The following is a 56,225-nucleotide window of genomic DNA, read 5'->3' as shown; positions in this document are numbered from 1 at the left end:
TCAACATAGGCGGTGAGATCCTGGCAAGGGCATGGTTTTCCATGTGGATTGGACGAGACATGGCCATGGTATCGGGCAGGCTGGAATATTACAAACCGGCCGCTCAGGTAATCCGGCAGGTGGGATTCTGCGGGGTTACCTGAACAGACAGCACGCAAACATCACGCCGGTTGGCTGTCCTCTGCAACCTGCTGGATATTGGCCAGCCGTGCGACTTCGACGGCGTCGAGGAAGTCGTGGCCCCAGCGCTCAATGTCGTGGTGTTGGACAACATCAAAGGCGTCGCGTATGCGTGAGCGGGCTTCCGCTTCATCCATTATCAGTCCTTGCCAGGCGCTGTCGGCCAGTTCATGCGGCGAGTGGGGGTTGGTCAGCAAGGCACCACGCAGTTCGGCGGCAGCGCCTGCAAATTCCGACAACACCAGTACTCCGGCACCATCCACCATGCCCTGGGTGGCAACGTATTCCTTGGCGACCAGGTTAAGGCCATCGCGCAGTGGCGTAATCCACATAACATCTGCCATGGCGTAATAAGCGACCAGCTGTTCAAACGGCACTTTGCGGAAGAAGAACTGCAACGGTGTCCAGCCAATCTGGGCAAAGCGGCCATTGATGCGGCCGACGGCCTGTTCGATGTCGACTTGCAGTTCGGCATACACGGTCATTTCTGCCGCTGCCGGGACGCAGATGGTAACGAGAGTCACGTTACCAATAAGTTCCGGGTGTTCGTCCAGCAGGCGTTCAAAGGCATGTACTTTTTCCAGAATGCCTTTGGTGTAGTCGAGCCGTTCGACAGACAGTAATACCCGTGTCCCTTCCAGTTCTTGTTTCAGTTGCTGGATTTGCGCCTGGATTTCGGGGTTGTCGAGAGCGTGGCTGATGCGACCAAGATCGAGCCCGACCGGGTGTGCTCCGAGGTGAATGATGCGGCCACGCACTTCGATCACTGAGGTCATTTCCTCCAACCCGACGGCACAGCCGTAGGTCATGAAACGGGGTGCGCAGTTCTGTTTTTCCAGCACCTTGATGGGGGTGACGCCACGGGCGACGTCGACAAAATTTTCCGACTGGCGTGGAATATGGAAGCCGATAAAGTCGCACTGCAGCAGGCTGCCGATAATTTCACGACGCCATGGCACTACGTTAAAGACGTCAGCCGATGGAAAGTAGGTGTGGTGGAAAAAGGCGATGGTGACATCGGGGCGCAGTTCTCGCAGGAAAGCGGGCACCATCCAGAGGTTGTAGTCATGAATCCAGATAACGGCATTTTCTGCTGCCTCTGCGGCTGCCCGCTCGGCAAACAAGCGATTGACCTCAAGGTATACCAGCCAGTCTTCTTCAAGAAAGGTGGCTCGTTCCCAGAAGGTGTGAAGTGTGGGCCAGAAGGCTTCCTTGGAAAATTTCTTGTAAAAAATATCCACTTGATGGGTCGTCAGGGCAACGCGGGCGGCAACCAGTTTGGGGTATTTGACGATATCGACGGCGCTGCGGGTTCTGTAACCGGGAGTCGCTGGGTCAACCGTCGACCAGGCCACCCAGGAGCCGGGTTTGCCATCACCAAAAAAGCTCAGCAACGTCGGAATAATGCCGTTCGGCGAGGACGGTTGGCGCTCGACCATAACACCGTTTTCAACTTTTTCTTCAAACGGCAGGCGGTGATAAACCACCACCAGGTCGGATTTTCCGGTTTGCTGTTCTTCTCTGGATTCGGCTTCGACTCCGGCTTTACCAAGAAAACCAAAGTAATTGAAGGCTTCAAGAATACCACCGCAGCCATTTTTCTCCGCGTGGTAGACCATGGTGCTGCGTTCGGTTGCTTCCAGTAAACGGCTTTCGGAGCCGCCGACACAAACGGACGGGTAGTCGAGTGAAATCATCGCCAGGTCGTTCAGGCTGTCACCCGCGATCAGTACCTGATCCTGGCTCAGACCCAGCCATTCTGCCAGGCTGTCGAGGGTGGAACCCTTGTTGACGCCACGGGGCAACACATCCAGATACTGGTCTGAGGAATACAGTAAATCGCACCCGAGCTGGCTGACAGCGGTTTGCAATGCTGCGGAAACGCTGCCTTGTTCACAATAGTAGGAACAGCGGCGTTCCTGTGGCACGTCTTGGCGCTGCAGCTCGGTAAAGGCAGCCAGAGCATTGGTGACCGCCAGTTCGCCAGGCCAATTCTGTTCGATTTCGCCCTGTATATGGGTAATGGGTTGTAGCGTTTCTCCATCAACGATGGTGGCGCCGACATCGCAAATAATGTAATCGGGCTGTGGGATTGACGGGTCGGACAGCAGTGGCATCACCATTTCAATCCCGCGACCGGTAACAAAGGCTAGCCGAATATCCGGGTGATGATTAATCAGATGATAGAGCTGTTGTCGATCGTCCGGGTTGCCGGATAAAAAAGTACCATCAAGGTCTGTGGCGAGTAGCATCGTGCGTATTCTCCTTCCTGGGCTGGGTTCATCTTGAACGATGGGCGGCCCTGGTTGACAGGTCGTGATGTCTGCATGACTGACATCGGGTTAATTGGCTTCTGCAGCCATTGATACCGGAGCCTCGGCTCTGGCGGTGTGGAACATCCGGTCAGACTGCGCTTGTTCAAATGACTGGCAAGGTGACGGTGTTCCTGAATGTATTTCCCTCCGGCTACGTTTCCTTTTGTTGCCTTAGGCCATGTTACGTTGTTCGGGTGGCTATCAGCCGTATCGGTCGGGTGATGATGGTGACTCGGGCGGCTCATCACGTTCTGGGCTCTGCGCCATATCTATATCTTCTTCGGGTCCTTCTTCCGGCAGCATTTCCAGCGCTGTAGGGGTTGTTCGTACCATGGGTACAAACGGCGCTGCCGATTCAATCTCATCCGCCTGGGTTTGTGGTCGCTGCAGGGCATAAAAGGCGTAGGCAGCAATCAGTGCATGGGCCAGCATAAAAAACAGCAGCAGGGCCAGCGGTCCAGTGAACTCCATCAGTGTACCAGCAATCGCCGGTCCGGCAGCGGCACCCATTCCATGTAGTAATAACAAGGCGCTACCAGCAGGCAATATATCACCGGTTTCCAGATGGTCGACCAGGTGGGCAACAGATACCGGGTAGATGGCAAACGCTGCGCCTCCCCAAATGGCCATCAATAGCAATACCAGCCAGTAGCTGGACGGTAACAGGAACAGCAGTAACGCCACGGCTGCTCCGGCAGCGGCGGTGATGCCAAGCACCCGGCGGCGGTCATGCCGATCCGAGTAACGCCCCAGTGGATATTGGCATATGGCACCGCCAATAATGGTGGCCGACATCAGCATTGCGACCTGGCCGCTGTCAAAACCGATACGCTGGCCAAATACTGGCGTCAGCCCCCAGAAAGCGCCCATGGCAATGCCAGACAGGGCGCCTCCGGCAACGGCAACGGGAGCCAGTTTGACCAGTTTTCGCAGCGAGAAACGTTTGACCTCGGCTACAGATGGTTGGGCCAGACGCGTCCAGGTAATGGGCACCAGGCTGATACATACGAGCATGGCGGCCAGCGCGAAGAGGGTAAAGTTGGCCGGACTGTCGAGCTGTAACAGTTGCTGGGCCAAGGCCAATGAGCCGAGGTTGACGGCCATATAAATCGCAAACACCTGGCCACGTTGTTGTGGCGGCGTCTGGTTATTGAGCCAGCTTTCAATAATGGTGTACAAAATGACCAGTACCGCACCGGTCACAATCCGCAGCAGGATCCAGGCGACCGGATTAACCAGCAGGCTGTGTAGCAGCACAACGGCAGCGGCAATGGCGGCGCAGAGCGCAAAAGCCCGAATATGGCCAATACGCCGCAGTATGGGCAGGCCAATATAAAAGCCGACAAAGAAGCCAGCAAAATAACCGGAGCTGATATAGCCAATCAGACTGTCGCTGTAACCCTCCATGCCACCACGCAGAGCCAGCAAGGTGTTCAGTAAACCGCTACCAAACAGTAATAGCGACACCCCGAGCAACAGTGAGCCAACAGGAACAATCAGTGGCAGCATAGCGTCCCCCTTTTTGTTGCCGTTTTACCGGTTACCGGCGTTTGATAAACAGTGGAAGTAATCATGTCCCTTTTTTTACCTCTTCCACCAGTATGCCAGGCCTGTGGGCGTAACCATGGCGTTCCATTGTGTCGTGGTGGTTGACTCGTTGTTGGTGTCGTTATTGCTGCGTTCAATGTGACCTTGAAGGGCGCATTGATCACTGTCCGGTCTTGCACGCCAAACCACACTCCTCATGTCTTGTTCTGAAGCCAACGGGCTCTCAGCAGATCCGATTGGCCAATTGAGAACGCCCCCTAGGATGGCCTCAAAACGGGTCATATTGCGAATATTGACCACAATGCGCAGTTGAAGGGATGGTTCTATCCTGAAAACAAGTCAGTGGCAAACGGCAGTATGCGCTGTTTGTCGGTGGTCGCCTCATTGTGAGTTTTTTGTTTTACATAGGCTCTTGCGACTGCCGTGGATTACCGCTGTCTGTGTTGCTTCGCTGCTTTGGCCACAATGCCGCTGTGATCCAACTGGATGCCGTGTCCAAACCCGATTTACAAGAGCGTTTATCGAATACTATTCGGCAGCGGATTAAATAGATGATCCCTGATGTTTACTACATTCGGTCGGCGGTGCCAGGCAACATTTGTTGGGCATATCGTATTGGGCATATCGTATTGGGCATATCGTATTGGGCATATCGTATTGGGCAGATCGTTATTGTTTTGGGTGGCTGGAAAAACAAACGCCAAACGGCAGCCAGTGTTACGCGCAACGGACTTTATGGTCTCGTGACCTGGATTCTGGCTATGCCTGAGATTATGCCTGAGATTATGCCTGAGCTAGCGTCTGGAAGGCCGGGTTAGCGGGTGACCAGTTTGTATATCCGGTGTGTTACCGAAGCCAGGATAGTATTGCCAACATTGGGTCAGATTGTTAAACGATCGTTTGTTTTTTTGGTTGTCATCTATCTGTAAGCCATTGAAAATAGGAAAAATTACTACTGTGTCTTCAACGACATCCATTCTTCCACAAGAGTGCAGTCCTGCATGAGTACTTCGAATCTGGCGTTGGAGCTGATCGACATTCACAAATCTTATGGCGACCTGCAAGTGCTGAAGGGCGTTACGCTGCAAGCCAGAAAAGGGGATGTGATCTCGATTCTTGGATCCAGCGGATCAGGCAAAAGCACCTTGCTGCGTTGTATCAATTTGTTGGAAAAACCCAGTCAGGGCGAAATTGTTATTGGCGACGAACAATTAATGTTGAAGCCGGGTAAAAATGGCGAGCTGGAAGCGACCAGTAGCAAGCAGCTGGAAAAGCTGCGTTCCCGGCTCGGGTTTGTCTTTCAGCAGTTTAACCTCTGGCCGCACATGACCATTTTGCAGAACCTTATCGAAGCTCCAGTGCATGTGCTGGGGGTGCCCAAAGCAGAAGCCATTCAGCGCGCGCGTAAATTACTCGCCAAGGTGGGGTTGGCCGACAAGGAAAATGCCTATCCGGCGCATTTGTCCGGCGGCCAGCAGCAGCGCGTTGCGATTGCCCGTACGTTGGCAATGGAACCTCGGGTACTGTTGTTTGATGAACCAACGTCGGCACTCGACCCTGAACTGGTGAATGAAGTGCTGGCGGTCATGCGCGAATTGGCCGAAGAGGGCCGCACTATGCTGATTGTGACTCACGAAATGCGTTTTGCCCGTGAAGTATCCAGCCAGGTGGTGTTTTTGCATCAGGGTCAAATAGAAGAGATCGGCACGCCCGAACAGGTGTTCGATCAGCCAAAATCCCAGCGAGTGAAAGATTTTATGGCCAGCCATCAATCCTGATGAGCGGTGATGAGCAGTGCGGCTGCCGCTGCTGCTATTTTCAGTACCCCTTGATCTTATAAACCACGAGGAAAGAGAACGATGCGTAAGGTAATGACGACTGCCTGTTTGTTGGTATCCTGCCTGACGGCTCCGCTGGCGTTGGCGGGTGACAAAATCCGTATTGCGACAGAAGGTGCCTATGCGCCGTTTAATATGACCGATAATCAGGGCAACTTGATCGGTTTTGACGTCGATATCGCCAAGGCCCTGTGTACTGAAATGAAAGCCGACTGCGAGATTGTGGCACAGGACTGGGACGGTATTATTCCGGGTCTGCGGGCACGCAAGTACGACGCCATTATCGCCTCCATGTCGATCACCGACGAACGTTTGCGAGTGGTGGATTTCAGCGAAAAGTACTACGCCAACGTACTGGCGTTTGTCGGGCCAAAAGGCAAACCACTGGAAACCAGCAAGGCCGGTTTGAAAGGCAAGGTAATTGGTGCCCAGCGGGCGACCATTGCCGGTCAGTATCTGGAAGACAACTTTAGCGATATTGTTGATGTGAAGCTCTACGACACCCAGGACAACGCTTATCTCGATCTGGCTAACGGCCGTCTGGACGGCATTATGTCGGACAAATTCCCGGCCTATGACTGGTTGCGTACCGACGATGGCAAAAGCTTTGAATTCAAAGGCGCTGACCTCGACATCGATGACCATATTGCCATTGCGGTACGTAAGGGTGATGCACTCGCGGCCAAGTTTAGCGCGGCAATCAAGGCCATTCGTGCCAACGGCAAGTACGCCGAGATTAACGCCAAGTACTTCCCGTTTGATATTTACTGACGTTGGTTGCCGGAGCCAGAATCTGGCTCCGGCACTGTTGCAGATTTCAGTCCCCGGATTACGGTAGCCATCGCTATGGATTTACAAGGGTATGGCCAACTGCTGTTAAGTGGCTTGTGGGTCACCATTCAGCTGGCGTTGGCCAGTGTCTTTTTCGGTTTGATCATTGGTCTGTGTGGTGCCACCGCACGCTTGTCTTCGTCGCCGGTGGCCCGTGCGATTGCCACCACCTATACCACGGTGGTGCGGGGTATTCCGGAACTGCTGTTGGTACTGACGCTGTATTTTGGCGGTTCACAGTTATTGATGTGGATCGCCAGCCTGTTTGGCTATGACGAATATATTGATGTTGGCCAGTTTGCCGCAGCGGTTGCGGCGCTGGCGATCGCTTTTGGTGCTTACTCCACTGAAGTGTTCCGCATGGCGATGATGGATTTGCCCAAAGGCCAGTGGGAATCGGCCCAGGCGATGGGCATGACGCCATTAAAAACCTTTGTTCGTATCATTATGCCGCAGGTCTGGCGGCTGGCGATTCCGGGGTTGGGCAACCTGTTTCAGGTGTTACTGAAAGATACTGCGCTGGTGTCGGTGGTGGGTCTGAACGAACTGATGCGGCAGGCCTCAGTTGGGGCTGCCAATACCAAGCAACCGTTTGATTTTTATCTGGCAGCGGCGCTGTTGTACTTGTTACTGACGGTGGTGACGACCTTGCTGACTGGCTATCTCGAACGTCGTAGCAAACCGGAACTGAGAGGAAGCCGCGCATGAGCTGGGAGTGGGGGGTTATCTGGGAGTATTTCCCCAGGCTGTTACAAGGCGCCTGGCTGACTCTGGAGTTGGTGGCGGTTTCTGGTCTGCTGGGGTTGTTGCTGGCGGTGCCCTTGGCACTGATGCGAGCGTCGGCCAATCCGGCGATTAATGCCTTTCCGTACGCTTATATATTTTTCTTTCGTGGTACACCGCTGCTGGTGCAGATATTCCTGATTTATTACGGTGCGTCGCAATTTGATGCAGTGAAAGAGTCTTTGCTCTGGCCGATTCTGCGCGAACCCTACTGGTGTGCCATTATCGCCTTTTCAATGAACACAGCAGCTTATGCCGCCGAGTTGATACGGGCCGCGATTCAGGCGATTCCAAAAGGTGAAATAGAAGTCTCGCTGGCGCTGGGGATGAGTAAACTGACCATGATTCGGCGGATTGTTTTGCCCCGTGCTGCTGGCATTGTACTGCCAGGTTACAGCAATGAAGTACTGCTGATGCTGAAGAGCAGCGCGCTGGCTTCCACCATCACCTTGTTGGATCTGACCGGTATGGCCCGTACCATTATTGCTCGAACCTATACCCCGTTAGAGATGTTTTTTGCAGCTGGTATGGTGTACCTGGCAATGGCTGCGGTGCTGATTCTGATGTTTCGACTGCTGGAACGACGGTTGAACCGATACCAGTTTGCCAAACGGCCGATGTAACTTGATACAACCGGTTTTGATGGTTGTATAGCCGGTAGGTTGCTGGTGATGTTCAGGCGGGGAATGAGTGAGAATGGAAAGAACATCGGCCGACTGTTCAGCCCGACTGCTGGGCTAATGCCCAATCAATATGTTGTTGTACCAGCGCACTGACCTGCGGGCGTTTGTGTTCCAGCGCGGCGACCACGTCCAGACTGGCGGGAGCATTGCCCAACGCCACGGCAATATTACGTTGCCAGTTTTCATAGCCGGTTCGGCGAATCGGCATGCCTTCGGTTTTTTGCAGAAAAGTATGCTCGTCCCACTGAAACAGCTCCAGCAGCGTTGCTTTGTCGAGCTGGTGGCGGGGGGTGAAATCGGTTTCTGTGGTCGGTTTGCTGAAGCGATTCCACGGACAGCCAATCTGGCAGTCATCGCAACCAAAAATGCGATTGCCCATGCCTTTGCGCAGTTCAACCGGAATGGGGCCATCCAGTTCAATGGTGAGGTAGGAAATACAGCGTCGGGCGTCCAGTACATGGGGGCCAACAAAGGCCTGGGTAGGGCAGATCTCCAGACAGGCAGTACAACGACCGCAGTGGTCTTGTTGGTAAGGCGCATCCATGGGTAATGGCAGATTGGTGAGCAACTCACCGAGAAAAAAATACGACCCGGCCTGGCGATTGATTAACATGGTATTTTTGCCAATCCAGCCGAGTCCGGCCTTGTTGGCCAGAGCGCGTTCCAGTATCGGGGCGCTATCCACAAACGCCCGAAATCCCAGCTGTTCGACTTCGGTCGCCAGTTTCTGGCCGAGTTGGGTTAAACGTTTGCGGATTAACTTGTGGTAGTCCCTTCCCAGTGCATAGCGTGAGACATACGCCCTGTCCGGATTGCGAAGTTGGCTTATCAGATCAATGTGTGGTGCCAGGTAATCCATCCTGACGCTGATCACCCTGAGCGTGCCAGGCAGTAGTGCATCGGGTTTCCAGCGCATATCACCGTGGTCTGCCATGTAGTGCATCGAGCCGTGATAGCCCTGTTTCAGCCATTCTTGCAGACGTTCTCCATGTTCATTCAGCTCGATATTGGTAACACCGACTTGCTGGAACCCAAGCTCGTTTCCCCAGTCTGTTAGCTGTTGGCGCAGTCTGGCCATGGCAGCGGGTGGAATTAATTGCAGTTCGTCGGACATGGTTTCGCTTAGTAGGGAGAGACTGTTTATAATTCAGTCATTTTATCACAGCCACAGATAGCACCTGGTGTTAATCTTGGAACACATACTCATGCTTGACAGTCGCCGAGCCAGCCCTGACCGTGGTCAGGAGCAACGGCGTTGTTCTATTTTCAGGAATCAGGGATGAAACGACCAAACAGCATTGTGGATCACCTGCCCGGAGCGCTATACAGCGCCGAGCAAGTGCGTGAACTGGATCAGGCGGCCATTACTTTCGAGGGTATTCGGACCTTTGAACTGATGGCGCGTGCCGGAGAGGCTGCGTTTGCCTGTCTGCTCGGACGTTGGGGTTACACCGAGTCCGTTTGTGTAATGGCAGGGGCCGGGAATAACGGTGGTGATGGTTACGTACTGGCCGCCTTGGCCGCTCTGCATGGCATGAGCGTCAGCTTGTATACACTGGGGAATCATGAGCAGGTTTCTGCTGCTACTGCAGAAGCGGCTCAACTGGCGCTGGATGCCGGCGTCATTCCCCAGGTGTTTGAGGGCGAGCTGGATTTTGATGGCGAGCTGATTGTGGATGCACTGTTTGGCACTGGCCTGAATGCTACAGTTGCCGGTGTGTATGCCGACGCCATCTGGGCAATCAATGCCCACCCGGCTGACGTCTTGTCGCTGGATATTCCATCCGGCCTGGATGCCAATACCGGTTGCGTGCTGGGTGTTGCAGTGCGTGCTGATATGACGGTGACCTTTGTCGGTACCAAGCGAGGCTTGCTGGTCGCTGATGGCCCCGATCTGTGTGGTGAAATTGCTTTCGCGGCTCTGTCTACTGAGGCTGCAGCCGCCGGTCGACTGATTCCCGATTGCGAACGCATCAGCTGGCATCGGTTGCAGCAGCTTGGCCAGTTATTACCCGTACGTACCGGTAACTCCCATAAAGGGCATTTTGGGCATGTGCTGGTGGTGGGTGGCGATCAGGGAATGGTGGGTGCCGTTACCATGGCCGCCGAAGCGGCCGGACGCACCGGTGCGGGCCTGGTCAGCTGTGCTACCCGACCAGAACACAGTGTCGCTGTACTGGCGCGCCGCCCGGAAGTGATGGTGCATGGCGTATCTTCCGGGCTTGAACTGACCGGGCTGCTCGACAGTGCCAGCGTGCTGGCGGTTGGCCCTGGTATGGGACAAAGCAGCTGGTCCGAATTGATGTTACAGCAGGTGTTAAACAGCGAGAAGCCGCTGGTGCTGGATGCCGATGGATTGAATCTGTTGGCAACGCCAGCCTGGTTCCACGAATTCTCTGAACGTAACGTCGTGCTGACGCCACATCCGGGAGAAGCCGCCCGACTGCTGGGACTGGATACTATCGAGATCCAGCAGAATCGCTTCGTCGCGGCGAGAGCCCTGGCGGAGAAGTATCAAGCGGTTGTGGTATTGAAAGGGCGGGGAACTCTTATAGCTCGTCCGGATGGTCGTGTCGCGGTGTGTACTGATGGTAATTCCGGTATGGCTACGGGCGGAATGGGCGATGTTCTAACCGGCGTGATCGCCGCGCTGATGGCCCAGGGCAGTGATGCCTGGCACGCTGCGCGCTTGGGGGTTTGTTTGCATAGTGCAGCAGCCGATCTGGCGGCAGCAGAAGGTGGCAGTCGTGGCTTGCTGGCAACCGATGTGTTCCCTTATCTCCGGGCATTGAATAACGAGAGTTGAGACCCCTGGCATCATCGCCTCGCCTGGTTTTACTGCCAGTGATGAACCGGTTGCCTTTGATAGTCAGACTCCTGCATTCCGCCGCGAGGTACATCTCTCTTCCATTGGGAATCGGCTGTCGGGCTGATACACTTGCCCACTTTCCGATACCAGAAACATCTTTCCTGAACGAGTTAATGATCGCCGTGACCGATTGCCTCCCTCCTGCCAAAATGATCCTTACCCGCGAGCTGCACGGTGAGCGGGCGACGTTGCAACTGGCTGCTCAGCTGGCACCGCTTGTTGTTAATGGCGGGCTGATTTTTTTGCAGGGTACGCTGGGAGCGGGTAAAACTGCGTTTTGTCGTGGTCTGATTCAGGCACTGGGGCATGCCGGGGCGGTTAAAAGTCCGACTTACACCCTGGTCGAGGACTATCAGCTGGACAGTTGCCAGGTGTGCCATTTTGATCTCTATCGCCTGGGCGACCCGGAAGAACTGGAATTTATGGGCATTCGTGATTATCTGTCGGATCAGGCGCTGTGCCTGATCGAATGGCCTGACAAGGGACGAGGCGTATTGCCTGCTGCGGATATGGAAATTCACTTTGACGATCTGGGCGAGTCCCGTCGTCTGCAGTTGCTGGCATTGTCCGACCGGGCGGTTGTCTGGCTGGCGGCGCTAGAGCAAGGGGATGTTGGATGACGTTGTCCCGTGCCGCAAAAGCAACTCCGGTTGGGGCGAAAAAGTCAGTACTCTGGCATGTCTGTTTGTGGCTGGCTTTTGGTGGCAGCGTTATTGCCAATGCTGATGTCCGCGATATCCGGGTATGGCAGTCGCCGGAAAGTACCCGACTGGTGTTTGATTTGACCGAGCCTTCCGAGCACAAGATTTTTCCGCTCAGCTCTCCCAGTCGTGTTGTGATTGATCTGACGGATGCTGAAATGTTGCTGGATACCGCTGCGATCGATCTGGAAGGGACGGCGGTTGCGAGTATTCGCACCGGTCACCCCAGTAAAAAAGTATTGCGGATTGTACTCGATCTGAATGAAACGCTGAATCCGAGCAGTTTCCCGTTACCGCCGAATGAGGTCTATTCCAGCCATCGACTGGTGATTGATTTGAAACGGCCGGAAACCACCCAGTCGTTATCGCCGGTAAAACCGGTTAAAAAGGCCGATACGCCGGAATCTCGCAGGCGGGACATTATTGTTGCCATTGATGCTGGCCATGGTGGGGAAGACCCAGGTGCTTCAGGTGCACGCCGTACCAAGGAAAAACACGTGGTGCTGGCCATCGCCAAGGAATTGCAGGCGCTGTTGAAGCAGGAAGCGGGTTTTACCCCCTTTATGGTACGCACCGGCGATTATTATATTGGCTTGCGGGAACGGACTGAAAAAGCCCGGGCCGCCAATGCTGACTTTCTGGTTTCAATTCATGCCGATGCGTTTAAACAATCCAGTGCCAACGGCAGTTCGGTGTATGTGTTGTCCGATCGGGGCGCGACCAGCGAGACCGCCCGCTGGCTGGCGGACAAGGAAAACGACGCCGACCTGATTGGCGGGATCTCGCTGGAAGACAAGGACGATCATTTGAGAATGACGTTGCTGGATCTGTCGATGACGTATCAGCGTAATTCCAGCAAGCGTATTGGAGCCGACATCCTTGGACATATGGATAAAATATCTCATTTGCACAAGCGTCAGGTGGAAGAAGCGGCGTTTGTGGTGTTGAAAGCACCGGACATGCCAGCCTTGCTGGTTGAAACCGGATTTATTTCCAACCCGGAAGAAGAACGCAAGCTGAATACGCGCAGTTATCAGCAGAAAATGGCAGCGGCCATTTTTAATGGCATCAAGGACTATTTCAGTGATCATCCGCCCAGTGGCACCTTGCTGGAGGCGGAGCGTCGCCGTAATCAGGATGGCGCTGACCATTGGCACTCCTATGTCATTCGTAGTGGTGATACCCTGTCGGACATTGCCGTTCAGAATGGTGTAGCCTTGAACGAGTTGCGCCGTATCAACGGTCTGAGCGATGATCAGATTCGTATTGGTCAAACCATCAAAATCCCCAGCTCCTGAAGAACTCATGCCCAATATTCATCTGCTTTCTCCTCGCCTGGCCAACCAGATTGCTGCCGGGGAGGTGGTGGAACGTCCTGCCAATATCGTCAAGGAACTGGTTGAAAACGCGCTGGACGCGGGTGCAACCCGCATTGACGTGGACGCCGAGCAAGGCGGAATCAAGTTGTTACGGGTGCGTGATAATGGCTGCGGTATCGAAAAAGACGATCTGCCGCTGGCGTTGAGCCGCCATGCCACCAGTAAGATTAATACTCTTGATGATCTGGAAGCCGTGATTACCATGGGGTTTCGGGGCGAGGCGCTGGCGTCTATCAGCTCGGTTTCCCGACTGACCCTGACGTCGCGTTATCATGAGGCCACGGATGCCTGGCAGGTGAGTGCCGAAGGTCGTGATATGGTGACCAGTGTCTCCCCGGCGGCGCACCCGGAAGGGACAACACTGGAAGTGCGAGACCTGTTTTTTAATACTCCGGCCCGGCGCAAATTTCTGCGTACCGAAAAAACCGAATTCTCCCACCTTGAAGAACATCTGAAGAAACTGGCGCTGAGTCGTTACGACGTGGCGTTTTGTTTGCGTCATAACAATCGCGTCATCCATCAGCTACGTGTTGCCAGCCGGGGTATCGAACAGGAACGCCGGGTAGCGGCGATCTTGTCACCGCAGTTTATCGATAACGCCCTGCATGTGGATACCGAGGCGGCGGGTTTGTCGCTGTCTGGCTGGGTGGCGTTGCCGACCTTTTCGCGCTCGCAGGCGGATATGCAATATTTTTACGTCAATGGGCGTGCTGTGCGTGACCGGTTGGTCGTCCATGCGATCAAACAAGCCTACCGTGATGTGCTGTTTCATGGTCGCCATCCGGCCTTTGTGCTCTACCTGACGCTGGATCCAAAACTGGTGGATGTGAATGTGCATCCGACCAAGCACGAAGTGCGGTTTCGTGATGGTCGGCTGGTGCATGATTTTCTGTTTCGAACCTTGCACCGGGTACTGGCGGATGTGCGTCCGTCCGATCAATTGCCGCCGACCAATGCCGATGCGCTGGGAGCAGGGATGGCGGATGGCAAGCCAACGGTTGCGAGTGACGGTGTCTTGCATCCGGCCAGACAGTCGCTGCCGGTGACGGGTCAGGCAACGGGAGAATTTACCGGTCAGGAGCGTTTACCCTGGCAGGCCCAGGCCAGCAGCAGGGCTGCGATTGGCAATCAGGCGCAGCCATTTGGCCAGCGCCCCTCTGGTAATCAGGTTGCCGACCAACTCAGCGCTTATCAGGCCATGAGCCAACCACTACCGTTGTCTGGACAGCCCGCCGTAATGCCAGCAACCGATGACGGTGATATGCCACCGCTCGGTCTGGCTATTGCTCAATTGCACGGTATTTATATTTTGGCGCAGAACACCGTCGGGCTGGTGCTGGTTGATATGCATGCGGCCCACGAACGGATTACCTATGAGCGTTTGAAGCTGGCCGTCGATCAACAACAGGTCGTCAGCCAGCCCTTGCTGGTGCCGGAGACCCTCGCCGTCAGTGAACGCGAAGCGGATATGGCCGAGCAGCATGCCGAAGAGTTCCGCCAACTCGGGGTTGAGCTGGCCCGTGTTGGGCCGGAGTCATTGTTGATTCGACAAATTCCGGTGCTGCTGCAGCAGGCCGTGGTGCCGCAGCTGGTGACCGATATGTTGGGCGATCTGCTGGAACATGGCACTTCTGACCGGATTCAGGCACATCGCAACGAAATTCTGTCGACCATGGCCTGTCATGGTTCGGTGCGGGCCAATCGTAAACTGACGATTGCCGAAATGAACGCTCTGTTGCGTGATATGGAGGCGACGGAGCGCAGTGGTCAATGTAATCATGGCCGCCCGACCTGGACCCAGCTCAGTATGACTGAACTCGACAAACTGTTTCTGAGGGGGCGCTAGTGAGCCAATCCCGTTTGCCGCCGGCTATTTTTTTGATGGGGCCAACTGCGTCTGGCAAGACGGCGCTGGCGCTGGCGCTGGCGAATCGCTATCCGTGTGACATTATCAGTGTCGACTCGGCGCTGGTGTATCGCGATATGGATATTGGTACGGCCAAGCCTGACGCTGCCATGCTGGCCCAGGCGCCTCATCGGCTGATTAATTTGTGTGATCCGGCAGAGTCCTATTCCGCTGCTACCTTTCGCGAGGATGCCTTGCGTGAGATGGCGGAGATCAGCGCCCGAGGCCGTATTCCACTGCTGGTGGGTGGCACCATGATGTATTTCAAATTCCTGCGTGATGGTGCTGCGGACTTGCCCCAGGCCGATGAGTCGGTGCGCAGCCAGTTGCTGGCCGAAGCCGAAACCCAAGGCTGGCCGTGGATGCATGAGCGTCTGGCAGAAGTGGATCCGGCCGCAGCCGCGCGTTTGCAACCGATGGATCAGCAACGGATCCAGCGGGCGCTGGAAGTGTATCGGGTATCCGGCAAAACCCTGACCGAGTACTGGGCTGAACAACAAACGGAACCGCTGCCGTATCAGCTGGTCAACCTTGCGGTTTGCCCGACAGACCGGGCGCTATTGCACCAGCGTATCGCCTGGCGTTTTGAACAGATGCTGCAGCAAGGTTTTGTTGATGAAGTACGGCGCTTGTACCAGCGCGGCGATTTACACACCGGCCTGCCCTCCATCAGGGCAGTCGGCTATCGCCAGGTATGGGAATACCTTGATGGACTGTATGATTACGACAGTATGAGAGAACGCGGCATTATTGCCACGCGTCAGCTGGCCAAACGGCAGATCACCTGGTTGCGCAGCTGGCCTGATTTACACTGGCTTGAGACAGATTCACCGGATCTGTTGACAAGTGCCTTGAAAATACTTGAGGCGAACGCCATATTTAGCGAGTTGCCCTGAAAAAGCAGCGGACTGGGTTTATTCTATTTTTTTTGCCGCCGTATATTGGGGGCACCACTCTTTGAGGAGACTACAACAATGTCAAAAGGGCACTCGCTACAAGACCCTTACCTAAATCAGCTCAGGAAAGAGCGTATTCCGGTATCCATCTTTCTGGTTAATGGAATCAAGTTGCAAGGGCAGATCGAATCGTTTGATCAATTTGTAATTTTGCTGAAAAACACCGTCAGCCAAATGGTTTACAAACACGCCATCTCAACCGTTGTGCCATCCCGTAACGTGCGGATGCAGCCAATGGAAACCGGTGACGAATCCGGCGACGATAACTGACAGGATTGGGAGTAGCGTCTAATTGTTTTTTGAGCGCCCACAGAACGGCGGCGAGACAGCCGTTCTGGTGCATATCGATTTCCCGGAAGGCGTCAATCGTGAAGACGTTGCCGAATTTCGGGAGCTCGTGATCTCCGCCGGAGCTGATCCGGTCGAACTGGTTACCAGCAAACGTGATGTGCCAGATGCCAAATTTTTTATTGGCAGCGGCAAGGTTGAGGAAATTCATGACCTCGTGCATTTGCACGACTGCGAACTGGTGATCTTCAATCACTCTCTTTCCCCCAGTCAGGAGCGCAATCTTGAACGCACCCTGAAGTGCCGTGTGCTTGATCGCACCGGTCTTATTCTGGATATTTTTGCCCAGCGAGCCCGTACTCACGAGGGTAAGCTGCAGGTTGAGTTGGCACAGCTGCAATACCAGTCAACCCGGCTGATTCGCGGCTGGACTCACCTTGAGCGGCAAAAAGGGGGAATAGGCATGCGCGGGCCGGGTGAAACCCAGCTCGAAACCGACCGGCGGCTGCTGCGTGAGCGGGTGAAAAACATCCATGCCCGGCTGGCCAAGGTGCGTGCCCAACGGCAACAGGGCAGGCGAGCACGACAGCGTTCATCGATTCCGACGGTGGCTATTGTGGGTTACACCAACGCGGGCAAGTCGACCTTGTTTAACGCTCTGACCAGTGCCGAAGTGTATGCTGCCAACCAGCTGTTTGCGACTCTGGATCCGACCTTGCGTCGCCTGCCGGTGGATGACATCGGCGAAGTGGTATTGGCCGATACGGTGGGTTTTATCCGTCATTTGCCTCATAAGCTGGTAGACGCTTTTCAGGCGACCTTACAAGAGGCCGCAGAGGCTGATTTGCTGCTGCATGTTGTCGATTGTGCGGCAGCCGAGCGGGATGGCAACATCGCCGAGGTTGAGTCCGTATTGGCAGAAATTGACGCCAGCGATGTGCCACAATTGCGTGTCTACAACAAGATTGATTTGTTGGAGCGGGGCGAGGCACGTATTGATCGCGACGAACATGGGCAGCCAGAAGCCATCTGGCTATCGGCGGTTGAACGTAACGGTTTCGAGCTGTTAACCCGGGCGATTGGTGAATTGCTGGGTAAAGAACTACTGGACGAAGACATTCTGCTAACCCCGGCGGATGCCAAACTGCGTGCCATACTGTACGGGCTGGGTGCTATCCAGCGCGAACAGCATGAAGATAATGGCGATATACGGTTGTCGGTGCGCTTGCAGGTCGAGGACTTTAAACGTGCATTGGCACGGGCGGACATCGCCGAATCCCGGTTTTTGCCAGAAATTCGTGAAGCCTGGCAGTAACCAGCAACGGCTTTGGTCGCAATCCTGGCCAAAATCGTTATCATTGTACGACTGAATTTTCTGAACGGGCCCGAATGTCACTCCCTGTGGGGAGCGGCGAGTAAGGCCCGGTTTTTATGTATTGGATGCTTCCTGATTGGAGTTAACTATGGCCTGGAATGAGCCCGGCGGTAAGGGCAATCCCAACGATCCCTGGGGTAACAACAACCGCGGTAACAACAACCGCGGCGGCGGCGGTCAGCCACCCGATCTGGACGAGGCACTCAAACAGCTGCTTGACAAGCTCAACAGCATGTTTGGTGGCAAGGGGTCTGGCGGCGGTAATAACAAGGACAACGGCAGTGGCGGTTTTGGCGGGCTGTTCGCGATCGCCGGTGCCATTCTGATTGTCTTGCTGGGATTTAACTCGGTCTATACGCTGGATGAAACCGAGCGTGGTGTGGTGCTGCGCCTGGGTGAGTACAGTGCGACAGAAAATCCCGGTTTGCGTTTCAAAATTCCAATGGTAGATCAGGTTATCCCGGTCAACACCACGGGTGTTCGTGAAGTGGAAGTCAAGGAACGCATGCTGACTGAAGACGAAAATATCGTCGAAATTGAGCTCAGCGTGCAGTACCGCGTATCCGATCCGGTTGCGTATGCCCTGCGGGTTGAATCCCCAGAGCGTACACTGGTGGCTGCTGCTGAAAGTGCCCTGCGTCATGAAGTAGGTTCGACAGAAATGGATCAGATTTTGACGGTTGGTCGTAATCTGCTGGCCGATCAGGTGCAGCTCCGGCTGCAGGATTATCTCGATCGCTATCAGACCGGTATGGTGCTGAATACAGTCAACATCAAGGATGCCCGTCCACCTTCACAGGTGAAAGCATCGTTTGATGATGTGCAAAAAGCGAAGCAGGACAAGGATCGTTTTATCAGCGAATCCGAAGCCTATGCCAACTCGGTGGTTCCTGAAGCTCGTGGTCGTGCCCAGCGTCAGCTGGAAGAAGCCTCGGCCTATAAAGAACAGGTTATTGCTCGTGCCGAAGGTCAGGCTGCCCGCTTTAACGATCTGCTGGCGGAATACCGCAAGGCTCCCAAAGTTATGCGTGAGCGTTTGTATATTGATGCCATTTCAGATGTGTATACCCAGTCCAGCAAGGTGTTGGTCGATGTTGATGGTGGCAACAACATGATGTATCTGCCACTGGATCAGCTGATGAAGGCGATGCCCTCATCGCAGGCGGCATCGGGTAGTGGTCAGCTGACCAGCAGCGATATTTCCCGCCTTACCGATCAGGTGCTGGAAGAAGTACGCTCACGTCAAAGCTCCACTACTACTACAACCCGTCGGGAGGGTCGTTAATGTCTCCGAAAGCCTTTGCCAGTGCCGTGATTGTGGGTGCTGTCCTGCTGCTTGCCAGTCAGGGTTTGTACGTGGTTAACGAAACCGAACGTGCCATCAAACTGAAATTCCGGGAAATTGTCGATGCTGACATTCAGCCCGGCTTACACTGGAAAGTACCGTTTATTGAAACTGTCAAACTGTTTGATGCCCGTGTGTTGACGCTTGATTCCAGCCCTGCCCGTTTTCTGACTGCGGGTAAAAAGTACGTCATTGTTGATGCTTTCGCCAAATGGCGCATCAAGGATGTGCGGGCTTACTATCAGGCAACATCCGGCAACCGGATGGAAGCATCGAAATTACTCTCTAACCTGATGAACAAGGGTCTGCGCGACGAAATCGCTGCTCGCACCATGCATGATGTGGTATCTGGCGAGCGTGATGAGCTGATGACCAAACTGACCGGCTTGCTGAACACCGAAACCCAGTCGGAATTGGGGATTGAAGTGCTGGATGTTCGGGTCAAGGCGATTGATTTGCCCGACGACTTGAGCGAATCGGTCTATCAGCGGATGTCGGCGGAACGTGAGCGTGAAGCGCGTGAGCATCGTTCCCAGGGACGTGAGCTGGCAGAAGGTATCCAGGCCGACGCCGATCGTCAGAAGACCGTGATTGTAGCGGAAGCCTATCGGGATGCGGAACGGACTCGTGGTGAAGGGGATGCAGAAGCTTCTCGCATCTATAATGCCGCGTTCAGCAAGGATCCTGAGTTCTACGCCTTTACTCGTAGCCTGACAGCCTACACCGAGACGTTTAACCAGAACGATGTGATTTTGCTCAAGCCTGACAGTGAGTTTTTCCGTTACCTCAAAGACCCTTCCGGTAACTGAAAGTCTGTGGATAGCCGCTGCGGGGTACGGATTCATGGCCATCATCGCGCAGCTTTGCTAAAATCACCAAAACCGGGCACAGGCCCGGTTTTTTTGTGACATAACCACAGCATCAGACGATCGGTAGTCAGGCGCACTGACTCATGCGAGAAGCGCTGGTGTGTAAAGAAGATCAAGATATGACGCTCTGGCAGGAACTCCTGGTCGCCTTTTGTCTGGTATTGATCCTGGAAGGCCTGACGCCTTTCCTGATTCCACAGCGTTGGCGATGCTGGGTAAAAATGGCGGCTGCCAATAGTGACCGAACGGTACGCCTGGTTGGCTTGGCCAGCATCGTGCTGGGCCTGACACTCTTGTATGTTATCCATTGATATAGGCTGAACAATGACTCTAGCGGATCGCTGGCTATTGCCGGACGGTATTGAAGAAGTCCTGCCGCCGGGAGCGCAGCAGATAGAACACTTGCGTCGACGTTTACTCGACTTGATGGACGGCTGGGGTTACGACCTGGTGATGCCGCCCGTACTGGAATATCTGGATGCGCTGCTGACCGGCACAGGCAAAGATCTCGATCTGCGTACTTTTAAGGTAACTGATCAGATCTCTGGCCGCATGTTGGGACTGAGTGCGGATACTACACCGCAGGTTGCCAGAATCGACGCCCACAGTTTGGCTCCGCAGGGAATTGGCCGTTTCTGTTATTGCCGTACGGTTTTTCATACCCGTGCTCGTTCTCTGCTGGCCAGCCGTACACCCACCCAGATAGGCGCAGAGCTGTTTGGTGAAGCGGGGGCGGAAGCCGATGTTGAGATGCTCGGCTTGATGTTAAGCCTGCTGGCTGCCAGCGCTGTTGAGAATGTCCATCTGGATATCGGCAACGTCGGTGTATATCGTGCGATTGCTGAACAGGCTGGTGTGACAACGGTACAACAGGCCGAGCTGTTTGATTTGCTCAAACTCAAATGTGCCAGTGATATTGATGCCTGGGCGGAACGGGAAATTGCCGATAGCGATAGCCGCGCAGCGCTGCAACTGCTGGCACGTTTACAAGGTACGCTGGACAATCTGGAAGTCGGCTTTGGCAAGTTGACGGCACTGGTGCCGGCGGCAGCCGGAGAACTGGAACATATTCGCGTGGTTGCCAGCCAGATTCTGGCGCGTTTCCCTGCGGTACCGCTGTATATCGACCTGACGGAATTACGGGGTTACCAGTATCACACCGGTCTGGTATTTGGTGCCTATGTACCAGGTTACGGTGATGCAATTGCTCAGGGTGGTCGTTACGATGAAACCGGCAAGGCCTTTGGCCGTGCTCGTCCGGCGCGGGGGTTCAGTGCCGATTTGCGTGTTTTGGCCCGTCTGGGTAATTTTGTACCGGAGCGTAAACCGCTGGTGCTGGCGCCAACCTCTGACGATGCTGCGCTCTGGCAGCAAGTGAATGAATTACGGCAGCAGGGGATGCGCGTTATCTCCTGTCGCGAGCAGGATACACAGCAGGCGGATTATTCCCTGCAAACCATCAATGGCCAGTGGCAGCTGGTCTCAGTGCAACCAGTTCAAGATTGAGACAGACATGGGTAAAAGTGTTGTAGTTCTCGGCACCCAATGGGGTGACGAAGGTAAAGGTAAAATTGTTGACTTGCTGACTGAAAAAGCCGCTGCAGTTGTGCGCTTTCAGGGTGGCCACAATGCCGGTCATACTCTGGTCATTGACGGCGAAAAAACCGCCTTGCACCTGATTCCTTCTGGCATCCTGCGTGATGGCGTAACCTGTATCATCGGTAATGGCGTGGTCTTGGCACCGGATGCATTGTTGAAAGAAGTGCGGGCATTGGAAGATCGTGGTGTGCCGGTGATGGAGCGTTTGCGCGTATCCCATGCCTGCCCATTGATTCTGCCTTATCATGCGGCTCTGGATCAGGCGCGCGAAATCAAACGGGGTAACGCCAAGATTGGCACTACCGGTCGTGGTATCGGCCCAGCCTACGAAGACAAAGTCAGCCGTCGTGGCTTGCGTGTCGACGATCTGTATCAGCCGGAATTTGCTGACAAGCTGAAAGACGTCATGGAATACCATAACTTTGCACTGAAGCACTACTACGGTGTGGAAGAAGTCAGTTATGAAGCAACCTTGGCATCTTGCAAAGACTGGGCTGCACAGATTGAAAGTATCGTGGTTGATGCCGTAGATCTGGTGCACTCCGTCCGTGAAGCCGGTGGTGACATCATGTTTGAAGGTGCTCAAGGCACGCTGCTGGACATTGACCACGGTACTTACCCCTTCGTCACCTCGTCCAACACCACCGCAGGTGGCGTGGCGACGGGTTCTGGCGTTGGCCCCTTGTATCTGGATCAAATTCTGGGAATCACCAAGGCCTATACCACCCGTGTGGGATCTGGCCCGTTTCCGACAGAACTGTTTGATGACGTTGGCACGCATCTGGCTACGGTTGGCAAGGAAAAAGGTACGACGACGGGCCGCGACCGTCGTTGTGGCTGGTTTGATGCCATGCTGGTAAAACACGCGATTCGTGTGAACTCGATCAATACCATTTGCCTGACCAAGCTCGACGTACTCGACGGCCTGGAAACCATCAAGGTGTGTATCGGCTACGAAGATGAACATGGCAAGCGGATGAACGTGCCGGCTAGCGCTGACAAGTTTGAAAAGATCACTCCGGTTTATGAAGAGTTGCCGGGCTGGACTGAATCCACGTTTGGTGCCAAAACGCTGGAAGACTTGCCAGAAAATGCCCGCGCCTATATTCGCTTTATTGAAACAGCCATCAACGCACCGATCGATATTATTTCTACCGGCCCTGACCGCGTCGAAACCATCGTACTGCGTCACAGTTTCGACATCTGATCGGTTTTTGCCTGTCTCCTGCCAGTGCTGCATGTGTACTGCTAATGACAGGTAATCAAGGAGCCGCTGTGGCAACACAGCGGCTTAACGAGATGAATATTGCCCACTCCCTCACCTTGTGTCTCAGGGTGAGCCAGCCACAGAAGAATCTCCCTTTCGGCAATATAAAATCTCAGGAGCCTCTCCTGGTAAGCTAGAATGCCCGCCTCAATGATGCAACGTTTTCAGGTTATTGCTATTTATGAATATTGATTTTCCGCTCGTATTGATGGTCGCTACTGTGCTTACCGGCATTGTGGCGTTGGTGGACAAGCTGTTTCTGGCGACCCGGCGCGCTGATCGTGCCGATGCCAAAACGGCTCTGGGTGATATGGACGCCGCAGCCGTTGCCGCACGTGAGCCTTTTCTGGTGGAGCAGAGCAAATCTTTTTTCCCGGTGCTGGCGATTGTCTTTGTGTTGCGTTCGTTTATTGCCGAACCGTTCCAGATTCCGTCGGCATCAATGGAACCGGGCTTGACCGAAGGTGATTTTATTCTGGTGAGTAAATTTCACTACGGTCTGAGAATGCCGGTTTTTGGTAACACGCTGATCCCTGTCGGTGAGCCGGAACGGGGTGATGTGATGGTGTTTTTCCCGCCGGATGATCCGCGTTATTTTATCAAGCGCGTGATTGGCTTGCCGGGCGATCATATTGATTATCACAATCGTCAATTGACGATTAATGGTGAAAAAATTGCGACTCAAGCCTTGAGTGGAGAGCCGGTGTACCGTCCGGTCAAATATCTGGCAGAAGAGTCGCTGGGTGAGCACCAGGCAACTGTACAGTGGGTAGTCGGTCGCCCGGCAGGTTCTACTGAGTTGGTGGTCTGGGCAGGCCCAGAGGGCGAGTGGGATGTGCCGCAAGGGCATTACTTTATGATGGGCGACAATCGTGGCAACAGCAGCGATGGACGGGTGTGGGGTTTTGTGCCCGAGAAAAATATTGTTGGCAAGGCCGTAGCGGTCTGGATGCACTGGAAAAGTTGGAGTGACCTGCCTTCGTTTGAGCGTAATAGCTGGATTCAGTAACGCTCTGTATTGGCGGTAAACGCTACTCTGAACTATCTTCTGGTCATGGGAATGACTGGGAGGTGGTGAAGATGGCAGGACGTTATTGCCGCGTGTGTTTGTACAGCCGCTGGGTTGTATCCTGCTCGATGCTGTTATTGTTGGTGGCGATATTTCTGCTTAACCAATCTCCTGGTTGACGTGTTATTGGGGCGATCTGGCTTACCCGTGGTGGTGGTGTAAAAAAGTACTCAATAGGGGGTTGTTGTGTGGCAAAACAGGACTACAATGCGCATCGATTTCGTGCGCTGAGTCCTGATTATATGAATGTAGCTCGTCAACTGAAAAGTATGGCTTTTGATTGGGTCGATCGAGTGGTTCCTGTTAAGCCGGTTGTGCGCCCACCGGCTCTGCAAACGGCACTGGATCGTGAGTCACGGCGGATGCATTTGTATTTTTCACGTAACTGCCCGGCCTCGATTCAGGTGCGGCGCCATTGTTTACGCCTCGGTTTGCGGGTGGTGGAAAAAGACGTCGAACGTGTTGATGCTTATCGTAATGAGCTGGTTAACGGCGGCGGTGCACCAAGGGTGCCCTGTTTGCGTATCGACGGTGAGCAGGACAGTCAATGGCTGTACAGTCCGGATGCAATTCTGGACTATCTGGATCAACGCTACTAATAAACGGCTAAACGACGTTTGTTTCTGACTTTCTCGCTGGTCATTCTGACCGGCTGTGCCCAGTACAGCGGTTGTTACTTGTCTGGGTTTTATCTGTGGGCTAACACTCAGGCCTGAATAGCATGACTTTTCTTATGCACAATTGCTATGGCGCTGTTGCAGGAAACAACTGATTCCAACAGATATTACTCTTCTGCGTCACAGACCGTGTGCCTATCTTTGTATGTTTATCGCACGAACGCGTTACCGACTTTGCTGATTTGTAGCGTGTTGTTGTTATCTCAGCACCCAACGTTTGCCGTACCTAAGCTTGTAACAGACCCTTATACATGGCCTGTTTCATGTCTGTCTCCCTGCTCGTCGGAAAACTGTGTCTTGCCTGTCTCTTGCTGATCACGCTATCGCTGGCGAATGCCAGCTTGCCTGCACCCGATGGTTTGCTGATGCCACCGCTGGAGGAGGCGACTGCGGTTAGAGCAACCATCGGCCTGACTGATGTGACGAAACCCAATGTGCGAGGACTGGTGCTGGTCGATCGTCAGGTGAATGCCATTGCCGTTAACAGGACGCAGCCGTTACTGGTGATTCGGATTGCATTCAGTAATCAGGGCTTTGTTTATTCCAATCGGCAAGTAGCACAGCGCTTTTTTGCTGCCGAACAGAGTGTGAGTGCCTATTACGCCGAGAACTCCTATGGCGCACTGCTCCTGGTAGCGGCCAATCCCGACAACCCGGTTGTTGATGTGACGCTGGATTACCCACACCCGGATTTCGGGATGGGGGCGGGAGGCGGTGTTAGTGCCTTGCTCGCACAAGACAGCATGCTGGCATTGGAGCAACAGGGCGGCTTGCCGGATCTGACGGCATTGGATCTTGATGGTAATGGTCAGCTATCGGCTCAGGAACTGGGGATTGTGTTTGTGATTGCCGGTTATGAGCATTCCTATGCCGGTGCTGGAGCCAGTCATCCACGGGTATGGGCGCATCAAACCGCTTTTGGACAGCTGCTCATTCAAGGTCTGGCGTTGGATGGTTATGCGATGGTTGGAGAGCAACATGAAGACCATCTGGCGACCTTGGGGGTTATTTGTCATGAACTGGGTCATTTACTGTTAGGGCTGCCAGATTTACACAATAACACCGGCTTTGCCGATGGCGTTGGACGCTGGGGCCTGATGGGGCTGGGTGGTTGGAATGGTGAGCCGGTTGCCGGTGATTCGCCAGCGCATCTGTTGGCTTGGTCCAAACATCGGGCCGGTTTTTTACAACCTGAAGCTGTGGGTCAGGGGGTTAGTCAATGGCAGCTGGAAAGTTCGTCTCGGGCAGCCAGAGCACTGGAGATTCCGGTAGACGATTACCGCCATGGTGAACGGGTGCTGTTGGAATACCGAACCCATGATGGCTTCGACCAGGCACTGCCACATAATATGTTGCTGGTCAGTCGGGTCGATGATCGGTTGCAGTCGATGGCTAATGTTGCGACTGCCGTTCAGGCTACACCTTTGGAAACCGGTTTTGTTTTGAGTGAAGCCGTCGTTTCTGATACTGACCGCTGGCAGGATCAAGGGATCTACACTCTTGATGGTAGCCACTTGTTGGCGTTGATCTCCGGTCAAGGTGGAGACCAGGGTGCGCAACTGCGAGTTGAGCGCTTGCTGGATACGGGCGGGCGTAATCTGGGTTACGCTGAGTGGTTGGCGACGGATCGCTGGTTTGCCAATCGGGATGACCGGAGGTTGGTTATTCATTTTGATATGGAAACACAACCGGAGGATAGCACCATTGAAGGCGTAGACATGTATGCCGTCAGTGCCGGCATGGTGCATTTGTCGCTGACAGCGATGCCTGCAGCGAGGGGTGGCTGTGAGATTGTTGACCAAGACATGATGCTTGAGGCCGGCTGGAACCGGATCCCTTTCAGCGCCCACCGTCTGGGTGACTGTGGTGCCGTGTTGGCTTTGTCTGTGTCTGCTGTGGCGGGTGCCGTTAGCTCCGAGGGTGCTTCTATCGGGCTTGATCGGCAGGGGAGCAGCAGTGGACAGACTTTCTTACAGCAGCAGGTGCTGACGATACAGCCCTATGATGTCAATGTGCGCTTGTTATACCGTCTGGCCTTGGTGTCCAGGGGTGATGATACTGGCACTCAGGCCGGTACTGTTCCCGCAACAACCAGCAAAACTGAAACCCCGCTCACAACCGTTAGTAGCGCGCATGATACTGCTGCAGGTACAGGTACATCGGGTGGCAGTGGCTGGTGGCTACTGATCTTAGGGCTGCCCTTGCCGTGGGTGTCTCGCTCCTCGAACAGGACATCCGCCTGATTTGTATAACCTGATTGTAACCTGATGGTGGGCAATCATTGTGGGAATGTCACTATGAAGAATCAGCCCGGTCGTTATCTTACCTGTGCAGTCTGTGTCGCCGTCGTGTTGCTGTTGAGTGCACTGGAACCGTTTAGCTCGCAGTGGCTGGAGTTTAATCGTAACCGGATTGACCAGGGCCAGTGGTGGCGGTTGTTGACTTGCCACTGGGTACACTTGTCATTGCTGCATGCGATGGGAAATATCGGCGGCCTGGCGCTGTTGGCGGCAATCACTCGCAGGACGGTGAAAGGCAGTGTGCTGGTCTGGCTGTTGCTCTGGTGCAGCGGTATCACGGGTTTGGGGTTGATATTACTGGCAGCGGATTTGCAGCGTTATGTGGGATTGTCTGGAGTGTTGCACGGCGTATTGATGGTAGCTCCGTTTTTGGCGTCAGGGTATAGCCGTCGTGTCGCGCTGCTCTTTGCCGGTCTGATTGTGGTCAAGGTGCTGTGGGAACAGACACCGTTTTACAGTGACCAGACGATCATGGTGATTATTGGTGGACGGGTAGAAACCCGCGCCCATTTGTTGGGTGTGATCGCCGGTGGCGTCTGGCTGTTGGCTATGGCAGTCTGGAGCCAAATTTCTCGCCGGGATAGCCCATATGTCTCAGAATGATCAACAACAGCGCGGTCCATGGACTATTGTCAGCGCCCAATCCGTTTACGAAAATCCCTGGATAAGGGTCGACGACCACAAGGTGATAGCGCCAACCGGCAAACCGGGTATTTATGGCACCGTTACGTTCAAAAATCGTGCAATTGCAGTTCTGCCTGTCGCGGATAATGGTGATACCTGGCTGGTTGGTCAGCACCGTTTTCCTTTGGATCAATACAGCTGGGAACTACCCATGGGTGGTGGGCCACTGGATGAGGCACCAGAATTGGCCGCTCGGCGTGAACTGCAGGAGGAAACCGGACTGGTTGCTGAGCAGTGGCAGTCGCTGGGGTATTTTCATGTCAGTAATTGCATCACCAATGAAGAAGCCTTTGCTTATCTGGCCTGTGGGCTGACCGAGGGCAAGCCTTGCTTTGACGAAACCGAACAGTTGGATATTCAACGTATTCCATTTACTGAAGCATTGGCGATGACGCTGGATGGCCGGATTACGGATCTGTTAACTGTCGCAGTGATCCAACGCGCCAGACTGTTAGGTTTGGTTGACGCCTGATCGACTCAGTTGGCGACTTCCGAAATTTTTGTATTAGCATCCTGACGAAACTGCGCTGGACTGATGTTTTCGTGTTTGTAAAATATACGATCCAGAGCACGTCTTCCCGACAGTCCCAGTGTTACTGCAACAGCATCGATGCTGATGTTGCTACTGAGCAGCATGTGCTTGGCTCGCTCGATTCTTACTCGGGTCACCAGTTGTTTCAGTGACGTCGCTTCTCGTTGCAAGTGGCGATTCAGCGTCCGGGTACTGATATTGAAATGTTCAGCAATGGTTTGCTGGGTGGCGGAGAAACTTAACTGCCCGCTGGTCAGAGCCCGCTGGATATGATTGCACAGTGAACCAGCCCGCACGAGTTTGCGAAATTGCTGTTCAACCTCACGCCGCATCATTTGAGTAATGTTCGGGTTGGTATGGTGTAACCCCAGATCAAGACTGTCTGGACGCAGCTCGATTGTACACTGCGGGCAATTGAAGAGCAGATCGGTTTGCCATTGTTGAGTATAGCGCTGGGTGTAGTCTGGCTCTGGCCACGGCAGCAGGATGCGCTCAATGCTTAAGCGCGAGCCACAGAGATGGCGAAACCAGCTTAGCAAGGTACTGATCAGCAATTCCATACGCCAGCGGCTGACGTCATTCTCGATGACTGCTTTCAGATCGATGCGGACGCGTAATGGCCCCATCCGAGTACGGGTGACATTGACAACCATGTGTTCTGATAGCAGGGCGGAAAACTTTTCCAGATAGTACAGTGCTTCACGCAAGGTGTTACTGCACAAAAACAGATGGTGTAGCGGGCCGCTGGCAATGCTATCGAAGCGGAGTGGCGGTAAAACACAGAAATCGTTGTTGTTGTGTGTTGCCCGCAGATGGGCAATGTACTCGTCTGCGGTGGCAGCATCCAGTATGGCGGGTAGCTCCGGCGTTACATTCCCCAATGGGGCTGGCAGATGTTCCCTGTGTTGATGTGGCAAAATCTGTAGCAATGGCATCACTGTCAGTGCTGCAAGATACCCCTGATCCGTCGTCATATTGATTGCTGCCTTACTGCTTGAGTGTCGCCGATGGCGTTATTGTGTTTTTAAGTCTGGCGTGCGGACAAATAATAAGTTAATTATCAGTAAGATAGTTTTCATCATCAAACATGAATTTACCAGTAGAAAATTGTACTGAAGTTTGATCGATGACTGACTGAGTAAGAAACATGGCATACAATTTTCCGAATTTTTTTGACCAGCTTGATTGAGGCGTGCTTGATGTGCCCAGTTTAAAGGTTTAATTAAGGATCATTAAATGGCTTTTACGCTTTTTGGTACCGATGGTTGTCACTTGTGTGAAGATGCAGACCGACTGTTGCAACAGGCTACCACCCTGCTTCCGGTAACTTATCGATACGAAGATATTGCCAATGATGACAGGCTGGTCGAGCGTTATGGTATTCGTATCCCCGTGATTCGGCATGATGGCTCCTGTGATGAGCTTGGCTGGCCGTTTGATTTCGCACACTTGCTGTCCTGGCTGACAGTGCATCACTCTCCGGAAAAGGAAAACTGATTATGTTGATGAAGAAGATAATAGCGGGAACCGGTTTGCTCCGTATTCAGATTGTGATGGTTGCCGCCGCACTGTTGGCAGGATTGTCCGGCTGTGCTTCCAGCCCCTTATCTGCCAAAGGGGACGCAATTTATGATGCGTTGGCGCTGGATACGCGTTTGCGGACATGGGCAGACAGTTGTTCTAAAGTCAGCTACAAGGCGGACAAGGCGGCCCAACTGGCACGCCAGAACTGGTGGAGCCGGAATGGTAATCTGGTCGAAAGTGCCGATTATGGTCTGGCCTATGATCTGGTGACGGTGACAGACACCCGCCAGCCGACCGGTGCGCGTCTGGCGATGGCACTGACCTGGGGAATCGTTGAAAGCGCGGAGCAAGAAGTGAACGCCGCCTTGGCAAATAACGCCGAACGAGAAAGTAGTTGTCTCCAGGTGCTGGAAGAATTTGATCGTGGAGATCTGGATCTGGCGGATCGCGAGGCGACCTACAAGGCTTTGCTGGAGTTGCAGCATCATAAGGATATGCAAGGTGACGCCTTGTTGCTGAAACAGGCTGCTGTGGAGAAACAGACAGGCAAGGTGTATGGCCGATCATATTATGTGGTAGAAAAACTGTCACAGCGTTTTGCCTGTCCGGGAGCGCAAGTCAACTTGCTCAGTAACGCCTGGCCAGATGAGGTGTATCAGGCCCGTTGTGACGATGGCAGTTTTTTGCTTGTACGTTGTCAGTGGGGCAATTGCATGATTGTTGACTGATTTTACTGGTGGAATTTTATCGGTGGAATGACCAGGTCGGACATAAAAAAACCGTTAGCAGTGCCGGTAACGGTTTTTATGGTTCAGCGCAGGTGTGAAGTCTACTGCCATTTTATGCGCGTTATGCGCGCTCATCATTGAGCAATCCCTAGGCGGTATATTCAGCAGTTCTTGGCCGTTATTCACTCTCGGATTTGATCAATTGGAACAGGCTTTTGTAGGCTTTCCCTGGACGGGCATCGTCACCGCTCATTTCCTTTTGGGCATTGCGTACCAGGTTGCGCAGTTGCTGGCGATCAATATGAGGGTATTGCTCGATATAGGCGTTGAGACCGGTACTGTCTTCCAGCAAGCGTGTACGCCACATTTCATACTGCCGTTGACGGCGGCCGTAGGCATCGCTGGAAGGATCCAGTAGATCGATTTTCCCCTGAATACCTTCGATATCTTCATCACGCATGATTCGGCCGATGTACTGCAGATGGCGACGCTTGGCGCCATGCTGTTTTATCCGTCGGCTTTCTTCCAGCGCGGCCCGTAATACCTCGGTGATTGGCATGTCGTTCCACAATGCCGGGTTCAACTCCGTCAGTTGTTCTCCCAGTGCTTGCCAGCGCTCTGCTTCACGCTTCATTTCGGTCTTGCTGACCAGTTCGTATTCTTCGTCTGGCTGGGAGTCAAAGTCGTTCATAATAAATAGTCTTCTCGTGCGTATTCGTTAAAATGCGGTGAGGGCACCCCTGGGGCTGCTTTCACTGCTAGATATAGATCAGGGTCGCCAGTCCGAGGAAGGACATAAAACCTACGACGTCGGTCACCGTCGTCAGGATAACACCTCCGGCCAGTGCCGGATCAATGCCTCTGGCTTTGAGAATCTGAGGCAGTGAAGCGCCAGCAACAGCAGCAGCCATCAGGTTGATCATGATGGCTGCTGCCATGATCAGGGAAAGTCTGGGATCTCCGAACCATACCCACGCCAGTATCGCGATAACAATAGCCCAAAGTACACCATTTAACGCGGCAACCAACAGCTCACGATTAAATAACCAGCGGAAGTTGGCACCGCTGAGATGACCCAGCGCCTGTCCTCGAATCACCAGAGTCAGTACCTGGCTGCCAGCAATGCCACCCATGCTGGCAACAATGGGCATTAATACCGCCAATGCCACCACGGCCTCGATGGTTTTATCAAACAGTCCAATCACGGCCGAGGCGATAAAGGCGGTAATCAAGTTGATGCCGAGCCAGACAGCCCGTCGTCGGGCCGTTTTGAGTGCTGGTGCGAAGGTATCTTCATCTTCGTCCAAACCCGCCATGCTCATCAGTGAGTGATCAGCCGTTTCGCGGATAACATCGACCACGTCATCGATGGTGATACGGCCCAGTAGCATGCCGTTGGCATCCACTACCGGTGCCGATACCAAGTCGTGACGCTCGAACAGTTTGGCGACTTCGGTTTCGTGCTGGGTTGCCTGGATCACAGTGCTGCCGGTTGACATGACTTCACGAACGGTCTGCAACGGGTCGCTCACCAGCAATTTACGGATTGGCAGGGCACCAATAAACTCGTTTTGCCGGTTTACCACCAACAGGTTATCCGTCATGTCTGGCAACGATTGGTGGCGGCGCAGATAACGCAGCACCACATCAAGGGTGATGTCCGGGCGAATGGTGATGGTGTCGGTGTTCATCAGACCACCGGCGCTGTCCTCCGGGTAGCCAAGAATGGCTTCAACACGAGCACGATCCTGATGATCCATCGAGCTCAGAATTTCCTGGGTAACCTGCTCAGGAAGTTGCTGGAGCATATCGGCAATATCATCGCTGTCGAGATCTGCGGTGGCATCAACGACTTCCTCGGCGCTCATGTCGCTGAGGAACTGGCTCTGGATATCGATCGCCAGATATTGCAGCACTTCACCTTCGATTTCCTTGTCGACCAGTTCCCAGATAATTTTTCGGGCCTTGGGCGGAGAGGATTCGATCAGATGGGCAACATCGACAGGGGCGAGGCCGGAGTTGATGATCCGGCGCACCCGAGTCATGGCACCAGATTCGAGCGCTTCGTTCAGGCTATGGAGTTTGGATCTGGCCTTTTCGCTGAGTTCTGCCATGGGAGCCCCGATACGGAGTGAATGGCATGATTCTAGCGTGAATCGTCGAGTGTTGCCATGTGAGCAGTGCTGAAACTACTCGCATTTATGTCGCTAGTGATTTGATTTTATAGGAAACTTTTTATGTGTTAGCGAATCTTGGCAAGCAGTGGCGACACCAGGGTGAGTACATTTTATTCGCCTTCATCGAAGCGGCGGTTGATCAGCTCGCAGAGCGCATCCAGTGCTGGCTGGGCATCGTTACCCTCGGCTTCGATTTGAATATCAGTGCCCTTGCTGGCGGCGAGCATCATCACCGCCATGATGCTTTTGGCATCAACCATGCGGTTCGGATAGCCGATCTTGACGGTAGAACCATAGGCGGCAGCAGTTGAAACCAGTTTGGCTGCTGCCCGTGCGTGTAAACCAAGCTTGTTGATGATGGTTATTTGAGTGCTGACCATCCAGGCTCCCGGAACGATGTTATTGTTTTGGGTGAGTATCAGTGACTGCCGTTGGCAGTCGACCGTAGCTCGCGGTGACGTACCTGAACGTTGCCAAATTCTTGCTTGAAGGCTTCTGCCAGCCGTTCCGATAAATACACTGAACGATGCTGGCCGCCAGTGCAACCAATCGCAACGGTTAAATAGCTGCGGTTATTTTCAGCAAAACGGGGTAGCCAACGCAACAGGTACGCCTGAATATCATTAAATAGTTCGGTGACTTCCTGTTGGCCGGACAAGAACTCGATGATGGCCGGGTCTTGCCCAGTCAGCGGGCGCAATTCATGCTGCCAGTAGGGATTGGGCAGGTTGCGCACATCGAAAACGAAGTCGGCATCCAGGGGAATGCCCTGTTTGAAGCCGAACGACTGGAACAGCACAGCCATGTCTGGAGTGATTTTCTCGGCCACTCGCAGTTTGATCAGGCTCCGCAGCTCATGTACCGACATGCGTGTCGTATCCAGAGTCAGATCCGCGAGGTTGGCGACGGGTTCGAGTAATTCGGTTTCGCGCTCAATGGCTTCCGCCAGGGAGATATTGTCATTGGTGAGCGGGTGCTTGCGCCGGGTTGAACTGAAGCGTTGTAACAGGACTTCTTCGGTGGCATCAAGAAAAACGATATCGACCTGGCGATACTGCTCCGGCAAGCGGGTCAGTACCTGGGTCAGTTGCTCTATGGCATCGGGCAGGTTACGAACGTCAACGCTGACAGCAACGTTGGCGCGTTTTTCCGCACTGTAGGGCAAGCCTGCGAGTGCTGGCAGTAAATCGACCGGTAGATTATCGATGCAATAAAACCCGAGGTCTTCAAGCACCGCCAGTGCGCTGGATTTACCTGAGCCTGAACGGCCACTGATCACAACCAGACGCATGTGCTGTCTCCGTGTTTTGGGCAAGGTCAGTTGTCGGCCAGCGCCCGTTGATACAGTTCCTGGTCGCTGCTCGCACTGCGTAATAGGTGGCGATATTGGCTCTGGCTGAAATTTTCTGCCAGGGTTGCCAGTATTTTCAGGTGGTCGTCTGTTGCTTCTTCAGGCACCAGCAAGGCAAATACAAGATCGACCGGTTGATGGTCTATGGCATCAAAGTCGATGGCCTCACGCAGGTGGAGTAATACCCCAACGGCCTGTTCACATTGTCGTAATCGACAGTGGGGGATAGCGATACCTTCGCCAATGCCGGTACTGCCAAGGCGCTCACGCCCAAGCAGACGTTCAAAAACCTCATCCGATGAGCTGCCATCCACTTCTTCAGCAATCAGCTCTGCCAGAAACTCCAGCAGTTTTTTTTTGCTGGTCATGGCGACATCGGTACGAGTACGTTCAGGCGCAAGAATATCGGCAATCGCTATGCTCATGTGTCAGCCTTGTCCGTGCTGTCGGGCAACCAGTTTTTCTTTGTGTTTCAGCACTTGCCGATCCAGTTTGTCGGCCAGCAAGTCAATGGCAGCGTACATGTCGTCATGGGATGACGTCGCATGAAAATCGGCACCACTGACGTGGAGTGAGGCTTCTGCCAGCTGGCGTCCCTTTTCGAGGGTCAGGGTAACCTGACCGGAGGTAATGGGTTCGGCATGTCGCTCAAGGCGAACCAGTTTTTCCTTGACGTATTCTTCCATGGCTGCGGTAACTTCGACATGGTGTCCACTGATATTGATGCTCATAAACGGCTCCTTATGGCTCGCTTTAAACCGAACAAGGATCGACGGGGTCGATCAAATCAACTGTTTCCGCTCATTCGATGGCGGAATCATCATTGCCTCACGATATTTGGCCACCGTGCGGCGTGCAACCTGAATTCCCTTATCTCCGAGGACGACGGCGATCTTGTTGTCACTCAGTGGCTTGCGCGGGTTTTCTTCGCTAATCAGCTTCTTGATCATGGCGCGAATGGCGGTTGATGAACATTCGCCGCCAGCATCGGTATTGACATGGCTGGAGAAGAAATACTTCAGCTCAAAAATACCACGCGGCGTGTGCATGAATTTTTGTGTCGTTACCCGTGAAATGGTCGACTCGTGCATACCAACGGCATCGGCAATATCATGCAGTACCAGTGGTTTCATAGCTTCTTCGCCCTGCTCAAAAAAGTCGAGCTGATATTCGACAATTTTGGTGGCGACTTTCAGCAGGGTTTCGTTGCGGCTTTGCAGGCTTTTGATAAACCAGCGCGCTTCTTGCAGGTGATCTTTGAGGAAGGCGTTGTCAGCACTGCTGTCCGAGCGGCGCACCAGCGAGGCGTAGTCGGAGTTTACCCGCAGTTTTGGGGCAATATCCGGGTTCAGTTCAACGCGCCATTCATCGCGGATGTTGCGCACGATCACGTCGGGCACAACGTATTCTGACTGTTCGGAGCTGATTCCGGCCCCTGGCTTGGGATTCAGCTCCTTAACCAGACGCAAGACGGCTTTGAGGTCTTCTTCTTTCAGCCGGGTTTTGCGCATCAGCGTGGGGTAGTCTTTACTGCCCAGCAAGGCAATGTAGTCACCGATCACCAGTTTGGCTTCTGCCAGCCAGGGAGTGTCGGCTGGTAGCTGGTTTAACTGCAGGATCAGGCATTCGCGCAGGTCGCGGGCAAAAACACCAGCCGGATCAAACTGTTGCAGACGTTTGAGTACGGCTTGGACTTCGTCTTCCTCAACCCCAAATTCCGGATCCATGGAACCCAGTACGTCGTCTATGGTGGTGTGGAGGTAGCCGTCGTCGTCGACACCGTCAATCAGCATGGTGGCAATCTCGCGATCGACATCACTCATGGGAGTCAGATTCAGTTGCCATTCCAGATGCCCTTGCAGGTCGTCGGAGGTGGCATGACGGGAGTCGTAGTCAAAGTCGTCGTCGCCGACAGAGCCTGAGCCGGAGGAAACGCCAGCGGTAGTCTGGAAAGTATCGTCCCAATTGCTGTCGACCGGCAGGTCATCCGGCATCTTGTCGTCCGACCACTGTTCACCCAGTTCCTGGGCGTCTGTGTCGGTCGCTGTCGCCGTGACGGCGGCTTCTCGTTCCTGATCGCCGTTGTTTTGCTGAGCATCCGTGTAGTCGTCGTGCTCGGACTCTTCGAATTCCAGCATGGGATTGGAATCCAGGGCTTCCTGGATTTCCTGTTGCAGATCAAGGGTAGACAATTGCAGCAGTCGAATTGCCTGTTGCAGCTGGGGGGTCATGGTCAGCTGCTGACCCATTTTTAACTGAAGCGATGCTTTCATACAGCGTTATAGTTCATCGGTTGTCGGCATGGTCTGTGCATTATACGCCAGCCTGTGAGGCTGGGAATGCTTTTCATGGTGTCGAAATGAAACAGCGCCGGGCATCATAGCCCTGTAAGCCAGTAAGAATCAAAGACGGAAGTCCTGACCAAGGTAGATGGCCCGAACCTGTTCGTTGGCGAGTACTTCATCGGCGCTGCCTTCGGCAATAATGTGTCCACCGCCTACGATATAGGCTTTTTCACAAATTGCGAGGGTTTCGCGGACGTTGTGATCGGTAATCAGTACGCCAATGCCGCGCGCCTTGAGCTGGCGAATGATGGCCATAATGTCGGATACGGAAATCGGGTCGACACCGGCAAAGGGTTCATCGAGCAAAATAAATGAGGGTTCGGCGGCCAGTGCCCGGGCAATTTCTACCCGGCGGCGTTCACCGCCGGAGAGTGACATCCCCAGGCTGCTGCGAATGTGCTGGATGTGAAATTCGTCCAGCAGTTGTTCCAGCTGTTGCTGGCGTTGTTGTTTTTGCAGTTCTGTGCGGGTTTCCAGAATGGCCATGATGTTGTCTTCGACGCTGAGCTTGCGGAAGATCGAGGCTTCTTGTGGCAGATAACCAATGCCTTTCTGGGCGCGGCCATGCATGGGCAGGTGACTGATGTCGTCGTCGTCAATTTTGACGCGTCCCTTGTCGGCCTGTACCAGGTTGACAATCATGTAAAAGCAGGTGGTTTTGCCGGCTCCGTTGGGGCCGAGCAGGCCAACAATTTGCCCGCTGCTGACGGCAAGGGATACGTCTTTAACGACCTCTCGGCCGCTGTAGCTTTTGGCCAGATGTTCCGCCCTGAGCGTTTTCATGGTTGTGCTTCCGTGTCGGGCTGGGGCTGGATAATCACCCGGATACGCTGTTTGTCTTCCGACTCAGCCGTGCCATCGGCAGGCGTGTCGGAGCCGCTGGCGGTTACGGTTTCCTGTTCAATGTCGTAGCGAATCAGTTCGCCACTGAAGAGGTTGTTTTCCTGGCGTAATTCGGCATTGCCTTTGAACGCGATTTCCTTGCGGGTGGCGTAAAAATCGATGCGATTGGCGGTTGCCTGAGTGACCGGCTTGTTGTTGCTGACCTGTTGCTGGTAGCGGGCGGGTTGACCTTCGGCGATGGCTTGTTCGAGAATTTTGCCATTCAGGATCAGTACCAGGCGTTCAGATTCGATTTTCAGGGTACCTTGCGTCAGTACCACATCCCCTTCATAAACGACCATGCCGGTTTTGCGATCGAGTTCGGCGCGGTCGGACTGGATAATCATTTCTTGCTGCCAGTCTTCTGGCAAGGCCTCTACCGTGGCAACCAGGGCGCTGGTGAGCAGCAGCAGGGCTGCCAGTTTATTGTACATACCGGGTACTCACGTGTTCTTGAAGGTCGAGGTGTTGACGCTTGATGTCCAGAGTCATGCCTGTTGCATGGGTAATGCTGTTGCCATTTCGAATGGTAACCTGTTTGGTCGTAGAGGCTGTAGCCAATTCCGGTTGGTAGAGCAGTTGGCTGGTTTCAATGCTCAGCGTGTCATTTGTCTGGCCGGTCTCCGCCAGCGAACGTATTTCGACCTGATTGCGTAATTCAACCTGACTGTTGGCATCCTGAATGCGACCGGATTCGGCACTGACGCGCCATGTTTGTTGAGGTGCTGTTTGAGTGATAATAACGGGCTTATCCAGTCGGGTTTCCGAGAACGCCGGAATATGACTGGAACCATCCGCCTGCAGCGTTTGCTGTAGCTGACCAAGGGCGTCGTAGTGGCGATGGCGCAGTTGCTTGCCGTAATAATCCGGCTCAAGACTGACCACCTGGGTTGCAGCAGTGACCAGTTCGGTGGTGTAGCGTTCTACTGCCAGCAAGGTGAGGCCAAAGACCACCGCCAGTACCAGCAGCAGATAGCGCTTGCGCATCAGATGACCCCGGCACGCAGCAAGTCGTGCATGGTAATCACGCCGCAGATGCGGTGGTTTTCAGCCACGACAAGCGCGTTGATTTTACTGTCTTCCATGATTTTCAGCGCTTCTGCGGCCAACATACCGGGTAATATGGTTTTGGCATGGCGCGTCATCAGGTCGGCAATAATGGCGGAATGGATATCAACACCATGGTCGATGGTACGGCGCAGGTCGCCATCGGTGAAAATTCCCACCAGGTCGCCGGAAGCGGTTTGAACCGTGGTCATTCCGAGGCCTTTGGTGGTCATTTCAAGCAACGAACGCGACAAGCTGGATTCTGGCCTGACAGTGGGAATCTCCGGGCCGCTGTGCATGATGTCTTCCACTTTTAGCAGCAGACGCCGCCCGAGGCTGCCGCCTGGATGTGAAAACGCGAAGTCTTCAGCGGTAAATCCGCGTGCTTCCAGCAAGGCGATTGCCAATGCATCTCCCAGTACCAGGGCACTGGTGGTCGAGGAGGTGGGTGCCAGACCCAGCGGACAGGCTTCTAAATCAACACTGGCGTTCAGATGGGCAGCCGAGGCCAGGCCCAGCGTGGAGCGCGGATTGCCGGTGATGCTGATCAAAGGGATCGCCATGCGTTTCAATAACGGCAGCAGGCTGGTCACTTCTGCGGTTTCACCAGAGTTACTCAGAGCAATCACGACGTCTACTGCGGTGATCATGCCCATATCGCCGTGACTGGCTTCACCAGGGTGAACAAAAAAGGCCGGTGTTCCTGTGCTGGCCAGTGTGGCTGCAATTTTGTTGCCGATGTGGCCGGATTTTCCCATCCCGGTGACCACGACTCGACCCTTGCAAGACAGCATCAGCTGGCAGGCAGCAATAAAGTTGCTATCCAGCATGGCTGACAGATTATGGATGGCGCGCTGTTCCAGTTCGATGGTGCGCAGCGCCGATTTCAGAAAATCAAAATCAAATTCAGTGTTCATTGTTATCCGTTGCTTGTCATCATAAACAGAGTGGTCAAGTAGCCCAGATAGCCCAGCCCAAGCAGGCTGCCACTGAAGCGTCCCATCACTCCACTACGACGATTGAGTATAAACAGCACCAGCAGTGCCAGAGTCAGTGCCAACATGACGGGCAGGTCGCGATACAGTGCCATGGGTTCGACTGCGACTGTCGCGATCAGACCGGGAACGGGCATTACCGCGAGCAGGTTAAATATGTTGGAGCCAATCACGTTGCCAATCGCAATATCGTGATGCCCTTTGAGAGCGCTGGCAACCGATGCCGCCAGTTCTGGCAGGCTGGTACCAATGGCAACGATGGTCAGGCCAATCATCAGATCGCTGATGCCAAAGCTGCGGGCAATTTCTGTTGCGCCCCAAACCAGTGCCTTGGAGCTAATCATCAGGCAGACCAGTCCGAGCAAGAGCCAGAACACCGCCATCTTGGTGGACAGCGATTCAATCGCTGCGGCTTCGTCTTCATCAACCAGCGATTCGCCGCTGTCATCGGATTCCTGAAACAGGATGTACATGGCAGCAACCAGTCCGGCCAGCAGCAGGATGGAATCAATATAGCTGAGTTCCAGGTCGGCCAGTGTCAAACCGGCAAGGATACTGACCAGCAACAGCAGCGGCAGTTCTTTGCGTAACAACTTCTTTTTCAGCGGAATCGGGCTGACCAGTGCAGTAATACCCAGTACCAGGCCGATATTGGTGATGTTGGAACCCAGTGCATTGCCTATGGCGAGGTTACCTGCACCATCCAGTGTCGCGACGGCAGAGACAAACAGCTCGGGGGCTGAAGTGCCGATGGAGACAATGGTCAGTCCGACCAGCAGCGGTGACATGCCGAGACGACGGGCCGTCGCCGCAGCACCGAGGACAAATTTGTCGGCACTCCATACCAGAACAACCAAACCGATAAGGACGGCAACCAGTGCTGTGATCATGATGCTCCTGCAGGTGAATTCTGCTTTGACGTGCTTGATGATAGAGAGGCCGCATTGTACCGAAGGGGCGCAAGGGCGCAATTGGAACAATGCGTTTTGTGGCGGGTGAAGGTCATCACAAAAGCAGCGTTGGTTCTGTCTGTGCAATCCGCTATGCTAGCGCTCACTTTAAACCCCGCATTTCCGGCCCAGGTAAGGAAGCTTTCATGGTGGTTGAGCAGCCCTACATTTCGGTGCGTGATCTGACCTTTACGCGTGGCGACCGTCTGATCTACGACGGCCTGTCCGTCGATTTTCCTCGTGGCAAGGTCACCGCAATCATGGGTCCCAGTGGCACCGGGAAAACAACCTTGCTGCGTCTGATTGGCGGCCAATTATTGCCCGACAGTGGTTCTATCCTGCTGGCCGGAGAAGAAATCACCACGCTCAAACGTCATCAGCTGTTCGAACTCCGCAAACAGAAAATGGGCATGTTGTTCCAGACCGGTGCCCTGTTTACTGACTTGGATGTGTTCGATAACGTGGCTTTCCCCTTGCGTGTTCATACCGATCTGCCCGAATCCATGATTCGGGATCTGGTACTGATGAAGCTGGAAGCCGTCGGTTTGCGCGGAGCTCGCAGTCTTAATCCGGCTGAATTGTCCGGCGGCATGGCGCGGCGCGTGGCACTGGCACGTTCCATCGCCATGGATCCTGAACTGATCATGTACGACGAACCCTTTACCGGTCTTGACCCTATTTCAATGGGAATGATCGTCAAGCTGATTCGCGGGCTGAACAAGGCACTCGGACTGACCAGCCTGCTGGTATCCCACGATGTTGAGGAATGTTGCGGGATTGCTGATTACCTGTGCCTGGTCTCGGGTGGCAAGGTGATCGGTTTTGGCACGCCGAATGAGCTGTTGCATGAAGGCTCGGATGAAGTTCGCCAGTTCCTCAATGGCGACCCTGATGGGCCGGTACCGTTTCATTATCCCGCGAATGATTACCGCCAGGACATATTGGCAGGGAGCGACTGAATATGCTCAATCGATTGCAGTTGCTGGGCCGTCGTGGCTTGTCTTCCATTGAGGCACTGGGCGCCGCGTCCCTGGTGTTATGGCATTCGCTGGCTTGGGGCGGCCCAGGCAGTGCGACGTTTTCTGACCTGATTCGACAACTCTATTCTGTTGGTGTGCGCTCGCTCAGTATTATTGCCGTTGCCGGCTTTTTTGTCGGTATGGTGCTGGGGTTGCAAGGCTATACCATTCTGGTTGATTTTGGCTCCGAGGCGGCGCTGGGCACGCTGGTGTCGCTGACGCTGTTGCGTGAGCTGGGGCCGGTGGTCGCGGCGCTGTTGTTTGCCGGGCGGGCTGGTTCCGCGTTAACGGCAGAAATTGGCCTGATGAAGGCAACGGAACAGTTGTCGGCGATGGAAATGATGGGGGTTGATCCGCTCAAGCGAGTGATTACGCCGCGTTTGTGGGCCGGTATTATCTCGCTGCCCGTGCTGACGCTGATATTTAATACCGTGGGCATCTGGGGCGGGGCCTTTGTTGCCGTTGATATGTTGGGTATTGATGAAGGTGCCTACTGGGGCAATATGCAGGCGTCAGTCGAATTTTATAACGACGTGGTCAAGGGAATTATCAAGTCGGTCGCATTTGGCTGGGTGGTGACCTGGATTGCGGTTTATCAGGGCTATGCATCAATGCCGACTTCAGAAGGCATTGGCAAGGCAACAACCCAGACGGTGGTGATTTCCTCGCTGGCGGTATTGGGACTCGATTTTGTACTGACAGCAGTCATGTTTGGAGGCGTTTAATTATGCAAAAGCGTTCTGTAGAGCTCACCGTCGGTGCTTTTATGGTGATCGGTATCCTGGCTCTGGTACTGATGGCGCTCCGCGTCAGCGGTTTGTCGATGAGTGATGCCGGAGATACCTATACCATCAAGGCCCGTTTCGAAAATCTGGGGGGGCTGAATGAGCGCGCCAAGGTCTCCATGGCGGGAGTAACCATTGGTCGGGTGACCAAAGTGTACCTCGACAAAGAATGGTACTCGGCTGTTGTCGAGATGGAAATCACCAAGGACATGAGCACCCTGACCAGCGATACGTCAGCGGCGATTCTTACCGCAGGCTTGCTGGGAGAAAAATACATTGGCCTGACAGTGGGTGCCGAGGAAGACTTCCTCAAAGCAGGCGACTGGATTGAAGATACCCAGTCGGCGCTGGTACTTGAGGAATTAATTGGCCGTTTCTTGTTTAACAAAGCAGAAGATGGCTGATTTGCTGTTTCAGGATCACTTTGTTGCAATTTGTAATAGTTGTAACTTAGCTTTCCAGATCAGGCGTATGGCTGCTGCCATACGGTTGACACACAACGATAAGCCCGCGCTACATGGAGAGAAGGAGACGGCATGATTCGGTTGCTATTATTGCTTATGGTATTGCTTGCGCCTGGTGTTCAGGCACTTGAGTCAGAAGAACTGGGTGAGCACGCCCACGAAGTGGTGCGACGGGTAACGACCAAGGTGCTGGAGAAAATCAACACCAATCGGGATCTTTACGAGAGCGACAAGGCCCGGTTTTATTGGGAGCTGGAAGATGTGTTGGGGCCGATGGTGGATTTTCGCCGGCTGACTCGCAAGATCATGGGGCGTTATTATTTTGATGCCAGCAAGGAACAACGTCAGCGTTTTGCCCGTGCCTTCAAGCGCAGTTTGCTGAGTTCCTACGCGACCGGCCTGATTGAGTTCACCGATTACGAAGTCCGGATGCTACCGCCTCGCAAGGATTTTGAACACACATCATCCAACACTCTGGTCGATCTGGAAGTTATTACCCCCAGTGGTCGGGTTTTTCCCATCACCCAGAGCATGTACTACGACCTGTCCTCCTACGCCTGGAAAGCGCAAAACGTGATTGTTAACGGCATCAACATCGGACAATTGTTTAATGAACAGTTTGTTCAGCTGGTTGAAGATAACAATGGCAATATTGGTGCGGCCATCGATCAATGGATCGAAAATTTGCAAGAGCAGGGACGCGAGTTGCGCAAGCGCTCCGTTGTCAGTGGGGCACAATAATGACCACGCTTGAGTCCCTCTCCGCCAACCTGGCCAATGTCAGTGGTGACATGCTGGCGTCCACTGTGGTTGCCTTGATTGAACCAGGGCACGAAATGATTCGCAGCTCCGGTGGCGAATGGTGTCTGGATATGTCCAATGTGGATCGGGTATCGAGTGCTGCCGTGGCACTGCTACTCGATTGGATGAGAACCGCACGCCAGCACGACATTCACATGACCATTCGCTCGGTGCCAGAACGGTTGATGCCTATTCTGCAGGTCAGTGACCTGGAAGTGCTGTTTGCCGAAGTCATGGTCACTGACGCATAACGCACATAAAAAGAGGGACGGCTTGGGTGCCGTTCCTGATGGTCACCGCGTACGGCCTGGCCCCCTCAGCTGACTATCGGCCGAATATCTATTGCTGATCCTCCTTCCACTTATTCTGATCCACTAAATCCGCTATCATTCCCGCCCTCTCTAATTCCAATACCGGTGGAGCAATATGACACCTTCTACACTCTCCGAAATCCAGGCCATGCTGGAAAGCCAGTTTCCTGACGTCCAGTGGTCTGTTGATGGTGATGGTTACCAATATCAGGTAGAGGGCATCGGCGATCATTTTGAAGGCCTGAATGCCGTTAAACGCCAGCAGGTTGTCTACAAAGTACTTAACCCTCTGATCGCCAATGGCTCGCTGCATGCCGTGACTATTCGTACCTTCACCAGCGCTGAGTATGCTGCGCGCTGATTTTTGGAAGACACATGGAAAAATTGCAAATTGTTGGCGGCAACCGGCTGTCCGGTGATGTTCGGATCTCGGGTGCCAAAAACTCCGCCTTACCAATTCTGGCCGCTACCTTGCTAGCCGAAGGCGTTATGCGGGTCGGTAACTTGCCGCACCTGCATGACATCACCACGATGCTGGAATTGCTGGGGTGCATGGGTGTTGAAGTGGCGATCAACGAAGATATGTCGGTCGAGACCGATTGCCGCCATGTTAAAAGCTGTGTTGCTCCCTATGACCTGGTGCGCACCATGCGGGCATCGATCCTGGTGCTGGGGCCATTATTGGCGCGTTATGGTGAAGCCGAAGTATCCTTGCCAGGAGGTTGCGCCATTGGCAGCCGTCCGGTTGATTTACACCTGCGTGGTATGGAAGCGATGGGTGCACATGTTGATGTGCTGGATGGTTACATCAAGGCACATGTGCCAGGTGGCCGTTTAAAGGGCGCGCATATCTTCCTGGATACCCCCACGGTGACCGGCACGGAAAATATCCTGATGGCTGCCGCGCTGGCGGATGGCCGGACAGTGATTGAAAACGCTGCCCGCGAACCAGAAGTGGTGGATCTTGCCAACTGCCTGATTGCCATGGGTGCCAAGATTCAGGGAGCAGGCAGTGCGACCTTGACGGTCGACGGTGTTGAAACCCTGCACGGCTGTTCCTTTGAAGTCTTGCCCGATCGTATTGAAACCGGTACTTATCTGGTCGCTGCGGCGGTGACCGGCGGTTGCGTCAGAACCCGCAACACCGACCCGTTATTACTTGAGGCGGTGCTGCTGAAATTGCAAGAAGCGGGTGCCGAAATCACCACCGGTGACGACTGGATTCAACTGGATATGACCGGCCGCCGCCCTAAAGCAGTGAATATTCGTACCGCTCCGCACCCCGCATTTCCAACCGACATGCAAGCCCAGTTTGTGGTGCTGAATGCGGTCGCTGAAGGTGTGGGTACTGTGATCGAAACCGTCTTTGAAAACCGTTTTATGCACGCCCAGGAACTGGTGCGCATGGGAGCGGATATTCATGTCGAAGGTAACACGGCCATTATTACCGGTCGTGCCGCACTCAGTGGTGCCCCGGTGATGGCCACCGACCTGCGGGCTTCGGCCTCGCTGGTACTGGCTGCGCTGGTCGCCAATGGCACCACCGACGTAAATCGCATTTACCACATTGATCGTGGTTACGAATGTATTGAAGAAAAATTTCAGCAGCTGGGTGCCAATATCCGTCGAATTTCCGGCTGATTGGCACACCACACTAGATTGAGGACATCATGACCCAACCGCTTACCATTGCACTGTCCAAGGGACGCATTCTGGATGACACTTTGCCCCTGCTGGCCGAGGCGGGCATTCATCCGGCGGAAGACATTCAAAAAAGCCGCAAGCTGATCTTCGATACCAATCATGAGCATATCAAGCTGGTGGTGATTCGTGCGACGGACGTACCGACCTATGTCGAATACGGTGCAGCGGATTTGGGTGTGTCGGGCAAGGATGTGCTGATGGAGTACAACAGCGACAATCTGTGTGAGCCACTGGATCTGAACATTGCGACCTGCCGGCTGATGACGGCGGCCATCAAGGGCTATGCGTTGCCAGAAGGGCGGCTGCGGGTGGCGACCAAATTTGTCAACGTGGCCAAACGCTACTTTGCCGAACAGGGCCGTCAGGTCGACATTATCAAGCTGTACGGTGGCATGGAGCTGGCACCGATCATGGGCCTGGCGGATTTGATCGTCGACATCGTGGATACCGGCAATACCCTCAAGGCCAATGGTCTGGAAGCGCGTGACCTGATTGCCCCGATCAGCTCCCGACTGGTGGCCAGTCGTGCCGCGATGAAGGTCAAGCATGCCCAGATTCAGCCTATTATCGATTTGATTGGCGCTGCGGTAGAGCGTCAACAGCAGCAAGCCAAATAACCGGGGAGACAATATGACTTTATCCATTCGTCGATTCAGCTCCGCCCAGGCGGATTTTTCCAGCCAGATGGACGCGCTGTTGTCATGGGACTCGGTATCCGATACCGGCGTCCAACAGGCAGTCACCGACATCGTCAATAATGTGCGCAGCCGTGGCGATGCCGCCGTGATTGAATACACCAACAAGTTCGACCGGATGGATGTGACGTCCATGGCCGACCTGGAGTTGAGTCAGCAGCAGTTGCAGGATGCACTGGATGGCTTGCCAGAAACACAACGTACCGCCTTGCTGGCGGCCGCTGAACGTGTTCGTTCGTATCACAAACACCAGCAGCAGGACTCCTGGCGTTATACCGAAGCCGACGGCACCGTGCTGGGGCAGAAAATCACCCCGATGGACCGCGTTGGCATTTACGTCCCCGGTGGCAAAGCCGCGTATCCGTCTTCGGTCTTGATGAACGCCATTCCGGCTCACGTTGCCGACGTGCAGGAAATCATCATGGTGGTGCCGACGCCAGGGGGAGAGCTGAATCAACTGGTGTTGGCCGCTGCCGCTGCCGCTGGCGTTTCGCGGGTCTTCACCATTGGTGGTGCGCAGGCGGTTGCAGCACTGGCCTACGGCACCGAAACCGTACCGGGAGTGGACAAAATCGTTGGCCCTGGCAATATTTACGTTGCCACCGCCAAGCGCATGGTGTTTGGTCAGGTCGGTATCGACATGATTGCCGGGCCGTCAGAAATTCTGGTGGTATGTGATGGCAAAACCAACCCGGACTGGATTGCCATGGATCTGTTCTCCCAGGCAGAACACGACGAAGATGCCCAGTCGATCCTGGTATCAACCGATGCCGATTTCCTTGATCAAGTGGAAGCCAGCATCAACACGCTGTTGCCCACCATGGAACGTGCTGAAATTATCCGTACGTCGCTGGCGGAGCGTGGGGCGCTGATTCACGCCCGCTCGGACGACGATGCAGTGGCCATTATCAACCGCATTGCACCTGAGCACCTGGAGCTGTCGGTGGCAGACCCGGAAGCCTGGTTACCGTCCATCCGTCATGCCGGAGCCATCTTTATGGGTCGGTATACCGCAGAAGCATTGGGTGATTACTGCGCCGGGCCGAACCACGTATTGCCCACCTCGGGCACGGCGCGTTTCTCATCGCCGCTGGGGGTGTACGACTTCCAGAAACGCTCATCGCTGATTATGTGTTCAGCTGATGGCGCATCGGAACTGGGAAAAGTAGCTTCAACGCTGGCTCGCGGTGAGTTCCTGACTGCCCACGCCCGTTCCGCCGAGTACCGCATCAAGGACTGATGCGGCCGCTGGCGGCCAGCTCAGGAGTCTGTCCGCTGCTCAGCTTTCTGGCTGGGCACCCCGTTGACCGGCAATCGCTTCGGTTTGGGCCAGTTTTCCTTCACGAATAAAATCCACCAGAATCTTGTCGCCCGGATGCAGAATAGCGATCTGATTCATCGCGGCACGGGCATCACTGGCATCCATCTGGTTGATCTTGACGATGATGTCGCCGACCGTCAGCCCGGAAAGATCCGCAGGGCCATCCTGATAAATACCCGTCACAATCAGCCCTTCCAGCGCCTCCGGCAGGGCCAGCGCTTCCAGCAGTTTTGGGGTTGCCTCCTGCACTTCGATACCGAGCCAGCCACGAATGGCAATACCGTGTTGGGAAATATCCGTCAGTGCCCGCTGGGCAACCGTGCCAGGAATGGCAAAACCAATGCCTTCGCTGCCACCACTCTGGGAATAAATGGCAGTATTGATGCCAACCAGTTCGCCGTTGGCATTGATCAAGGCACCACCGGAATTCCCCGGATTAATGGCAGCATCGGTCTGAATGTAGTTCTCATAGGTATTCAGCCCCAGTTGGTTACGCCCGGTAGCCGACACAATTCCTAATGTCACCGTCTGGCCAACGCCAAACGGGTTGCCTATCGCCAGTACAACATCACCCACCCGCAGATGCTCGTTATGGGCCACCTGAATCACCGGCAGATCCGCCATGTCAATTTTCAGAATGGCCAGATCTGCTTCCGGGTCAGAGCCGATCAGGGTCGCACTGGCCTCGCGACCATCACGCAGGGCTACCACAATCTGGTCGGCATCCTTGATCACATGATTATTGGTGAGGATATGGCCTTCCGCTGTCATGATCACACCGGAACCGAGACTGGACTGCAGCCGCTCGCTGGGCTCTGGCTTGGTGTTGAAAAAACGCTGGAACAGCGGATCATCAAACAACGGATGCTGTTTGCGTTTTACCACCTTGCTGGTGTAAATGTTGACAACCGCAGGAGCTGCCCGCTCCACGGCATCAGCGTAACTGCTCACCATGCCGGACGCTGTCGGTGTATCCTGCTGGACGGCAGCAGCCGTTTGCTGGTTCTGTTGCTGGAGCGCAGGCGTCACCCATTGCGGCGCCCAAAGCAGAATCATCAAGGCGACACACAGACCGACCAGTGATGGCACCAGCATAGTGTGAACAAAGGAATATCGGGGCATGTAAGCAAGTCTCCACGGGGTTGCGAGCAAGCCGCAGGTTCAAACGATCAGGTCGATTATTGCTGGCCAACAAATTTAACAGAAATAAGCGAGACGCATCATGTTAGATGGCGCTATTGAACGCCAGCAGCTGCTGACATATCTGGACCAATTGTTGCAAAACCGGCAGATCCGGGATTATTGCCCAAATGGTCTGCAAGTCGAGGGTCGAGATCGCATTCAGCACATCGTCACCGGTGTGACAGCCAATCAGGCGCTGATTGATGAAGCCATTGCGCTCGGTGCCGATACCTTGCTGGTGCATCATGGTTACTTCTGGAAAGGCGAAAATGCCTGTGTGACCGGGATCAAACGCGAACGCCTGAAAGCCCTGCTGGCCCACGATATCAACCTGATCGCCTACCACCTGCCGCTGGATGTTCACCCTGAACTGGGCAACAACGCCCAGCTGGCCGATATTCTCGAACTGACCGTCACCGACGCTATCGATCCGCTGGATCATACGACCCCCGGCCTGATCGGGCGATTATCAAAGCCGATGGCTGCCGCCGAGTTTGCCCAATGGATTGGCGAATGCCTGGATCGTACGCCATTACATATTGGCGAAGATGAAGACATCATCGAAACAGTTGCCTGGTGTACCGGTGGCGCGCAGGGTTACCTGCAGCTGGCAGTGGATGCCGGTGTCGACGCCTATATCACCGGTGAAATCAACGAACCGGCGGTACACCTGGCGCGCGAAACCGGCACCCATTTCTACAGTGCTGGTCATCACGCCACCGAGCGTTACGGTGTTCTGGCTCTGGGGCAGCACCTGGAAACCGAGTTTGGTATCAAGGTCACGTTTGTCGATATTGATAACCCGGTTTGAGCCCGACGTCTGAGTGGTCGGAGATCATCTATTTAATCCGGTACCCGCCGGTTTCTGGATGGTCTCGAATTACGAAATCAGAGCCGGGGCTGTGCAGAATTAAATAGATAGCCCCCGTCGCCCCGAGTGCGTATGAGCCGGCGGATATCGTTGAGAAACGGGCTGGAAATTTGAGGGGAAATTGACATGTCGACATTGACCGTACGCTTGCCCGACGATAAACATAATCGCCTGAAAGCTCTGGCAGCTCACAGAAAAATCAGCATGAACAAACTGATTGAAGAGCTATCAACCCAGGCCATCGCTGAGTTTGATACTGAAATCCGCTTCAGGGCTATGGCGGCAGTGGGCAGGAGCTGCTGGATAAGCTGGACGAGCACTTTATGGGATAGCTCCGATGGTTTCAGATTCGAGAGTTCAATGACGACGGGTTTGAAAGATCCAGCACGAATACGTCAATGACGCCTCGCAAATCATCTTTTGTTGTTCACTGGGAGATGTGTTCTGAACCAAAGCACCAGATAGATTGGCGCCGCAACATCCCCACGCAGGAGCATAGGGACGAGACCCGGCGCAGTCTGTTGGCCGGTTGACTCCCCGGCATAGCGTGGGTTAACTGCGCGGTATATATCTGTAGAGAATCCATGATGAAAAACCTGACCACCATACTGATGGACCTGCTCTGTTATCTCTCGGTAGAGCCGGACAACGGTTATGACCCGGATGAAACCGCCGACCTGCAAATTAATGCCTGGCAAACCCTGATTCACGATCTGACCGAGGAAGAGTCTGCCCTGATCAAAGACGCAGCCCGCTTGAAGCTGGCATCGATGGAGGGGATTCAGAATCCAACGCCGGAGCAGGAGCAGGTGATGGATATTCTGAGTGCGTTTGTCGACGGTGAATTGCAGTGAGTTGAAAGCCTGTCACCCATCATGTACAAGGCTGCTGCGGATATTAGCGCGCTGATGCGCGGAAGCTACGGGCGCTAGTGGCGGGGCTGTGTTGCCATCCGTCACATAAAAAAGCGGAAACGTTGAGGGTTAAATGGCCAAACAAATGCTTGGCAATGGCAGGTGTCGGTACTCAGCGACATATTGTTGAAAACGGGGGGATGGATACCTGCAACGTCGCGGAGTTTGGTGCTTAACGAACTCTCAGGTCGTCCGGTTTGTCTTGTAGAAGATGGTGGTATAGTTAAGTAATCATCATTCAGGACATGTGCATGATTTACAGTTTCTCCATCTCCAATAGCGGGCCGATTGCCTCTGCCAAAGGGCAGGGGCTTGGCGCATTGAATCTGATCATTGGGGAAAATGGTTGTGGCAAGACCTGGCTGCTGAAAAGCCTTTATTGCGTTATGCGTACTCAGGAAGAATCCGGGCGCGGCAATGACAAGCGTGAATTCCATGACGTTCTGAGTGACAAGCTCTATTGGATGTTTCAGACCGACTCTCTGGGCGCTATGGTGCGTCGAGGCAAGGGCAACCGCCTGAGTTTTGAAGTGTCCATGTCGGACAACACCAGTCTTGCATACAGTTTTGGGCAAGACACCAGCAAGCTGGTAAAGCCATCGCTTAACACCCTTTCTGAACGTGAAGACAACTCGATCTTTCTGCCCCCCAAGGAAGTGCTGTCACTGTGGCATGTGATTTTGCGCAGTGCCTTGCAGAATCGTGAGTTTGGTTATGACGCCACCTATTCCGATCTGGTGCTGGCGTTGCAGAACCAACCACAAAAGGGCCGTAACTACGACAGCTTTTCCAGATCCCGCAAACAACTGGAAGAGATGTTTCAGGGTAAGGTCACGTTCGAGAACAACGAGTGGATTTACAAACAGGGCAACTCGAAATTCTCGATTCACAGCACGGCAGAAGGCATCAAGAAAATCGCCATTCTGGATACCTTGCTCGGCAACCGTTTCCTGACACCGGGTTCGGTAATTTTTGTCGATGAGCCAGAATCCGCCTTGCACCCGACAGCGATTGTGCAGTTTTTGGATATTCTGGCCCTGCTGGCACAGCAGGGCATGCAGATATTTATGGCCACTCATTCTTATTATGTGGTCAAAAAGCTGCTCTTGATCGCTCGCCAGCAACAACTGCCCATCCCTTGTTTTCTCTCTGATTCTCAGGGTGTCTGGCAGCAGAGCTGTTTGTTAAATGACGGTCTGCCAGAAACCGAAATCATCAAGGAATCCGTCAGGCTGTTTGAACAGGAGTTCGAAGGAATCGGATGATCACCATCACAGAGTCAGGGATGACGTTTGGGCCTTTTGATCCTGATCGGGTTTTCAGGATCGAAGAGTCTGCATTTTTGCGAGGCAAACAACTCAAGGCCTGTGAGTTTGTCTGGCTTACTCCGCAAGATAGCCTGCTGCTGATCGAAGCCAAAAGCTCGGTTCCTAACCCTCATACATCCCCCAAAGAATACGACGAATTTTTCACCAGTATCTTCGAAAAGCTGGATAACTCATTACAAATACTCGCGGCAGGTTTGCTGGAGCGTCATAACGAATTGACTCACCAAATGGGCCCGATGGCTAGAGTTACGCCACTTGGGCCAGAGCGCAGAATTATGTTGTATCTGGTGATTCCGGAGATGCCAGATGAATACCTTCCGCCTTTTAGCGATAAATTAGCCAGTGTATTAAAACGCCAGGGTCAGATATGGCGAGCGGAGGTTAAAGTGATTAATAAGCGGTTGGCGGGGACGGTGGGGCTAGTGGATTATTAATTATATTAAATAGGAGGTTATGGCATGGAAGATTGTGAGATAATTGATCTTGCCTGTGATGTTTGCTTGAAAATTAAAGATGACTTGAATGAGTATGTTTATCTTCCCCAGAAAGGGCAACTGTCGATTAGGTGGGAAGATTCCAGAGAGTTTTATGCATACGCATCTTCAAAGACAATAGCTGGTGAGGCTCCGGATTATTATGTTCATATTAGTTATGGTGTTTTGATTGATCTTTATAGATGTGTTGACCAATGCCATTAACTTAAGCCCTGCTACTGCTTGTACGCACTCGCCGGAGGCGGAGGCTGTCTCTTTCGAGCCATGCGAGCGTAGTGTCTACCCGGCCTGACCGCGTGTGTATATCTCGAAATATGCTGCACCAGGGCGAGCCAGTTTCCCCTGATGACCTGCCACCAAAACCACTTCACCAGTCGAGCAGCTTGTGTGAAGTTGACCTTATACTGATGTTTTTTTTATCCCTCCATCAACCTGATGCTGTGCGCACTGACAGGCTAATGCCACAATGTTCTTATGGATCACGGTGGCATAAATATCTTGCAAAACGGTCTGTACCTTTTTACCACTGAACTGCTCAATCTGAAGCCTGGATTTCAGGGTTTTGTAGTCTTCCTCGATGCCCCAGCGAGCAAAGGTCAGTTCTTTTTCATAGCTTTGCCGCAACGAGATTCCCTGGGCTTTGGCTAACATCACCAGCTGTTCCTGTACACGTTTGAAGAGTTGGTTGTCGGTTGGATAGGCAACGGCCTTTTCCATCACCGTGGTGTCAGCGACCAGAGTCTTGCAGCTGGCTTCGTCGATGATGTTCAACTCCAGCCCTAGGCGAACCGTCATTTTCATCAGTGTCTTTAACCCGCCCTCGCCGAGACGTCGGCGGAAACGCCCGAACGTGGTGGGATCAATCGGTGGTCGATGTTGGAAATACTGCTCGCCGCAGAAGTGCTGCCAGTAGGGGTTTTCTACCCAGCGGGCGATGCAGTGTTCATCCGATAGCGCGTAGATGTGTTTCAGGAGTGTCAGGCCAATCATTAATCGGGACGATGATCCAGGGCGTCCGTTGTTTGAGCAGTAAAAACTCTGGCAGTGACGCTCCAGTTCAGCCCAGTCGATACGTTGACTGAGCTGAACAAGTTCATGCCTGGGGTCGATCAGGTCAAGCAGCTCCGGGCGCAACAGGCGTGTAAGGCTGTTGAATGCTGGCGTCGAAGGTTTTGCAGGGACGACGAATTAAATGTCGTTTATTGAGCTAATAAGCGGCATTTTCACAACCAACTTGATGTAAATCAATTGATCAATACCATTCAGCCATAGTATCTTAGGTCTGTAAGGAATTATCTGACAGGAATTGAAGCGCAAGGAATGCACATAACCACTACTTATACAATAATTAAAAAATCACAGAAAAATATCTTATGGAATGGACTATTACTTCGGGCAAAACTCTGTCCGATATCTATCCTGTGTTATGTTAATATCAATTCGACCTATTGTTTTATAAATAATAATAGGTACTCATCCTTTTCTGCAAAAAAGTCACTTCAGCTTAAGATTGTCGAATTATTTTTAATGTCATTTAAAATAGCCACCCATTCCCACAAGCAAAAACGTATCAAAATCATAAGTTTTGCCAACAAATCCAGCGCACTAATGTTTACGAGAGTCAATACATAAAAGGCAAGCTGAACCAAAAATAATATCCAACATTAAAATAGCTTATCCGACAAGGGATGACGAATTCGGAACAATTTAATTATAAGATTATAAACTCAACAAAGGATGGTAACACATGAAAAAAAACATAATATTCTACTTGGCAATCTTGCTACTAATATCCAGCCAATCATTTGGATTTGGTATTGATTTTTCTCCGATAACAGATCCTCTCGCCGATTTAGAAGATTCTGTGAGAGAAGAAGCTGCTGACGCTGAAGATACTGTCCGAGATGATTTGGCAGACGCTGAAGATACCGTCCGAGATGAATTGGCAGATGCTGAAGATACTGTCCGGGATGGACTAGCTGACGCAGAAGATGCAGCAGTGCAATTTGGAAGTTGGCTGGATGACAGATGGCCTGAATTAGGCATTCATAACGATGAAGAAGAGGACTCCAATAACAACTTCGCACTCATCAAAACAAGTATCGACTTTGATAATGTTTACGTTGAGACTCTAGACAATCGAAACATAGATATTTATAAGATAGAAAACTCATATACCAAGCGATCAATAACGTGGGAAAAAAAGAAGATTTTCTGGGGAAGAGTGACAATATGGTACCCCAAGCTAGTTACCATACATATAGACAGCACTCCAGAGCCATATGAAAGCAAAGATTCAATATCAGGTAAAGATCAAGATGTCGATGGAGTTTATGATGACCTTGAATACTTTATTTATTCAAATATAGATGATTACGAAATAAAAACCGGAGCCTATAGGCTGGCAAATTCGGTTATGCAAATGATCGAAAACCCGGACAACGAAGAAAGGTTTTTCACTGCCACAGTTAACTACCGAAGAGCGTTAGACTGCCTAAAAGATGCAAACCCAAACTTTGTATATGCACTAAAGCTATTATCCATGGCGAGTCAAGATAGATTTGCTGCGTTTATAAGAATGGAATACACAACTGGAACAAAATTGATTGCGGCCGAAAGATTAGGAGAACTGACATGCCAAGGATGATACTTCAAATAATAGCACTATTTTTAATAAGCTCTTCAGTCCTCAGCGCAGTGGAATGCAAAATCCCATCAGAAGATGAAGTAGCAATATTATATATAAATGGCATAGATACAGACGGAGGTGCTTTCAAAAAAAATGTAAAAAATTTGAAAGATGGGATTCTTAAAAATTATAAGAATTTCTCTTTGGACACATCTGTTCACAACCCGACTTGGGGAATGGTATTAGACGTGCATCAGGCACTGGCGCAACTCGAACAGGATATGATCCGAAGCAATCCGAATGGCATGTCAATTGCCGACAATCGTGTATACCATGTTAAATTAGCAGCGGCAAAGCTTATGTTAGAAGGAGAGCAATTAAAGAGCCGCGAAGACTTTGAAGAAATTGAAAGGTATTTATCTAATATTGACGACGCGAATGCTATATATGATATTCGAGATGCGCAATCAACTATCGAAATGCTTAAAAACTCTAGCGACCAAGAACTCGCCAACTTAGATCCGGTTGATATATTACAAATGGCACTCACTACAGAAGCATATCAAAGCATAATAAACCAATACATTTATGCAACAAAAGAAATGTATAAGGCTTCATTTGAATCAAACCTTCCTGAAATTGCACCTGCATTATTTGCCCAGGTAGAACACTTACTGCAAAACAATGAACCATTTATTGTTTTAGGTCATTCGCAGGGAACAATTATCGGTAAACAGTTAGTACAAATACTGGATGATTTCATTGATGAGATTGCCCCTAAGCAAATTGGTGAAAGTGAAATGTATGGCTTAATGGAACTAGCATCAATGAATCTTGATATTGAAAGCAACTGGTCATCTTCATCCAGAGCAAAACAAACAACTTTATTTTCTGATATCGTCCAACGAGTGGTTGCCTCTACCATATATTCACAAACGAATGGTAGATATTCTCTTCACTCTCCAACCAATGGATTTCATTTTGAATACTTTAATTTTGATGACTCCTATGGACATGGCTTGGCAAGTTATGCAAAAGATTACCCTAGCTTGAATAACATCAACGTGGGAAAAATTGAGCGCATCAGAAAATCACTCCGAGTATGCGAAGAAAAACCTGTTAAATTCACCTGTCCTGAAATCAATATCAGATATGGCTCGAATTACAACCAAACCGTTAAAACCGGTCATGGAAGCGGAACACTATTTTTGGAATTTGATGCATTTACGATTCCAGATTACATAAATGTTTATGTAAATGATGAGCTTGTCCGCAGAAGCTTCAATCATGCTGGAAAACTAAACTGGAGAATTCCGATCCGCCGAGTATCAGCCGATCAACCAGAAAACACAATACGCTTTGAGGTTGAAAAAGGAGAAGGTACTTCTGAGTGGTCACTAAAAACCTGGTGTAACTGAGTGAAACGTGTTTAATAAGTAGTCGTCCCTGCAACACCTTCGACGCCAGCATTCAACAGCCTTTCACGCCTGTTACGGCCAGACTTTCTACCCGTAAAATCATATTACGATATCAAAATCTGGTAGATCGCCATGACGCCCAAAGACAAGCAGCACGACAAACAGAAAGATTTCCTGCGCCCGGAGCTGCTTGACCTGATCGACCCCAGGCATGAACTTGTTCAGCTCAGTCAACGTATCGACTGGGCTGAACTGGAGCGTCACTGCCAGAGTTTTTACTGCTCAAACAACGGACG

59 protein-coding genes (1 of these 59 running past the window's edge) are annotated in these 56,225 nt (G+C 53.1%); 40 read left to right on the top strand and 19 right to left on the bottom strand.

The window, feature by feature from the left end; all coding sequences use genetic code 11:
• The 3 genes from WG929_RS07185 to WG929_RS07175 form a co-directional block, all read right to left on the bottom strand.
• Positions 1–7, bottom strand: partial view of a fatty acid desaturase CarF family protein gene (locus WG929_RS07185; protein ID WP_369856840.1) — the beginning only. It extends 752 nt beyond the left edge of the window; only the first 7 of its 759 coding nucleotides appear in the window; the start codon lies at positions 5–7; its stop codon lies beyond the left edge, outside the window.
• Positions 8–161: 154 nt separating this feature from the next.
• Positions 162–2,432 carry a glucosylglycerol-phosphate synthase gene (gene ggpS, locus WG929_RS07180; RefSeq protein WP_416205499.1) on the bottom strand — a complete coding sequence of 757 codons (2,271 nt, stop codon included), beginning with the start codon at positions 2,430–2,432 and terminating at the stop codon, positions 162–164.
• Between the two features lie 264 nt (positions 2,433–2,696).
• On the bottom strand, positions 2,697–4,004 hold the full coding sequence (locus tag WG929_RS07175; protein ID WP_416205498.1) for an MFS transporter: 1,308 nt from the start codon (positions 4,002–4,004) through the stop codon (positions 2,697–2,699).
• A gap of 1,040 nt (positions 4,005–5,044) precedes the next feature.
• Between WG929_RS07175 and WG929_RS07170 the strand changes: the two genes are divergently transcribed.
• The 4 genes from WG929_RS07170 to WG929_RS07155 all read left to right on the top strand — a co-directional run bounded on the left by WG929_RS07170 (position 5,045) and on the right by WG929_RS07155 (position 8,118).
• Positions 5,045–5,821: an ABC transporter ATP-binding protein gene (locus WG929_RS07170; protein WP_369856843.1), complete on the top strand. Its 777-nt coding sequence runs from the start codon at positions 5,045–5,047 to the stop codon at positions 5,819–5,821.
• 81 nt (positions 5,822–5,902) lie between these two features.
• A complete protein-coding gene (locus WG929_RS07165) occupies positions 5,903–6,652 on the top strand; it encodes an ABC transporter substrate-binding protein (RefSeq protein ID WP_416205497.1) in 750 nt (249 codons plus the stop codon).
• A 75-nt stretch (positions 6,653–6,727) separates the two neighbouring features.
• Positions 6,728–7,420, top strand: coding sequence for an ABC transporter permease (locus WG929_RS07160; RefSeq protein ID WP_369856845.1), 693 nt, complete (start codon positions 6,728–6,730; stop codon positions 7,418–7,420).
• Positions 7,417–8,118 (top strand): ABC transporter permease, encoded by a 702-nt coding sequence (locus WG929_RS07155; RefSeq protein WP_369856846.1) that lies wholly within the window; start codon positions 7,417–7,419, stop codon positions 8,116–8,118. Before WG929_RS07160 ends, WG929_RS07155 begins: the two co-directional genes overlap by 4 nt.
• A gap of 97 nt (positions 8,119–8,215) precedes the next feature.
• On the opposite strand, the gene queG is transcribed toward WG929_RS07155, so the two are convergent.
• Positions 8,216–9,292 carry a tRNA epoxyqueuosine(34) reductase QueG gene (gene queG / locus WG929_RS07150; protein ID WP_416205496.1) on the bottom strand — a complete coding sequence of 359 codons (1,077 nt, stop codon included), beginning with the start codon at positions 9,290–9,292 and terminating at the stop codon, positions 8,216–8,218.
• Positions 9,293–9,457: 165 nt separating this feature from the next.
• Here queG and WG929_RS07145 point away from each other — a divergent pair, with 165 nt between their 5' ends.
• From WG929_RS07145 to WG929_RS07065, 17 genes are all read left to right on the top strand, one after another.
• The gene (locus WG929_RS07145) at positions 9,458–10,984 is read left to right on the top strand and encodes an NAD(P)H-hydrate dehydratase (protein ID WP_416205495.1); all 1,527 of its coding nucleotides are present in this window, start codon (positions 9,458–9,460) and stop codon (positions 10,982–10,984) included.
• Between the two features lie 185 nt (positions 10,985–11,169).
• Positions 11,170–11,667: a tRNA (adenosine(37)-N6)-threonylcarbamoyltransferase complex ATPase subunit type 1 TsaE gene (gene tsaE / locus WG929_RS07140; RefSeq protein WP_416205494.1), complete on the top strand. Its 498-nt coding sequence runs from the start codon at positions 11,170–11,172 to the stop codon at positions 11,665–11,667.
• Positions 11,664–13,046, top strand: a complete 1,383-nt coding sequence (locus tag WG929_RS07135) for an N-acetylmuramoyl-L-alanine amidase (RefSeq protein WP_416205493.1) — start codon at positions 11,664–11,666, stop codon at positions 13,044–13,046. The genes tsaE and WG929_RS07135 overlap by 4 nt, the downstream gene beginning before the upstream one ends.
• 7 nt (positions 13,047–13,053) lie before the next feature.
• Positions 13,054–14,973 (top strand): DNA mismatch repair endonuclease MutL, encoded by a 1,920-nt coding sequence (gene mutL, locus WG929_RS07130; RefSeq protein ID WP_416205492.1) that lies wholly within the window; start codon positions 13,054–13,056, stop codon positions 14,971–14,973.
• A 35-nt stretch (positions 14,974–15,008) separates the two neighbouring features.
• Complete coding sequence (gene miaA, locus WG929_RS07125) at positions 15,009–15,929, top strand: tRNA (adenosine(37)-N6)-dimethylallyltransferase MiaA (RefSeq protein WP_416205594.1); 921 nt, start codon at positions 15,009–15,011, stop codon at positions 15,927–15,929.
• 78 nt (positions 15,930–16,007) lie between these two features.
• Positions 16,008–16,259, top strand: a complete 252-nt coding sequence (gene hfq / locus WG929_RS07120; RefSeq protein ID WP_303433210.1) for an RNA chaperone Hfq — start codon at positions 16,008–16,010, stop codon at positions 16,257–16,259.
• Positions 16,260–16,281: 22 nt separating this feature from the next.
• Entirely contained in the window at positions 16,282–17,592 is a 1,311-nt protein-coding gene (gene hflX / locus WG929_RS07115) for a ribosome rescue GTPase HflX (protein WP_416205491.1), read from the top strand.
• 148 nt (positions 17,593–17,740) lie between these two features.
• The gene (hflK, locus tag WG929_RS07110) at positions 17,741–18,937 is read left to right on the top strand and encodes an FtsH protease activity modulator HflK (RefSeq protein ID WP_416205490.1); all 1,197 of its coding nucleotides are present in this window, start codon (positions 17,741–17,743) and stop codon (positions 18,935–18,937) included.
• The gene (hflC, locus tag WG929_RS07105; RefSeq protein ID WP_416205489.1) at positions 18,937–19,806 is read left to right on the top strand and encodes a protease modulator HflC; all 870 of its coding nucleotides are present in this window, start codon (positions 18,937–18,939) and stop codon (positions 19,804–19,806) included. Before hflK ends, hflC begins: the two co-directional genes overlap by 1 nt.
• A gap of 143 nt (positions 19,807–19,949) precedes the next feature.
• Complete coding sequence (locus WG929_RS07100) at positions 19,950–20,177, top strand: DUF2065 domain-containing protein (protein WP_416205488.1); 228 nt, start codon at positions 19,950–19,952, stop codon at positions 20,175–20,177.
• Between the two features lie 13 nt (positions 20,178–20,190).
• A complete protein-coding gene (locus tag WG929_RS07095) occupies positions 20,191–21,372 on the top strand; it encodes an ATP phosphoribosyltransferase regulatory subunit (protein ID WP_416205487.1) in 1,182 nt (393 codons plus the stop codon).
• A gap of 7 nt (positions 21,373–21,379) precedes the next feature.
• Complete coding sequence (locus tag WG929_RS07090; protein ID WP_416205486.1) at positions 21,380–22,672, top strand: adenylosuccinate synthase; 1,293 nt, start codon at positions 21,380–21,382, stop codon at positions 22,670–22,672.
• A gap of 247 nt (positions 22,673–22,919) precedes the next feature.
• Entirely contained in the window at positions 22,920–23,741 is an 822-nt protein-coding gene (gene lepB, locus WG929_RS07085; protein ID WP_416205593.1) for a signal peptidase I, read from the top strand.
• Between the two features lie 302 nt (positions 23,742–24,043).
• Positions 24,044–24,400 (top strand): glutaredoxin family protein, encoded by a 357-nt coding sequence (locus tag WG929_RS07080; protein ID WP_416205485.1) that lies wholly within the window; start codon positions 24,044–24,046, stop codon positions 24,398–24,400.
• Between the two features lie 341 nt (positions 24,401–24,741).
• Positions 24,742–26,721 (top strand): M6 family metalloprotease domain-containing protein, encoded by a 1,980-nt coding sequence (locus WG929_RS07075; protein WP_416205484.1) that lies wholly within the window; start codon positions 24,742–24,744, stop codon positions 26,719–26,721.
• A 54-nt stretch (positions 26,722–26,775) separates the two neighbouring features.
• Complete coding sequence (gene rrtA / locus WG929_RS07070; protein WP_416205483.1) at positions 26,776–27,381, top strand: rhombosortase; 606 nt, start codon at positions 26,776–26,778, stop codon at positions 27,379–27,381.
• Positions 27,368–27,934: an NUDIX domain-containing protein gene (locus WG929_RS07065; protein ID WP_416205482.1), complete on the top strand. Its 567-nt coding sequence runs from the start codon at positions 27,368–27,370 to the stop codon at positions 27,932–27,934. Before rrtA ends, WG929_RS07065 begins: the two co-directional genes overlap by 14 nt.
• A gap of 5 nt (positions 27,935–27,939) precedes the next feature.
• On the opposite strand, the gene WG929_RS07060 is transcribed toward WG929_RS07065, so the two are convergent.
• Positions 27,940–28,968 carry an AraC family transcriptional regulator gene (locus WG929_RS07060; protein WP_416205481.1) on the bottom strand — a complete coding sequence of 343 codons (1,029 nt, stop codon included), beginning with the start codon at positions 28,966–28,968 and terminating at the stop codon, positions 27,940–27,942.
• Between the two features lie 262 nt (positions 28,969–29,230).
• On the opposite strand from WG929_RS07060, the gene WG929_RS07055 reads away from it, so the two are divergent.
• Together WG929_RS07055 and WG929_RS07050 are read left to right on the top strand one after the other, a co-directional pair.
• Positions 29,231–29,491: a glutaredoxin family protein gene (locus WG929_RS07055; RefSeq protein WP_416205480.1), complete on the top strand. Its 261-nt coding sequence runs from the start codon at positions 29,231–29,233 to the stop codon at positions 29,489–29,491.
• 2 nt (positions 29,492–29,493) lie between these two features.
• Positions 29,494–30,246 (top strand): hypothetical protein, encoded by a 753-nt coding sequence (locus WG929_RS07050; RefSeq protein WP_416205479.1) that lies wholly within the window; start codon positions 29,494–29,496, stop codon positions 30,244–30,246.
• A 178-nt stretch (positions 30,247–30,424) separates the two neighbouring features.
• Here WG929_RS07050 and yjgA read toward each other — a convergent pair whose 3' ends face one another.
• The 12 genes from yjgA to WG929_RS06990 form a co-directional block, all read right to left on the bottom strand.
• Complete coding sequence (yjgA, locus tag WG929_RS07045) at positions 30,425–30,937, bottom strand: ribosome biogenesis factor YjgA (protein WP_369856865.1); 513 nt, start codon at positions 30,935–30,937, stop codon at positions 30,425–30,427.
• A 67-nt stretch (positions 30,938–31,004) separates the two neighbouring features.
• Entirely contained in the window at positions 31,005–32,360 is a 1,356-nt protein-coding gene (mgtE, locus tag WG929_RS07040; protein WP_369856866.1) for a magnesium transporter, read from the bottom strand.
• Between the two features lie 173 nt (positions 32,361–32,533).
• Complete coding sequence (locus WG929_RS07035) at positions 32,534–32,803, bottom strand: HPr family phosphocarrier protein (RefSeq protein ID WP_369856867.1); 270 nt, start codon at positions 32,801–32,803, stop codon at positions 32,534–32,536.
• A 38-nt stretch (positions 32,804–32,841) separates the two neighbouring features.
• A complete protein-coding gene (gene rapZ / locus WG929_RS07030) occupies positions 32,842–33,714 on the bottom strand; it encodes an RNase adapter RapZ (RefSeq protein ID WP_416205478.1) in 873 nt (290 codons plus the stop codon).
• A 26-nt stretch (positions 33,715–33,740) separates the two neighbouring features.
• On the bottom strand, positions 33,741–34,199 hold the full coding sequence (ptsN, locus tag WG929_RS07025; protein WP_416205477.1) for a PTS IIA-like nitrogen regulatory protein PtsN: 459 nt from the start codon (positions 34,197–34,199) through the stop codon (positions 33,741–33,743).
• A gap of 3 nt (positions 34,200–34,202) precedes the next feature.
• Positions 34,203–34,505 carry a ribosome hibernation-promoting factor, HPF/YfiA family gene (gene hpf / locus WG929_RS07020; RefSeq protein ID WP_416205476.1) on the bottom strand — a complete coding sequence of 101 codons (303 nt, stop codon included), beginning with the start codon at positions 34,503–34,505 and terminating at the stop codon, positions 34,203–34,205.
• Positions 34,506–34,556: 51 nt separating this feature from the next.
• Positions 34,557–36,047, bottom strand: a complete 1,491-nt coding sequence (locus WG929_RS07015) for an RNA polymerase factor sigma-54 (RefSeq protein WP_416205475.1) — start codon at positions 36,045–36,047, stop codon at positions 34,557–34,559.
• Positions 36,048–36,176: 129 nt separating this feature from the next.
• The gene (lptB, locus tag WG929_RS07010) at positions 36,177–36,902 is read right to left on the bottom strand and encodes an LPS export ABC transporter ATP-binding protein (RefSeq protein WP_416205474.1); all 726 of its coding nucleotides are present in this window, start codon (positions 36,900–36,902) and stop codon (positions 36,177–36,179) included.
• Positions 36,899–37,435, bottom strand: a complete 537-nt coding sequence (gene lptA, locus WG929_RS07005; RefSeq protein ID WP_416205473.1) for a lipopolysaccharide transport periplasmic protein LptA — start codon at positions 37,433–37,435, stop codon at positions 36,899–36,901. The genes lptB and lptA overlap by 4 nt, the downstream gene beginning before the upstream one ends.
• Complete coding sequence (lptC, locus tag WG929_RS07000) at positions 37,425–37,988, bottom strand: LPS export ABC transporter periplasmic protein LptC (RefSeq protein WP_416205472.1); 564 nt, start codon at positions 37,986–37,988, stop codon at positions 37,425–37,427. Before lptC ends, lptA begins: the two co-directional genes overlap by 11 nt.
• Positions 37,988–38,965, bottom strand: a complete 978-nt coding sequence (locus WG929_RS06995; RefSeq protein ID WP_416205471.1) for a KpsF/GutQ family sugar-phosphate isomerase — start codon at positions 38,963–38,965, stop codon at positions 37,988–37,990. Before WG929_RS06995 ends, lptC begins: the two co-directional genes overlap by 1 nt.
• 2 nt (positions 38,966–38,967) lie before the next feature.
• Positions 38,968–39,933: a calcium/sodium antiporter gene (locus WG929_RS06990; RefSeq protein WP_416205470.1), complete on the bottom strand. Its 966-nt coding sequence runs from the start codon at positions 39,931–39,933 to the stop codon at positions 38,968–38,970.
• Between the two features lie 206 nt (positions 39,934–40,139).
• On the opposite strand from WG929_RS06990, the gene WG929_RS06985 reads away from it, so the two are divergent.
• The 9 genes from WG929_RS06985 to hisD all read left to right on the top strand — a co-directional run bounded on the left by WG929_RS06985 (position 40,140) and on the right by hisD (position 47,012).
• Complete coding sequence (locus WG929_RS06985) at positions 40,140–40,952, top strand: ATP-binding cassette domain-containing protein (protein WP_416205469.1); 813 nt, start codon at positions 40,140–40,142, stop codon at positions 40,950–40,952.
• Between the two features lie 2 nt (positions 40,953–40,954).
• Positions 40,955–41,737, top strand: a complete 783-nt coding sequence (gene mlaE, locus WG929_RS06980) for a lipid asymmetry maintenance ABC transporter permease subunit MlaE (protein WP_369856878.1) — start codon at positions 40,955–40,957, stop codon at positions 41,735–41,737.
• A gap of 2 nt (positions 41,738–41,739) precedes the next feature.
• Positions 41,740–42,201 carry an outer membrane lipid asymmetry maintenance protein MlaD gene (gene mlaD / locus WG929_RS06975; RefSeq protein ID WP_416205468.1) on the top strand — a complete coding sequence of 154 codons (462 nt, stop codon included), beginning with the start codon at positions 41,740–41,742 and terminating at the stop codon, positions 42,199–42,201.
• Between the two features lie 132 nt (positions 42,202–42,333).
• Positions 42,334–43,002: an MlaC/ttg2D family ABC transporter substrate-binding protein gene (locus WG929_RS06970; RefSeq protein ID WP_416205467.1), complete on the top strand. Its 669-nt coding sequence runs from the start codon at positions 42,334–42,336 to the stop codon at positions 43,000–43,002.
• On the top strand, positions 43,002–43,313 hold the full coding sequence (locus WG929_RS06965) for an STAS domain-containing protein (RefSeq protein ID WP_416205466.1): 312 nt from the start codon (positions 43,002–43,004) through the stop codon (positions 43,311–43,313). Before WG929_RS06970 ends, WG929_RS06965 begins: the two co-directional genes overlap by 1 nt.
• Before the next feature lie 175 nt (positions 43,314–43,488).
• The gene (locus WG929_RS06960; RefSeq protein ID WP_416205465.1) at positions 43,489–43,734 is read left to right on the top strand and encodes a BolA family protein; all 246 of its coding nucleotides are present in this window, start codon (positions 43,489–43,491) and stop codon (positions 43,732–43,734) included.
• A 14-nt stretch (positions 43,735–43,748) separates the two neighbouring features.
• Entirely contained in the window at positions 43,749–45,014 is a 1,266-nt protein-coding gene (gene murA / locus WG929_RS06955; protein ID WP_416205464.1) for a UDP-N-acetylglucosamine 1-carboxyvinyltransferase, read from the top strand.
• A gap of 29 nt (positions 45,015–45,043) precedes the next feature.
• Positions 45,044–45,694 carry an ATP phosphoribosyltransferase gene (hisG, locus tag WG929_RS06950; RefSeq protein WP_369856884.1) on the top strand — a complete coding sequence of 217 codons (651 nt, stop codon included), beginning with the start codon at positions 45,044–45,046 and terminating at the stop codon, positions 45,692–45,694.
• Positions 45,695–45,707: 13 nt separating this feature from the next.
• Positions 45,708–47,012 carry a histidinol dehydrogenase gene (gene hisD, locus WG929_RS06945; RefSeq protein ID WP_416205463.1) on the top strand — a complete coding sequence of 435 codons (1,305 nt, stop codon included), beginning with the start codon at positions 45,708–45,710 and terminating at the stop codon, positions 47,010–47,012.
• 39 nt (positions 47,013–47,051) lie between these two features.
• On the opposite strand, the gene WG929_RS06940 is transcribed toward hisD, so the two are convergent.
• A complete protein-coding gene (locus WG929_RS06940; RefSeq protein WP_416205462.1) occupies positions 47,052–48,215 on the bottom strand; it encodes a trypsin-like peptidase domain-containing protein in 1,164 nt (387 codons plus the stop codon).
• Positions 48,216–48,315: 100 nt separating this feature from the next.
• Here WG929_RS06940 and WG929_RS06935 point away from each other — a divergent pair, with 100 nt between their 5' ends.
• The 6 genes from WG929_RS06935 (at position 48,316) to WG929_RS06910 (ending at position 52,086) form a co-directional block, all read left to right on the top strand.
• Entirely contained in the window at positions 48,316–49,086 is a 771-nt protein-coding gene (locus tag WG929_RS06935) for a Nif3-like dinuclear metal center hexameric protein (RefSeq protein WP_416205461.1), read from the top strand.
• A 186-nt stretch (positions 49,087–49,272) separates the two neighbouring features.
• A complete protein-coding gene (locus WG929_RS06930; RefSeq protein ID WP_416205460.1) occupies positions 49,273–49,548 on the top strand; it encodes a toxin-antitoxin system HicB family antitoxin in 276 nt (91 codons plus the stop codon).
• A 182-nt stretch (positions 49,549–49,730) separates the two neighbouring features.
• On the top strand, positions 49,731–50,000 hold the full coding sequence (locus WG929_RS06925) for a hypothetical protein (RefSeq protein WP_416205459.1): 270 nt from the start codon (positions 49,731–49,733) through the stop codon (positions 49,998–50,000).
• 311 nt (positions 50,001–50,311) lie between these two features.
• Positions 50,312–51,325, top strand: coding sequence for an AAA family ATPase (locus tag WG929_RS06920; RefSeq protein WP_416205458.1), 1,014 nt, complete (start codon positions 50,312–50,314; stop codon positions 51,323–51,325).
• Positions 51,322–51,822 carry a hypothetical protein gene (locus WG929_RS06915; RefSeq protein WP_416205457.1) on the top strand — a complete coding sequence of 167 codons (501 nt, stop codon included), beginning with the start codon at positions 51,322–51,324 and terminating at the stop codon, positions 51,820–51,822. The genes WG929_RS06920 and WG929_RS06915 overlap by 4 nt, the downstream gene beginning before the upstream one ends.
• Before the next feature lie 24 nt (positions 51,823–51,846).
• The gene (locus WG929_RS06910) at positions 51,847–52,086 is read left to right on the top strand and encodes a hypothetical protein (protein WP_416205456.1); all 240 of its coding nucleotides are present in this window, start codon (positions 51,847–51,849) and stop codon (positions 52,084–52,086) included.
• A 195-nt stretch (positions 52,087–52,281) separates the two neighbouring features.
• Here WG929_RS06910 and WG929_RS06905 read toward each other — a convergent pair whose 3' ends face one another.
• Positions 52,282–53,016, bottom strand: a complete 735-nt coding sequence (locus WG929_RS06905) for a transposase (RefSeq protein WP_416205455.1) — start codon at positions 53,014–53,016, stop codon at positions 52,282–52,284.
• Positions 53,017–53,629: 613 nt separating this feature from the next.
• Between WG929_RS06905 and WG929_RS06900 the strand changes: the two genes are divergently transcribed.
• Both WG929_RS06900 and WG929_RS06895 read left to right on the top strand, forming a co-directional pair.
• Entirely contained in the window at positions 53,630–54,529 is a 900-nt protein-coding gene (locus tag WG929_RS06900; RefSeq protein ID WP_416205454.1) for a hypothetical protein, read from the top strand.
• Positions 54,517–55,929, top strand: a complete 1,413-nt coding sequence (locus tag WG929_RS06895; RefSeq protein WP_416205453.1) for a hypothetical protein — start codon at positions 54,517–54,519, stop codon at positions 55,927–55,929. Before WG929_RS06900 ends, WG929_RS06895 begins: the two co-directional genes overlap by 13 nt.
• Positions 55,930–56,225: the final 296 nt, after the last annotated feature.

This window comes from Oceanobacter antarcticus (genome assembly GCF_044962685.1).
GTDB lineage: Bacteria > Pseudomonadota > Gammaproteobacteria > Pseudomonadales > Oceanobacteraceae > Oceanobacter > Oceanobacter antarcticus.
This window is presented reverse-complemented; position numbering and strand designations above follow the sequence as displayed.

Excerpts from the sequence above, each read along its gene's own strand:
- WG929_RS06970 (WP_416205467.1), top strand. The coding sequence starts at position 42,334 with ATGATTCGGTTGCTATTATTGCTTATGGTATTGCTTGCGCCTGGTGTT.
- hpf (WP_416205476.1), bottom strand. The coding sequence starts at position 34,505 with ATGAGCATCAATATCAGTGGACACCATGTCGAAGTTACCGCAGCCATG.
- WG929_RS07050 (WP_416205479.1), top strand. The coding sequence starts at position 29,494 with ATGTTGATGAAGAAGATAATAGCGGGAACCGGTTTGCTCCGTATTCAG.
- WG929_RS06925 (WP_416205459.1), top strand. The coding sequence starts at position 49,731 with ATGATGAAAAACCTGACCACCATACTGATGGACCTGCTCTGTTATCTC.
- WG929_RS07100 (WP_416205488.1), top strand. The coding sequence starts at position 19,950 with ATGCGAGAAGCGCTGGTGTGTAAAGAAGATCAAGATATGACGCTCTGG.
- rrtA (WP_416205483.1), top strand. The coding sequence starts at position 26,776 with ATGAAGAATCAGCCCGGTCGTTATCTTACCTGTGCAGTCTGTGTCGCC.
- WG929_RS07135 (WP_416205493.1), top strand. The coding sequence starts at position 11,664 with ATGACGTTGTCCCGTGCCGCAAAAGCAACTCCGGTTGGGGCGAAAAAG.
- WG929_RS06915 (WP_416205457.1), top strand. The coding sequence starts at position 51,322 with ATGATCACCATCACAGAGTCAGGGATGACGTTTGGGCCTTTTGATCCT.
- hisD (WP_416205463.1), top strand. The coding sequence starts at position 45,708 with ATGACTTTATCCATTCGTCGATTCAGCTCCGCCCAGGCGGATTTTTCC.
- hflK (WP_416205490.1), top strand. The coding sequence starts at position 17,741 with ATGGCCTGGAATGAGCCCGGCGGTAAGGGCAATCCCAACGATCCCTGG.
- mutL (WP_416205492.1), top strand. The coding sequence starts at position 13,054 with ATGCCCAATATTCATCTGCTTTCTCCTCGCCTGGCCAACCAGATTGCT.
- murA (WP_416205464.1), top strand. The coding sequence starts at position 43,749 with ATGGAAAAATTGCAAATTGTTGGCGGCAACCGGCTGTCCGGTGATGTT.
- WG929_RS07090 (WP_416205486.1), top strand. The coding sequence starts at position 21,380 with ATGGGTAAAAGTGTTGTAGTTCTCGGCACCCAATGGGGTGACGAAGGT.
- WG929_RS06930 (WP_416205460.1), top strand. The coding sequence starts at position 49,273 with ATGTCGACATTGACCGTACGCTTGCCCGACGATAAACATAATCGCCTG.
- yjgA (WP_369856865.1), bottom strand. The coding sequence starts at position 30,937 with ATGAACGACTTTGACTCCCAGCCAGACGAAGAATACGAACTGGTCAGC.
- queG (WP_416205496.1), bottom strand. The coding sequence starts at position 9,292 with ATGTCCGACGAACTGCAATTAATTCCACCCGCTGCCATGGCCAGACTG.
- lptB (WP_416205474.1), bottom strand. The coding sequence starts at position 36,902 with ATGAAAACGCTCAGGGCGGAACATCTGGCCAAAAGCTACAGCGGCCGA.
- WG929_RS06995 (WP_416205471.1), bottom strand. The coding sequence starts at position 38,965 with ATGAACACTGAATTTGATTTTGATTTTCTGAAATCGGCGCTGCGCACC.
- WG929_RS06990 (WP_416205470.1), bottom strand. The coding sequence starts at position 39,933 with ATGATCACAGCACTGGTTGCCGTCCTTATCGGTTTGGTTGTTCTGGTA.
- mlaD (WP_416205468.1), top strand. The coding sequence starts at position 41,740 with ATGCAAAAGCGTTCTGTAGAGCTCACCGTCGGTGCTTTTATGGTGATC.
- mlaE (WP_369856878.1), top strand. The coding sequence starts at position 40,955 with ATGCTCAATCGATTGCAGTTGCTGGGCCGTCGTGGCTTGTCTTCCATT.
- hisG (WP_369856884.1), top strand. The coding sequence starts at position 45,044 with ATGACCCAACCGCTTACCATTGCACTGTCCAAGGGACGCATTCTGGAT.
- WG929_RS07175 (WP_416205498.1), bottom strand. The coding sequence starts at position 4,004 with ATGCTGCCACTGATTGTTCCTGTTGGCTCACTGTTGCTCGGGGTGTCG.
- lptA (WP_416205473.1), bottom strand. The coding sequence starts at position 37,435 with ATGTACAATAAACTGGCAGCCCTGCTGCTGCTCACCAGCGCCCTGGTT.
- miaA (WP_416205594.1), top strand. The coding sequence starts at position 15,009 with ATGGGGCCAACTGCGTCTGGCAAGACGGCGCTGGCGCTGGCGCTGGCG.
- WG929_RS07095 (WP_416205487.1), top strand. The coding sequence starts at position 20,191 with ATGACTCTAGCGGATCGCTGGCTATTGCCGGACGGTATTGAAGAAGTC.
- WG929_RS06960 (WP_416205465.1), top strand. The coding sequence starts at position 43,489 with ATGACACCTTCTACACTCTCCGAAATCCAGGCCATGCTGGAAAGCCAG.
- WG929_RS07075 (WP_416205484.1), top strand. The coding sequence starts at position 24,742 with ATGTCTGTCTCCCTGCTCGTCGGAAAACTGTGTCTTGCCTGTCTCTTG.
- ptsN (WP_416205477.1), bottom strand. The coding sequence starts at position 34,199 with ATGAGCATAGCGATTGCCGATATTCTTGCGCCTGAACGTACTCGTACC.
- rapZ (WP_416205478.1), bottom strand. The coding sequence starts at position 33,714 with ATGCGTCTGGTTGTGATCAGTGGCCGTTCAGGCTCAGGTAAATCCAGC.
- WG929_RS06940 (WP_416205462.1), bottom strand. The coding sequence starts at position 48,215 with ATGCCCCGATATTCCTTTGTTCACACTATGCTGGTGCCATCACTGGTC.
- WG929_RS06965 (WP_416205466.1), top strand. The coding sequence starts at position 43,002 with ATGACCACGCTTGAGTCCCTCTCCGCCAACCTGGCCAATGTCAGTGGT.
- WG929_RS06895 (WP_416205453.1), top strand. The coding sequence starts at position 54,517 with ATGCCAAGGATGATACTTCAAATAATAGCACTATTTTTAATAAGCTCT.
- WG929_RS07035 (WP_369856867.1), bottom strand. The coding sequence starts at position 32,803 with ATGGTCAGCACTCAAATAACCATCATCAACAAGCTTGGTTTACACGCA.
- WG929_RS07170 (WP_369856843.1), top strand. The coding sequence starts at position 5,045 with ATGAGTACTTCGAATCTGGCGTTGGAGCTGATCGACATTCACAAATCT.
- WG929_RS07015 (WP_416205475.1), bottom strand. The coding sequence starts at position 36,047 with ATGAAAGCATCGCTTCAGTTAAAAATGGGTCAGCAGCTGACCATGACC.
- WG929_RS06935 (WP_416205461.1), top strand. The coding sequence starts at position 48,316 with ATGTTAGATGGCGCTATTGAACGCCAGCAGCTGCTGACATATCTGGAC.
- WG929_RS07145 (WP_416205495.1), top strand. The coding sequence starts at position 9,458 with ATGAAACGACCAAACAGCATTGTGGATCACCTGCCCGGAGCGCTATAC.
- hflC (WP_416205489.1), top strand. The coding sequence starts at position 18,937 with ATGTCTCCGAAAGCCTTTGCCAGTGCCGTGATTGTGGGTGCTGTCCTG.
- WG929_RS06985 (WP_416205469.1), top strand. The coding sequence starts at position 40,140 with ATGGTGGTTGAGCAGCCCTACATTTCGGTGCGTGATCTGACCTTTACG.
- lptC (WP_416205472.1), bottom strand. The coding sequence starts at position 37,988 with ATGCGCAAGCGCTATCTGCTGCTGGTACTGGCGGTGGTCTTTGGCCTC.
- WG929_RS07055 (WP_416205480.1), top strand. The coding sequence starts at position 29,231 with ATGGCTTTTACGCTTTTTGGTACCGATGGTTGTCACTTGTGTGAAGAT.
- WG929_RS07165 (WP_416205497.1), top strand. The coding sequence starts at position 5,903 with ATGCGTAAGGTAATGACGACTGCCTGTTTGTTGGTATCCTGCCTGACG.
- WG929_RS06910 (WP_416205456.1), top strand. The coding sequence starts at position 51,847 with ATGGAAGATTGTGAGATAATTGATCTTGCCTGTGATGTTTGCTTGAAA.
- WG929_RS07155 (WP_369856846.1), top strand. The coding sequence starts at position 7,417 with ATGAGCTGGGAGTGGGGGGTTATCTGGGAGTATTTCCCCAGGCTGTTA.
- WG929_RS06920 (WP_416205458.1), top strand. The coding sequence starts at position 50,312 with ATGATTTACAGTTTCTCCATCTCCAATAGCGGGCCGATTGCCTCTGCC.
- hfq (WP_303433210.1), top strand. The coding sequence starts at position 16,008 with ATGTCAAAAGGGCACTCGCTACAAGACCCTTACCTAAATCAGCTCAGG.
- WG929_RS07060 (WP_416205481.1), bottom strand. The coding sequence starts at position 28,968 with ATGACGACGGATCAGGGGTATCTTGCAGCACTGACAGTGATGCCATTG.
- WG929_RS07160 (WP_369856845.1), top strand. The coding sequence starts at position 6,728 with ATGGATTTACAAGGGTATGGCCAACTGCTGTTAAGTGGCTTGTGGGTC.
- WG929_RS06900 (WP_416205454.1), top strand. The coding sequence starts at position 53,630 with ATGAAAAAAAACATAATATTCTACTTGGCAATCTTGCTACTAATATCC.
- mgtE (WP_369856866.1), bottom strand. The coding sequence starts at position 32,360 with ATGGCAGAACTCAGCGAAAAGGCCAGATCCAAACTCCATAGCCTGAAC.
- WG929_RS07080 (WP_416205485.1), top strand. The coding sequence starts at position 24,044 with ATGAATGTAGCTCGTCAACTGAAAAGTATGGCTTTTGATTGGGTCGAT.
- WG929_RS07065 (WP_416205482.1), top strand. The coding sequence starts at position 27,368 with ATGTCTCAGAATGATCAACAACAGCGCGGTCCATGGACTATTGTCAGC.
- ggpS (WP_416205499.1), bottom strand. The coding sequence starts at position 2,432 with ATGCTACTCGCCACAGACCTTGATGGTACTTTTTTATCCGGCAACCCG.